Genomic DNA, 57,671 nt, shown 5'->3' with positions numbered 1-57,671 from the left:
ATGCACTGCACGGTCGCCCCGGCCGTCGAGTTCGCGCGCGGGCTGCCCGCCCAGGTCGGGCTCGCGCTCAACCCGGACGGCGCCGTCGGCATCCCGCTGCCCCCGGCCGCCGTCGCCGAACTGGCCCGCAGCGGACGCACCCCGCTGGACGGCCCGTCCACCGGCGGTCGCGTCGTGCTCTGCGAACCCGACTGGCAGCACGACCCGGTGGACTTCCTGGCGACGGTGCGCGAGGAGTTCGAGGCGGCCGGCACCGTACTGAGCGCCCACCGCTGCCTCGCCGTCGTCGAGGACGCGGACCCGTCCCTGTTCATCGGGGTGCGGCTGACCCAGTGGGAAGGCGCCGCGCGGGACCTCCCGCTGGACGCGCTGGGCCGCGCGCTCGGCCGGACCCCGGTCGCCTGGCCGGTGAACCTGGTCTTCCTCGACGTCACCCAGGACCCGGTCGCCGACTTCCTGCGCACGCGCGTACGTCCGTTCTACGCACGGGAACGGTGACGTCGTCCGTCAAGTCGGTGTCAGTGACGCCGCTTAAGCTGGTTTCATGACCTGACCGGGCGGCGCTCCGCCCCCGGTCACGGGCGGAACACGGACGTTCACGAAGGGGCGGTTACGGGTGAGTGCGTCGGGCACGGCCGCGGCCGGACAGGTCGAGCACATGCTGCGCCAGGTGACCCCCGGGCGCTACGACGCGTACGAGGCGCTCCTTGCGGCCCTCGCCGACCCCGCCGCCGGGCAGGTCTGGATGCTGCTCTGGCACGGCCAGGCCGGCTCCCCCGACGCCCAGTACGGGAACATGGACGTGGACGGTTTCTCCTACGCGCCCTGCGTCACCTCCGCCCAGGAGCTCTCCGCGTCCGGCTGGTCCCGCGCCTACGAGGTGGTCGGCGGCGTCGACGCGGCCCGCACCCTCTACCCCGACCACTACGGCCTGTGGCTCAACCCGCACGCGCCCGGCGGCGGCGTGGGTGTGCCCTGGCTCGACCTGCGCCGCATCGCGGGCGGCCTCGACCGGCAGCCGGCCGGACCGCTGCGGCTGGCCGAACCGACCATCGAGATCCCCCAGTTCTACGCCCTGCTCGCGCAGAACGCGCACCGCACCACCGCGGTCCGCTCGCTGCGCCGCGCCTGGGTGCAGCCCGCGATCGGCGCGCCGTACCTGGCGATCGGCCTCGACGTCTACGACACGTCGCCCGCCTCCGTGGACGCGGTCCGCGCGATGATGCAGCAGTCCGTCGCGGCGGTCCCGGACGGCCTGCCGGTCTCCACGGTCGCCATGTCCGACGAGTACGACCCGGTGGCGATGTGGCTGCGCGCGAACGCGCGCCCGTTCTACGACCGCGAGGCACATGCCGCGCCGGCCGCCCCGGCCGGCGGGGGTTACGGATTCCCGCCGCCCTACGGAGCCTGAGCGAGGCCGGGCGCCGAACTCGCGTGTCGCAATAGCGAGTTGTGGGGCCAATGTCCGACCTGGCGCCCCTTCCGACCCAACTGCCCACTGTTCGCACCCCGTTCACAGCTGTCCGGATAACGGAACACCCCTGACAGCATCACGTTTAGGCATCCTTTCCCCGTCAAGTCTGGCAACAGATCGCACACAGGTTGAAGACTCCGGCAGCAGGGGGCTTCGCCTCTGTGTACGACGGACTGAATCACGCCGCTACAGCGGCAAGTGCGGGCCGGTCACCGCCGGTTGAGAGGGGTCCTTGCCACGATGACGGCACCATTGCACGACACGACCGCGGAAGTGGAGCCGACCGCCCCGGTCGACGCCGCCGCGAGCGGAGCCGGCCGCAAGGTCGAGGGCAGGTCGCTGAAGCAGATCGCCTGGAACCGCCTCAAGCGGGACAAGGTCGCCCTCGCCGGTGGCATCGTTGTCGTCTTCCTGATCCTGGTGGCGGTCTTCGCCCCGCTCATCGTGAGCCTGCTCGGGCACCCGCCGAACGAGTTCCACCAGGACAAGCTGGACCCCCTGACGAACCTGCCCGACGGGTCCCTCGGTGGTGTCAGCGGTGACTTCCTGTTCGGCGTCGAGCCCAACAAGGGCCGCGACGTGTTCAGCCGCATCGTCTACGGCGCCCGGATCTCCCTGCTCGTGGCCTTCCTCGCGGCGATCGTCGCGGTGGCGCTCGGCACCCTGTTCGGCATCGTCGCCGGCTACTTCGGCGGCTGGATCGACGCGCTGATCAGCCGCGTGATGGACGTGCTGCTCTCCTTCCCGCAGCTGCTCTTCATCATCTCCCTGGTCTCGGTGCTCCCGGACGACCTGCTGGGCCTGACCGGCAGCGGGGTGCGCATCGCGGTCCTCGTCATGGTCATCGGCTTCTTCGGCTGGCCGTACATCGGCCGCATCGTCCGTGGCCAGACGCTCTCGCTGCGCGAACGTGAGTACGTGGAGGCGGCCCGGTCGCTGGGCGGCGGCTCCGGCCACGTCCTCTTCCGCGAACTGCTGCCGAACCTGGTCGCGCCGATCGTCGTCTACATGACGCTGATGATCCCGACCAACATCCTCACGGAGGCGGCGCTCAGCTTCCTCGGCGCCGGAGTCCGGCCGCCCACGGCGTCCTGGGGCGGCATGCTCCGCGACGCGCTGGAGACGTACGAGCACGACCCGATGTTCATGGTCTTCCCGGGCGTCACGATCTTCATCACCGTCCTGGCGTTCAACCTCTTCGGCGACGGGCTGCGTGACGCGCTCGACCCGAAGGGGACCCGGTAAAGCCACAGACCGCCTGGTCTGTAACGAACTGCCCCTGCCGCACTGTCAGGTGGCTCGACTCCATGGTTCTCCGGCTGCTGGCCCGGGACCGCGATCTCGGAGGTTACGAGAAAATGCCCACAGGTTCCTCGAAACGACGGCTCGCCGCCGGCGCGGCCCTCGTCGTCGCGGCGCTCGTGTCGACCACGGCGTGCGGCGGCGGTGACGGTGACTCCAAGGACTCGTCCAAGGGCGCCGGTTACGACGCGGCGTACAACAAGGTCGCCAACGCCTCCACGAAGAAGGGGGGCACGCTGAAGATGGTCGGCAAGCAGGACCTCGACTCCGCCGACCCCCAGCGTGCCTACTACGGCATGTCGTGGGACTTCATGCGCTTCTACACGCGTCAGCTCGTGACGTTCGCGCCGAAGCCGGGCGCCGCGTCCACCGAGCTCGTCGGTGACCTCGCCAAGTCGACCGCGAAGATCTCCGACGGCGGCAAGACGTACACGTACGAACTGCGCGACGGTGTCACGTGGGAGGACGGCTCGCCGATCACCGCGCAGGACATCAAGTACGGCATCGAGCGCATCTGGGCCTCGGACGTCATCACCGGCGGCCCGCAGTACCTGAAGCAGAACCTGGACCCCAAGGGCGAGTACAAGGGCCCCTACAAGGACAAGTCCAAGGACAAGCTCGGCCTGAAGTCGATCGAGACGCCGGACGCGAAGACCATCGTCTTCAAGCTGCCCAAGCCCAACGGTGACTTCGAGCAGTTCCTCGCCATGCCGTCCGGCTCGCCGGTCAAGCAGGCCAAGGACACGGCCAACAAGTACACCCAGCACCCGTTCTCGGCCGGACCGTACAAGTTCCAGTCGTACAAGGCGGGCAAGAAGATCGTCCTGGTCCGCAACACGGCCTGGAAGAAGGCGTCGGACCCGGTCCGCGCCGCGCTGCCCGACAAGGTCGACGTGACGATCTCCGCCAACCTGGAGGAGAACGACAAGCGCCTGATGGAAGGCGACTACGACGTCGACATGAACGGCACGGGCATGACCCAGTCGGGTCGCGTCTCCGCCGTCCAGGACCACCGTGACAGCGTCGACAACATGCGGACCTCCTTCGTCCGCTACGTCGCGCTGATCCACTCCGCCAAGCCGTTCGACAACGTCCACTGCCGCAAGGCCGTGTTCTACGCGACGGACTTCGCCGGTCTCCAGCAGACCCGCGGCGGCAAGCTGGCCGGCGGCGACATCGCCAACTCCACGCTGCCCACCTCCATCAAGGGCCACACCGACTACGACCCGTACGGCGTCATCGCCCGCAAGGGCAAGCCGGACGCGGCCAAGGCCAAGGCCGAGCTGAAGGAGTGCGGCAAGCCCAGCGGCTTCTCCACCAAGCTCACCGCCCGTACCAACAACCCGGGCGAGGTCGACACCGCCGAGGCGCTCCAGGAGCAGCTCGGCAAGGTCGGCATCAAGGTCGAGGTCGACTCCCTCGACGGCGCCGAGATCTCCTCGATCACCGGTTCGCCGAAGGTCGTCAAGGAGCGCGGCTACGGCATGACGATGAGCGGTTGGGGCCCGGACTTCCCGTCCGGCCAGGGCTTCGGCCAGCCGCTGTGGGACAGCCGGTTCCTCTTCGACACGGGTAACTACAACGAGTCGCAGATCAAGGACCCGAAGATCGACAAGCTCTTCGACGACGCGATCGCCGAGACCGACCCCGAGGCGGCCGGCAAGATCTACGAGAAGCTCGACAAGCGGATCCTCGACGAGGCCGACTGGATGCCCTTCATCTACGAGAAGAACATCACCTGGCGTGGTCCGCGTCTGACGAACGTCTACATGTCCGACGCGTACAGCGGCCGCTACGACTACGCCTCCCTCGGCGTCGTCAAGTAACACCCCGTCCGGGCGCCGGAGTCGATCCGGCGCCCGGACCCCCTCCGCTCCAGCCGCCGAAACCCGCCAGTCCGAAGGGCAGGTGATGGCCCCGGGCGGCGGGCGGGAACCCCCACAAGGGGCCACCGCCCGCCGCCGGGCCGCGCACAGTGCTTGCTTATCTCATCCGGCGCCTGTTCGCCGTTGTCATCATGGTGCTCGTCGTCCTCCTGGCGACCTTCACCATCTTCTTCATGCTGCCCAAATGGGCGGGTCAGGACGTGGCCGTCCTCTTCGCCGGCAAGGCAACCGGTGCCGAGCAACTCGCCGGCATCCGGATCAAGCTCGGCCTGAACGACCCCGTGCTCGTTCAGTTCTGGGACTTCGTCAAGGGCATCCCCCTGGGCCGCGACTACGTCAACGGCGCCGACGTGACCCACTGCTCCGCCCCCTGCTTCGGGTACTCCTTCCGCACGGAGGAGCCCGTCTGGAACACCCTCAAGGACGCGCTGCCCGTCACCCTGGCGCTCGCCGCCGGTGCCTGCGTCCTGTGGCTGATCGCCGGTGTCGCCACCGGTGTGCTCTCCGCCCTCAAGCGGGGCACCATCTGGGACCGCTCCGCCATGACCATCGCCCTCGGCGGCGTCTCCCTGCCGGTCTTCTTCACCGGCATGGTCGCGATGGGCATCTTCGTGCACAGCCTCGGCTGGGTACACATCGCCGACAGCCTCTCGACCGAGGACTCCATCGGCGTCTGGTTGGAGACGCTGATCCTGCCGTGGATCGTGCTCGCCTTCCTCAACGCCGCGATGTACGCCCGTCTCACCAGAGCCACGATGCTGGAGATCCTGGGCGAGGACTACATTCGTACAGCGCGCGCCAAGGGGCTCGGCGAGTCCGCGGTCATCACCCGGCACGCCCTGCGCTCCGCGATGACCCCGATCCTCACCGTCTTCGGACTCGACCTCGGTGTGCTGCTCGGCGGCGCCGTGCTCACCGAATCCACGTTCAACCTGCCGGGGCTCGGTCTCGCGGCGGTCCAGGCCATCAGCAACAAGGACCTGCCCGTGATCCTCGGCGTGACGCTGTTCGCGGCTCTCGCGATCGCCGTCGCCAACCTCGTCGTGGACCTTATGTACGCCGTCATCGACCCGCGAGTGAGGCTGGGATGACCGAACTGCACAAGACCGGGGCGGCGGTCGGAGAAGTCTCCGAGACCACCGCGGCCCCGGCCGCTCCCAGCGCTTTCCTCGAGGTCCGCGACCTCAAGGTGCACTTCCCGACCGACGACGGCGTGGTCAAGTCCGTCGACGGGCTCTCCTTCAAGCTGGAGAAGGGCCGCACCCTCGGCATCGTCGGCGAGTCCGGCTCGGGCAAGTCCGTCACCTCGCTCGGCATCCTCGGCCTGCACACCACGGGCCAGTACGGCCGGCGCAAGGCGCAGATCAGCGGCGAGATCTGGCTCGACGGCACCGAACTGCTCACCGCGGACCCGGACAAGGTCCGCAAGCTGCGCGGCCGCGACATGGCGATGATCTTCCAGGACCCGCTCTCCGCGCTGCACCCGTACTACACGATCGGCAAGCAGATCGTGGAGGCGTACCGCGTCCACCACAACGTGGACAAGAAGACCGCGCGCAAGCGGGCGATCGAGATGCTCGACCGGGTCGGCATCCCCCAGCCCGACAAGCGGGTCGACGCCTACCCGCACGAGTTCTCCGGCGGCATGCGCCAGCGCGCGATGATCGCGATGGCGCTGGTCAACAACCCCGAGCTGCTGATCGCCGACGAGCCGACCACGGCCCTCGACGTGACGGTGCAGGCGCAGATCCTCGACCTGATCCGGGACCTGCAGAAGGAGTTCGGCTCGGCCGTCATCATGATCACGCACGACCTCGGGGTCGTCGCGGAGATGGCCGACGAACTGCTCGTCATGTACGGCGGCCGCTGCGTCGAGCGGGGCTCGGCGACCCAGGTCTTCTCCACGCCCCAGCACCCGTACACCTGGGGCCTGCTGGGCTCGATGCCGCGCATCGACCGGGAGCAGACCGAGCGCCTCACCCCGGTCAAGGGCTCCCCGCCCAGCCTGATCAACCTGCCGAGCGGCTGCGCCTTCAACCCGCGCTGCCCGTACGCGGACATCCCCAAGGACAACATCACCCGTCGCGAGCGCCCCGAGCTGCACGAGATCGGCTCCGGACACTTCTCGGCCTGCCACATGTCGGCCGGGGAGCGGGAGCGGATCTGGACCGAAGAGATTGCGCCGAAGCTGTGACGGACGCCAAAGGACCCGAGATGACGATCCCTCAGCAGACGAGCGACTCGCCGGCCACCTCGCTGCATCCCGCCAAGGGCGAACCACTGCTCAAGGTCGAGGGCCTGGTCAAGCACTTCCCCATCAAGAAGGGCCTGCTCAAGCGGCAGGTCGCCGCGGTCCAGGCGGTCGACGGGCTGACCTTCGACGTGCGCGCGGGCGAGACCCTGGGCGTGGTCGGTGAGTCCGGCTGCGGCAAGTCGACGATGGGCCGGCTCATCACGCGGCTGCTCGAACCGACGGCCGGGCGGGTCGAGTTCGAGGGCACGGACATCACGCACCTGAGCGTCAGCGGCATGCGTCCGCTCCGCCGCGACGTGCAGATGATCTTCCAGGACCCGTACTCGTCGCTGAACCCCCGCCACAACATCGGCACGATCGTCGGAGCGCCGTACAAGCTCCAGGGCGTCAAGCCCGAGGGCGGCGTCCGCAAGGCGGTGCAGGAGCTGCTGGAGCGCGTCGGGCTCAGCCCCGAGCACTACAACCGCTACCCGCACGAGTTCTCCGGCGGCCAGCGCCAGCGCATCGGGATCGCCCGCGCGCTGGCCCTGCGCCCCAAGCTCGTCGTCGCCGACGAGCCCGTCTCGGCGCTCGACGTGTCGATCCAGGCCCAGGTCGTCAACCTGCTGGAGGACCTCCAGGACGAGTTCGGCCTGACGTACGTGATCATCGCGCACGACCTCTCGGTCATCCGGCACGTCTCGGACCGCATCGCGGTGATGTACCTCGGCAAGATCGTCGAACTCGCCGACCGCGACGACCTCTACTCGACGCCGATGCACCCGTACACCAAGGCGCTGCTCTCCGCGGTGCCGGTGCCGGACCCGAAGCGGCGCGGGACCAAGAGCGAGCGCATCCTGCTGCGCGGCGACGTCCCCTCGCCCATCGACCCGCCCGCCGGCTGCCGGTTCCACACGCGCTGCTGGAAGGCGACGCAGGTGTGCGCGACGAAGGAGCCCCCGCTGCTCCAGCTCGGCACCGGCCACCAGGTCGCCTGCCACCACCCGGAGAACGCCCCCGACCAGGCCCCCGAGGACACCAAGCTGCTCTCGGCGGCCAAGGAGGCGATCGACGTGGTGACGGTCCCGGCCCCGGCCGAGCCGGATGCCCCGGCGGACCCCGTCACCGTGGAGAAGGCGCCCGAGGCGCCTGAAGCGCCTGAAGCGCCGGAGGCGGCCGAGGTGCCCGAGAAGAAGTAACCCGCAGGGGGCCGCCCGCCTGCCCACGCCTTGGGCAATCGGTGGCGGCGAGAGCGGCGACGGTCGCTGGGCCCGCCCGCCCGCCCACGCCTTGGGCAATCTGCCGCCAGGGGCGGCAGGGTGGGCAAGGCGGCCCCCAGCGCCGGGCAAGTGCGCAACGGGGCCGCCGCCCCAGCACCGGGCAAGCGCGCAACGGACCGCCGCCCCAGCGCACCACAGGGCTCCGCCCCAGCACCGGCCAGTGCACAACACGGTTCCGCCCCAGCACCGGCCAAGTGCACAACACGGTTCCGCCCCCGCGCGCCAACATGGCCCAAAGAGGTCATGTACACACCCGCCCCCGAACGGCAGTGTCTGCGTGTCCGACACACCGGAGCACGTTCGAAGGGACGCCCATGGCTCTCTCCCGTTCGGCACGCATGGCAGCGCTCACCGTCGCCGCCGCCTCTTTCTGCCTGATCGCCGCCTCACCCGCCCCCACCCCGGGCGCCGACGGCATCGGCGACAGTTACTTCCCGCAGCTGGGCAACGGCGGCTTCGACGCCCGCCACTACGACCTCGACATCGCCTACGACCCGGGCACCGACCGCCTCGACGGCCGTACGACGCTCACCGCCCGCGCCACCCAGAACCTCTCCTCCTTCGACCTCGACCTGCAGGAACTCACGGTCACCCGGATCGAAGTGGACGGCAGACGCGCCGACTTCACCCGTACCGGCGACGAGATAGTGGTCACCCCGCGCGGTCCCATCCGCAAGGGGCACACCTTCCGCACCGCGGTCACCTACGGCGGCGTCCCCGAGGCCCTCAGCGGCCCGATCGTCTTCGGCTCCGACTACGGCTGGATGAAGACGGCCGACGGTGTCTTCGTCGCCTGCGAACCGAACGCCGCCTCCACCTGGTTCCCGTCCAGCGACCACCCCGCGGACAAGGCGACGTACGACATCCGTATCAAGGCCCCCAAGGGCCTCACCGGCGTCTCCAACGGCCGACTTGTCGACACGTACGACACGAAGGGCGGCCAGAGCGTCCACCACTGGCGCGAGAACAAGCCGATGGCGACCTACCTCGCGACCGCCAGCATCGGGAAGTTCGACGTGAAGACGGGCCGCACCCCCGCCGGCACCCCCATCTACGTGGCCATCGACCCGGTCCTCGCCAACAGCAACAACGTCGACGTGTACGCCGTCACCGCCGAGGCCACCGACTACTGGTCCGAGGTCTTCGGCCCGTACCCCTTCGAGGAGACCGGCGCCGTCGTCGACGACATGCCGCAGGCCGGCTTCTCCCTGGAGACCCAGTCCAAGCCCAGCTACTCGGCCGTCCGCTCCGAGTCGACCATCGTGCACGAGCTGGCCCACCAGTGGTTCGGCGACTCCGTCTCCGTGGAGCGGTGGAAGAACATCTGGCTCAACGAGGGCTTCGCCACCTACTCCCAGTGGCTGTGGACCGAGCACAAGGGCGGCGCCTCCGCCCACGACTCCTTCCTCGCCGGCTACAACTCCCGCCCGGCGACCTCGGCCTTCTGGCAGACGGTGGTCGGTGACCCGCAGCGCGACACGATGTTCGCCTCCGCGGTCTACCAGCGCGGTGCGATGACGCTCCAGGCGCTGCGCGAGCGCATCGGCGACAAGGCCTTCTTCAAGCTGCTGCCGACCTGGACGAAACTGCACCGCTACGGCAACGCGCAGACGTCCGACTTCATCGCCCTCGCCGAACGGATCTCCGGTCAGCAGCTCGACGACCTCTTCGACACCTGGCTGTTCACCCCGGGCAAGCCGAGCCTGTAGCCGGGGCCCGGACGCCCGGCGGGTAAGAATGTCGGGTGCTCCAGGAACTGTTCACCCCCTCCGTCCAGCATTGGCTCGACCTCATCGGCATCTTCGTGTTCGCCATCTCCGGTGCGCTGATGGCCGTACGCAAGAACTGGGACGTCTTCGGCATCGCCGTCCTCGCCGAGGTCACCGCGCTGGGCGGAGGGCTGCTCCGCGACCTGATCATCGGGGCCGTGCCCCCGGCCGCCTTCACCGATCTCGGCTACTTCTCGACGCCGCTGGTCGCCGCGGCCCTGGTCTTCTTCCTGCACCCCGAGGTCGAGCGGACCCAGACGGCGGTGAACGTCTTCGACGCGGCGGGCCTCGGCCTGTTCGCCGTCACCGGGACGACCAAGGCGTACGCGTACGGGCTCGGCCTCACCGCTTCCGCGGCGCTCGGCCTCGCCACCGCGGTCGGCGGCGGAGTGCTGCGCGACATCATCGCCAACGAGGTGCCGTCCCTGGTCCGCTGGGACCGCGACCTGTACGCGGTCCCCGCGATGGTCGGCGCCGTGATCGTGGTCCTGTGCATCCGCTACGACACCCTGAACGCCTTCACCAGCGGCGCCGCGGTCCTCACCGCCTTCGTCCTGCGCCTGCTCGCGATGCACTACCACTGGCGCGCGCCGCGGGCGTGGAACCGCAGGTCGGCGACGGTGGACGTGACGGAGGAGACCCCGTAGCCGGTCCCCGGCACCGGCCGAGAATACGAAGCTACCGCTTAGTAGGTTCTTGTTGTACGTTGCCGGTATGGCAGAAGCAGCGTCCACGCAGGACCGTACGACGACGATGACCGCGGCCACGATCGGCGACAGCGAGTTCGACCGCGACACGACCGTCACCCGGCGCGAGCCCGGCGTCTACGACATCGACCTCTCGGCCGGCTGGACGATCATCAACGCCGTCAACGGCGGCTACCTGCTCGCCGTCCTCGGCCGCGCCCTCGCGGACGCCCTGCCGCACAGCGACCCGTTCACCATCTCGGCGCACTACCTGACGGCGTCGGCGCCCGGCCCCGCCGTGATCCGCACCGACGTCGTGCGCACCGGCCGCACCCTCTCCACCGGCCAGGCGTCCCTCTTCCAGTACGCCGACGACGGCACCGAGGTCGAACGCATCCGCGTCCTCGCCTCCTACGGCGACCTGGACGCGCTCCCCGACGACGTGCGCACCAGCGCCCCGGTCCCCGCCCTCCCGCCCATCGACCAGTGCTTCGGCGCGGGCGACGCACCCGAGGGCGCGCCCCCGGTCCCCGGCAGCTCCGCGATCACCGACCGGCTCGCGCTCAAGCTCGATCCGGCCACGCTGGGCTGGGCGCTCGGCGCGCCGTCCGGCAAGGGCGAGATGCGCGCCTGGTTCGGCCTGGCCGACGGCCGCGACGCCGACCCGCTGTCGCTGCTGCTCGCCGTGGACGCCCTGCCGCCGACCGCCTTCGAGCTCGGCCTCAAGGGCTGGGTCCCGACGGTCGAGCTGACGGTCCACGTCCGCTGCCGCCCGGCCCCCGGCCCGCTCCGCGTCTCCATCATGACGCGCAACCTGGCCGGCGGCTTCCTGGAGGAGGACGCGGAGGTCTGGGACGCGGAGGACCGGCTGGTGGCGCAATCGAGGCAGCTGGCGCGGGTGCGGTTGGGCTGACGCGGGCGGGTGCGGGGTGTCAGGCGCCGGTTCGCCGCAGCCCCATAAGGGCGCACGTAGTGCGCCTCTTAGGGGCGCGGGGAACTGCGCGGCCCGCCCCCACCGGCCCGCGGTCGCCCACCCGACCCACGGACCCCCGCGACGCCCGGAGGGACAACGCGCCAGACTGGCCCGGTGAAATCGGACCGCCTGCTCTCCGTCCTCCTGCTCCTCCAGACCCGCGGCCGCGTCCCCGCGCGCGAACTGGCGGACCGCCTGGAGGTCTCGGTCCGCACCATCTACCGGGACGTCGAGGCGCTGAGCAGCGCGGGCGTGCCCGTCTACGCCGAACGCGGGCGGCACGGCGGCATCACCCTGCTGCCCGGCTACCGCACCGACGTCACCGGGCTGACCGCCGACGAGTCCCGCGCCCTGTTCATCCTCGCCGCGCAGGGCGCCCACGCCGCTCTCGGTCTTGACTCGGCGATCGGTTCCGCCCTGCGCAAGGTCATGGCCGCGCTGCCCGAACCGCACCGGCCCGCCGCCGAGTTGACCTCCCGCCGGATCCTGGTCGAGTCCTCGCGCTGGATGGGCCCGCCCCCGCGCGAGGTCGACGTCAGCGCCCTCCAGGACGCGGTCTTCGCCGACCGGCGGCTGCGGATCCGCTACCGGCACAGCGGCGCCGACGCGCCCCGCACGTACACCGTCGACCCGTACGGCCTCGTCTGCAAGGCTGGCGTCTGGTACCTGGTCGCCGACCGCAGGGCCGTGCCCCGCCTCTTCCGCGCCGACCGGATGCACGCCGCGACGGTCACCGACGCCCCGGTCGAGCGCCGGGACGGTGTCGAACTCGCCGACGCCTGGGCCGTGCTGAAGCGCCAGGTCGAGGTGCGGCCCGGCGGCATCGCCGTCACCGCCCGGGTCCGCCGCAGCCGCTTCGACCTGTTCCTGCGGATGTGCGGCAACTCCCTGACCGAGCAGCCCGACGAGGCCGACGCCGACGCCGACCCGGACGGCGACGGCTCCGGCGAGTGGATCACGGTCCGGCTCGGCTACGAGGTGCTGGGCGCGGTCCGTTCCCTGGCGCCCTTCGCCGACCATGTGGAGGTGCTCGATCCGCCCGAGGCGCGCGCGGAGCTGGCCCGCTGCGCCGCCGCAATCAGCGCACTGTACGCAGGAACCGGCCCAGCGCGGCCGTGAGCTCGGCGGGCGCGTCCTCCTGGACCAGATGCCCGGCGCCCTCGATGATCCGCAGCTCGGCGCCGGGGATCGACGCGGCCAGCTCACGCCCCTTGGCGACCGGGATCCAGGTGTCCTCGGCGCCCCAGCAGACCAGTACGGGCAGCGCCAACTCCCCGTAGCGGCCCTGGATGTCGTCCGTGAACCGCTGGTCGTTCTGTTCGATCTGCCGGTAGAAGGAGTCCTGGCCCGCCGCGGTGAGCCACGGGGCGACGAGCCGGGCGTGCGTGTCCTGACACAGACCCCGGTGGCTGGCCGAGGCGACGTAGCGGTGCACCAGCGCCTCGTGCAGATCGGGCGGCAACTGCCGGAAGACGTCGGCGTGTGCACCCAGCAGGCGGTACGTGGGGGAGCCCCACGGCGCCAGCGCCACCGGGTCGACGAGGGCGAGCCCGGAGTAGGCGGCCCCGTGCAGCAGATGGGCGCGCAGGGCCACGCAGCCGCCGAAGTCATGGGCGACGACGGCCGGTTCGGTCAGTCCCCAGTGGTCGATCAGCCCGGCCAGGACACGCGCCTGGGCGTCCAGGGTGAGGTCCTGGCCCGACCGCATCTCGGAGGCGCCGTAACCCGGCAGGTCCCATACGTACACGCGGTGTTCGGCGGCCAGCGCGCGGGCCGGGCCGCGCCACACGTAGGACGAGAACGGTGTGCCGTGGACGAGGACGACGGGCGGCGCGTCCGCCGGGCCGAGCGCGGCCCAGCGGACCTCGCCGGACGGACCGGCGTACCCGCGGTCGAGGTCCCAGTCGGTTCCTGGGCCGTTCGAGCCGTTCGAGGCGTCCGAGCCGCCCGAGCCTTTCGATTCCGGTGCTGTCATGACCGTAAAGCTAGTTGCTCATGACGCATCCAGCCAGTGTCTGCGGCCCAGGCTCACCAGCCGCAGCTGCCGTTCCGCGAGCCCCGCCGCGCGCGCGAAGTCCTCGGGCGGGGTGGTGAGGAAGACCGACGCCGTCATCACCATGTGGTCGACGTACAGACCCGCGAGCATCAACAGGTCCTCCTCGCTCCAGCCCGCCGACTCCGGGTCGTGGCTCAGCGCCGCGCGCACCTCCTCGGCGAACTGCCCGAGCTGTGCTCCTATCGCCTCGCTGACCCGCTGCACGCCGCCGTGCCGCTCGCGCGCGATGAAACGCACATGGGCCGGGTGGGCGCGCACGTGCGCCGCGATCAACTCCACGGTGCGCGCGATCCGTTCGGCACTGTCCCAGGTCGCCGTAAGCAGTTCGGAGACGACCGCGTGCAGGCTGCCGAGCGCCTCGTCGACCAGCGCGACCCCGAGGTCGGCCGTGCTGTCGAAGTGCCGGTAGAACGCGGTGGGCGCCACCCCCACGGCGCGCGTGACCTCGCGCAGCCCCAGGCTGCTCAGGCTCTGCTCCTCCAGCAGTTCCAGCGCCGCGTCCAGGAGGGCCTGCCGGGTCTTCTGCTTCTGCGCCTGCCGGATGCCGAGAGTGTGACTCATGTCATCCAGTTAACAACTGTTCTCCGTTTTTGGAAACCGCTCACGGGGATAGACTGAGAAGTCAGTGAACAGTTGTAACCCACCTTTGGGAGGTTTCCCGTGCTGTTCCTCGTAGCGGCCCTGCTGCTCCTGGGCTTCGCACTCGGCACCGTGGCCCACGCCCCGCTCTCCTTCACGCTGATCGCCGCCGCCGTCATCGCCGTATGGCTGGCCGTCTTCGCGGTCCGTGAACGCCACGGGCGCCGCCACCAGCACTGAGACCGGCAACAGCTCCACCAGGCTTCATCAGGTTTCATCAGCAAGGGGGTACCACCATGCAGCTCACCGCAACGGACCGGACGCAGGAGTCGACCCACGCGACGGAGACCGGGCCGGTCGGGACGACGGTGACACCGGGGACGTCGAAGACGGCAGGGAGGCCGGAGACGGCAGAGACGGTGGGCGCGACAGGGGCGTCTGCGGCGAAGGAGACGCCCGCGGCGAAGGAGACGCAGGGGGAGCGCGTCCGGCCCACCGGACGGCGGGACACCGACGGCATGGCCGTCGCCTCGTTCGTCCTCGGCCTCGTCGGCCTGCTCGTCCTGAACGTCTTCCTCGGCCCGGTCGCGATCGTCCTCGCCGGCCTCTCCCTGTGGCGCGGCACCGCGCGCCGCGGCCGCGCCCTGCTCGGCCTCGGCCTCGGAGTCGCCGACCTCGTCGTGCTCGCCGCATTCGTCGCCGCCGACGGCACGGCCTCCTGGAGCATCGCGGGCTGACGCCCGCGAAACCCCGCGCGTGGGAACGGGACCCCACGCGGCGGCCGAGGCGCTCCGGCGGGCTCGTAGAATCATGCCCACCATGGCCTACCTCGACCACGCCGCGACCACTCCGATGCTCCCGGAGGCGGTCGAGGTGATGACCGCCCACCTCGGCGTCACCGGCAACGCCTCCTCCCTGCACGCCGCGGGCCGCCGCGCCCGCCGCACCGTCGAGGAGTCCCGCGAGACCCTCGCCGCGTCCCTCGGCGCCCGCCCCAGCGAAGTCGTCCTGACCGCGGGCGGCACCGAAGCCGACAATCTCGCCGTCAAGGGCCTGTACTGGGCCCGGCGCGCCGCCGACCCGGCCCGCACCCGCGTCCTGACCAGCCCCGTCGAGCACCACGCCGTCCTCGACGCCGTGCACTGGCTCGCCGAGCACGAGGGCGCCACCGTCGAATACCTGCCCGTCGACTCCTACGGCCGGGTGCACGCCGACGCGCTGCGCGAGGCGATCGCCCGCCACCCGGACGACGTGGCCCTGGCCACCGTCATGTGGGCGAACAACGAGATCGGCACGATCATGCCCATCCGTGAACTCGCCGACGCGGCCCAGGAGTTCGACGTTCCGCTGCACGCCGACGCGGTGCAGGCCTATGGCCAGATCCCGGTCGACTTCGCCGCCTCGGGCCTCGCCGCGATGACGGTGTCGGGCCACAAGGTCGGCGGCCCCTACGGGATCGGCGCCCTCCTCCTCGGCCGCGAACACAGCCCCGTGCCCGTCCTGCACGGCGGCGGCCAAGAGCGCCACGTCCGCTCCGGCACGCTCGACGTACCGGCCGTCGCCGCCTTCGCCACGGCCGGCCGGATCGCCGCCGAGCGACGCGAGTGGTTCGACCGCGAGATCGGCGCCCTGCGCGACGAACTGGTCACGGCGGTCCGCACGGCCGTCCCCGAGGCGATCCTCGGCGGCGACCCGGCCCCCGGCGGCCGGCTCCCCGCCAACGCCCACTTCACCTTCCCCGGCTGCGAGGGCGACTCCCTCCTGCTGCTCCTGGACGCCCAGGGCATCGAGTGCTCGACGGGCTCCGCCTGTACTGCGGGCGTCGCCCAGCCCAGCCACGTCCTGCTCGCCACCGGCACCGACCCGGACCTGGCCCGCGGCACCCTGCGCTTCTCCCTGGGCCACACGTCGACGAAGGCGGACGTGGAAGCGGTGGCGGCGGCGATCGGCCCGGCGGTGGAACGAGCGCGCACGGCGGGCCTGACCTGACCCGTACTCGCCCTGACCTGGGCTGACCGGGGCTGACGTGTCGGCGGTCGTTCGTCTTCGGTCGCGGTCGGTCGGGGTCGGCCGGGGTCGGCTGGGGTCGGTCGTTCAGGCTCTGGCCGCGCCGGCCCGCCTGTGCGCCGCCCGCACCAGCCGCATGTACCGGTCCCAGTCCCAGTGCGGCCCGGGATCGGTGTGATCCGTCCCCGGCACCTCCACATGCCCTATGACGTGCTCGCGGTCCGGCGGGAAGTCGTAGCGCCGGCATATCGCCGCGGTCAGCCGGGCCGACGCCTCGTACATGGCCTCGGTGAAGTCCGACGGGCGGTCGACGAACCCCTCGTGCTCGATGCCGACACTGCGTTCGTTGTACTCCCGGTTGCCCGCGTGGAACGCGACGTCCAGCTCCCGGATCATCTGCGCTATGTGCCCGTCCTGGCGCACCACGTAGTGCGCGGCCGCGCCGTGCCACGGGTCCTTGAAGACCTTCAGGGTCCCCTGATAACTGCCCTGCGTGACATGGACCACGACCCGGTCGATCGTGTAGTCGGCGGGCCGGTCCGCCCGCCGCCAGTTCGCCGCGGCCGCCGCCACCCACTCCGCGCCCCGGAAATCCACGGCACCGGCCGCACGCGGCTTGTCGACACCCGGCACCTGCCACCACATGTGCGCGAGGTCGCTGCGCGCGAGCAGCCCCACGCCCACGGCCGACGCCACACCACCGATGACCAAGGTCCGCCGGCTGACCACCCGGTCCCCGTCCCGGCCGCCTTTCGCGGCCCCTTGCTTCCCCATCCGACGCCCCCCGTCATCCCCCGTCGTGCCCGTTCGAGATCCACAACGGATATCCGGGGGATTCCGTTCCCGGCGCCACGTACCCTGTTAGAGCTATGACTTCGCAGACTCCTCCGCAGACTCAGCAGCGCTCCGCCGCCTCCGAGAAGGTTCGCCCCCTTCGTGTGCTGGCCGCCATGTCCGGCGGGGTGGACTCCGCCGTGGCCGCGGCCCGCGCCGCGGAGGCCGGACACGACGTGACGGGCGTGCACCTCGCCCTCTCGGCGAACCCGCAGTCGTTCCGTACCGGTGCCCGCGGCTGTTGCACCATCGAGGACTCCCGCGACGCGCGCCGCGCGGCCGACGTCATCGGCATCCCGTTCTACGTCTGGGACCTGGCCGAACGTTTCCGCGAGGACGTGGTCGACGACTTCGTCGCCGAGTACGAGGCCGGGCGCACCCCGAACCCGTGCCTGCGCTGCAACGAGAAGATCAAGTTCGCGGCGCTCCTCGACAAGGCACTCGCCCTGGGCTTCGACGCGGTGTGCACGGGCCACTACGCGCAGGTCGTCGTGGACGCGAACGGCGTCCGTGAACTCCACCGCGCCTCCGACATGGCCAAGGACCAGTCCTACGTCCTCGGCGTCCTGGACGACCGGCAGCTCGCCCACGCGATGTTCCCGCTGGGCGACACGGTCACCACCAAGGAGGAGATCCGCGCGGAGGCGGAGCGCCGCGGCCTGGCCGTGGCGAAGAAGCCCGACTCGCACGACATCTGCTTCATCGCCGACGGTGACACGCAGGGCTTCCTGGCGTCCCGGCTGGGCAAGGCGGAGGGCGACATCGTCGACGAGTCCGGTGCGAAGGTGGGCACGCACGAAGGCGCGTACGGCTTCACCATCGGCCAGCGCAAGGGCCTGCGCATCGGCACCCCGGCCCCGGACGGCAAGCCCCGCTACGTCCTGGACATCTCCCCGGTGGACAACACGGTGACGGTCGGCCCGGTCGACGCGCTGGACGTGACGTCCCTGACGGCGATCAAGCCCCGCTGGTGCGGAGCGGCGCCCTCCGGGCCCGGCACGTACACGGCCCAGCTCCGCGCCCACGGCGGCGAGACGGAGGTGACGGCGGAGCTGGTCGCCGGCGAACTCCAGGTCACGTTCGCCGAGCCGGCGCGGGGGGTCGCGCCGGGCCAGGCGATCGTGCTCTATGACGGGACGCGGGTCGTGGGGTCGGCGACCATTGCTACGACGGCGCGGGTTGCCGAGAGAGTCTGACTCAGGGGCGGCGCCTGAGGGTGCTGAACCCGTAGATCACATTACCTACGCAGCCAGCGGTCAGTAGGGTGAGGATCACGGAAAATCGCCCGTCGGCGGCCAGAATGACGACAAACATCATCATGAAGGCTGCCATGCCAGTCATATAGATCAGTGCGCTGCGCTGCTGATGACTGCCGTAATCCGAGGGCTTGTTGGGGTCTTTGAGTTCCATTTTCCGCTCTGGTCGACGGGTCAGACGAGTTTGTTGTCGTAGCTACCACCTACGACCGGGAATTTCTTGAGTTCGTCGATGAAGAGTGCTGAAGCGACTCCCGCACCTGCGAGGGCACCGGTGAGTGCGATGAGGAGCTTGTCGTACTTTTTGACGATCTCCTCGTACTTCCTCACCATCTCTGTGATGCGTTCTGCGGTAAAAGCTGCGCCCACAAACGTTCCCAGGATGCCCACGCCTGACGCAGCCACAGCAGTCGAAGCGGCGGCAGAGACGGCAGCCTGCACGCCGAGGTCGCAGATTTGTGCGATCAGTCCTTTGGTGGTGTCTGCGAATGAGAACACTGCTGCCGCAATGTCGTGGTAGTGATCCCGCAGGGCGTGGAAGGAATCCCGAGCGGAGTCGAGCCGGGCCGCCATGTCGTGGAAGTACTTCCAGGCCGCGTCCGACGCGTTACCCCGCCATGTGGTTCCGAGCACCTCGTTCCCATGCCTGATGTTCTCTGCTACGTCGGCGCAGAAATTTCCCAGGCAGTCCCAGGCGTCCATGCAGTTGGCATAGCTCTGCCAATCGCCCGCCAGCTTGTTGGAGAAAAACCCGAGAATGTCCACGTCGAAAGCCATTTTCAGGCCTTCGTTGGCGAGGACGGACGGACTGCCGAGATCGAGCAGCGTTCCCACTGCTTTATTGGCGGGGGCAAACTCCAACTCGGCCAGATGCCCCTGGCCCCAACTGCCCGAACCACCCGGCGGCGTGAGACGGCCGGTGGCGTCGCGTACGTCTCGAAACGTTGCGGTCCCGCTGGGGCGAGGCCTGGGAATCCCTCTTGTCGTCTTCATTCCTGGGTAAGTCGCGTCGAGTTTGCGTGCCTGTTCCACGTCTACCGACTCGTACCATGTGGCTGTCTTCTTGAGCTCCCGATCGGAAGCTCCCAGGATCGTGTCGAAACGGCTCAACACTTCCTTGGCGTCACGCACATTTTGGTGGTGGCCGCCCAGGAGCTTGTTCCAGATCACCGCCGCACAACAGAAATCGATACTCGTGCTGCTCCGGAGGTAGGCCGTGGCGCTGCCGCAGTCGCCACTGGCCCGGTTGATCAGGCGTGCGTAACCGTTCAGATCGTCCGATTCGACGGCAAGAGTCATGACCGCCGCCCACCCTGCGCCCGCTCTTCCTTCAGGCAGGCCCGTTCATCCGATACTTGCCGTTCACCCTCCCGTGCGAGGGCGTACCGCTCGGAGTCGGACATGCGGTCCCAGCGCTGCTTGAAATCTTGCCCCTGCCCGATCACGGCCTCCGCATACGCGGGAATCCGCGTCGCCTCCCGCAACCCCACCCGCCCCGCGAGAACCTCCTGGGCCATCTCCTTCAGGACGGGGCCGGCGTCGCCGCGGCGGAACACTTCCATCGCCTTGCGGAGCAGGCGTTGCTCGACGGGGTCGTCGGTCAGATCCATGGGTGCGGCTCGGTCGAGCCGGTGAGGCGTCTCGGCGGTCACTACGTCTCCTCGGTGCGGTATCGCAGGGAGCGGCACAGTAGTGAGGGAGACAGCAGTGGGGGCCGCCTCGGCGGCGCGGGATCGGCGCGCGGGGCGAGCAGGACTCAAGGGGCCGTTGGCCAGTCCCCGTCGCGGCGGCTCATCCGATCGGGCGAGGCGTCAACTCGCGGCGGGCAGTGGTGAATTGCGGGGAAGGATCAACCCAGGACCCCAGGCCGTGGCGACCGGCGGGATTCAGCCCGGCGGGATTCAGCCCCGGCCCCCCAGATAATGGTGGAGCACCCCGGCCAGCTCCGTGCACCAGCGCGGAACCTGGGATCTGCGCCGCGCCCGCACCCGGCACTCGTAGACCGGGCCGTCGACCGTCACCGCGCTCACCGACAGGCCCGCGTCCAGCGGATGGAACTGGACGGTGCGCAGGCGGGACCAAGGGAGTTCGATACCGTGCGGGCCCTGCTCGAAGTGGACCCCCTCGGCGTCGACGACCAGCCCGTTGTGCTCGTCGGCCGCCACGAACTCGGGCCCGGAAGTCACCGGTGGCCCGAACATGGGCGGCGGCGCCCCGAACCCGCCCACCGGACCGCCCTGTTGCCCATGTCCCTGCGTCACGCCCACCGCTCCTAGCTGCTCCATAGAGGCCCGTTCGACCTCATCCCACCACCTCCACCTCGTAGAAGCACAAGTGCCCCTTGATGGCGGCCACGTCCGGCTTCGGTTCGGGGTACGACCAGACGAAGTCGGGCGCGTCCGGCAGCGACCAGTAGGAGGCCGTGCCCTTGAACGGGCAGTACGTCGTCGTGTCCGAGGGCGTCAGAAGGTCGACGGCGACGTCCTCACCCGGGAGGTAGTAGCGCACGGGACAGCCCGTCTCGCGCAACAGCAGCGGCCGCGTACTGTCGGCGACCACCTGCCCGTCGCGCACCACGCGCACCCGCTGCGAACCCTGCTCGATCGTGATCGTGTGTCCATCAGCCATACCGGGTTCAGCGCCGCGACGGCCCCGGTTCTTCCCCGATCGCCGAGCCGTACCGTGGACCCCATGAACATCTGTGTCTTCCTCTCCGCCGCCGACCTCGACGACCGCTACACCCGGCCCGCCCGCGAATTCGCCGAGCTGCTCGGCAGGGCCGGGCACACGCTGGTCTGGGGCGGTTCGGAGAGCGGGCTCATGAAGGTCGTCGCCGACGGGGTGCAGGAGGCCGGAGGGCGGCTCCTGGGGGTCTCCGTGGAGTTCCTCGCGGCCAAGGCGCGCGCCGTCGCCGCGCCCGACGAGATGGTCGTCGCCAAGGACCTCGCCGAGCGCAAGGCGCTGCTCCTGGCGAAGGCCGACGCCGTCGTGATCATGGTGGGCGGCACCGGGACGCTCGACGAGGCCACCGAGATCCTCGAACTGAAGAAGCACGGCAAGACCACCATGCCGGTCGTGCTGCTCAATTCGGCCGGATTCTACGACGGGCTCAAGGAGCAGTTCCGGCGCATGGAGGACGAGGGATTCCTGCCCGTTCCCCTCACCGACCTGGTGTTCTTCGCCGAGGAGCCGGTCGGCGCCCTGGCCTACCTTGAGGAGTCGCAGGGCATCGAGTAGTGCGACCATGGCGGCCATGACAGGCACAGCTACCCATGTGATCACCGGCGCCGGTTCAGGAATCGGTGCCGCCGTCGCCCGCCGTCTCCACGCGCGCGGGGACGAACTCTTCCTCCACGCGCGCGACGCGGGCCGCGCCAAGGAGCTCGCCGCGCAGTTCCCCGGGGCGAAGACGCTCGTCGGCGACCTCGCCGACCCCGACAAGCTGTCCTGGGCGTTCTCGCACCAGTCGCTGCCGGACCGGATCGACTCGCTGCTGCACATCGCGGGCGTCGTCGACCTCGGGCCGGTCGGAGAGCTCACCCCGAAGGCATGGCACCGCCAGCTCAACGTGAACCTCGTCGCCCCGGCCGAGCTGACCCGCCACTTCCTGCCCCAACTGCGCCTCGCCCAGGGCCACGTGATCTTCGTGAACTCCGGCTCCGGCCTCCACGCGGGCCCCGAGTGGTCCGCGTACGCCGCCTCCAAGCACGGCCTCAAGGCGCTGGCGGACTCGCTGCGCCAGGAGGAGCACGGCAACGGCGTGCGGGTGACGTCGGTCTACCCCGGCCGCACCGCCAGCGCCATGCAGGCCAAGGTGCACCAGCAGGAGGGCAAGGAGTACGACCCGTCGCGCTGGATCGACCCCGAGTCGATCGCCACCTCACTCCTGATGGCCCTCGACCTGCCGCGCGACGCGGAGGTCAACGACCTGACGGTCCGCCCCGGACGCTGAGGGGCGCCCTGGACGCTGAGGGGCGCCCGGGACGCTGACGGACGGCCCGCCGCCCGCGTTACGTACTCTTCCGGAGTGAGCGAAACGAGCGACTTCAAGTGGGGGCCGGCCACAGGCGTCGGTTCGATGCCCGGCGGCGATGCCCGAGAGGCCGCCAGGACCGTCACAGGGAGCTTCGAGGGCCCTGAACAGGGGATGCCGTTCCTCGCCGAGCTGCCCGCGCGCGGCCCCGGCGGGGACATGATCGGCCGGACCGCCGGGCTCCTCGTGGACCTCTACGCGCGCGTGGAGCCCAGCGGCTGGCGCCTCGGTGACCGGCCGGGCCGTGACACCAAGCGCGCCCGGTCGTGGCTGGGGGAGGACCTCGACGCGCTGGAGGAGTTCACGCAGGGGTACGAGGGCCCGCTCAAGGTGCAGGCCGTCGGACCGTGGACCCTCGCGGCGTCGATGGAGCTGCGGAACGGGCAGGTCGCCCTCTCCGACCCCGGCGCGTGCCGTGACCTCGCCGGGTCGCTCGCCGAAGGGCTGCGCGACCACCTCGCCGACGTCCACCGCCGCGTCCCGGGCGCCCGGCTCGTCCTCCAACTCGACGAGCCCTCCCTCGTCGGCGTCCTGCGCGGGCAGATCAGGACCGCCAGCGGATACCGCACCCACCGCGCCGTCGACCGCCAGATCGTCGAGGGCACCCTGCGGGACGTCATGGGGGTCCACGACGGCGGCCCCGTCGTCGTGCACTCCTGCGCCCCCGACGTGCCCTTCGCGCTGCTGCGCCGGGCCGGGGCCCACGCCGTCTCCTTCGACTTCTCCCTGCTCACGGAGCGTGACGACGAGACGATCGGTGAAGCCGTCGAGGGCGGCACCAAACTCTTCGCCGGTGTCGTGCCGGGCGTGGACGACCCGTTGTCAGACCCTGCCGGTAGCGTCATGGGTGTCAGGTCGTTGTGGCGCAGGCTGGGGCTGAATCCGGGTTCGCTGGCGGATGCGGTCGTGGTCACGCCGTCGTGCGGACTCGCGGGCGCTTCACCCGCGTACGCCCGCGCGGCGCTCGCCCACTGCGGCCGGGCGGCGAGATCACTCGCGGACAACCCTGAGTGACCGGGGACCGAAGGTAACGGGAGGACGAGACGGTGGCTGCCGGAGAGGCTGGAAAGGCCGGAAAGGCCGGAAAGGCTGACAAGGCCGAGAAGGTCGATGAGGCTGCGAAGGCCGGCAAGGCCGGACAGGCCGAGAGGATCGACCAGGTCGCGCGGCAGAGCGGCGTGCCCGCCGAGGCGCGGGACGAGCACGCCCGGCTGGCCGAGCAGATCGAGGAACACCGCTTCCGGTACTACGTGAAGGACGCGCCGGTCGTCTCCGACGCCGAGTTCGACAAGCTGCTGCGCTCCTTGGAGGCGCTGGAGGAGAAGCACCCGGAGCTGCGCACCCCGGACTCTCCGACGCAGAAGGTCGCGGTCGCCTACGAGACGGAGTTCACGTCGGTAGAGCACCGCGAGCGCATGCTCTCCCTCGACAACGCCTTCGACGACCTGGAGTTGGCGGCCTGGGCGGAGCGCGTCGCCAAGGACGTCGGCGGCCCCGGCTACCACCTGCTGTGCGAGCTCAAGGTGGACGGCCTCGCGGTCAACCTGACGTACGAGAACGGGCGGCTGACCCGCGCGGCCACCCGCGGCGACGGCCGCGTCGGCGAGGACATCACGCCCAACGTGCGCACCATCGCGGAGATCCCCCACCGCCTCCGGGGCGAGCGCATCCCCGCGCTCGTGGAGATCCGCGGCGAGGTCTTCTTCCCCATGGAGAAGTTCGAGGAGCTGAACGCACGCCTTGTGGAGGCCGGCGACAAACCCTTCGCCAACCCGCGAAACGCGGCGGCGGGTTCACTGCGCCAGAAGGACCCGCGCGTCACCGCGAGCCGTCCGCTGCACATGGTCGTCCACGGCATCGGCGCCCGCGAGGGCTTCGACATCGACCGGCTGTCGGAGGCGTACGACCTGCTCCACGAGTGGGGCCTGCCCACCGCCAAGCACAACAAGGTCGTGGACGACCTCGACGGCGTCCGGGCGTTCATCGCGTACTACGGCGAGAACCGCCACTCCGTGGAGCACGAGATCGACGGCGTCGTCATCAAGCTCGACGAGATCCGCCTCCAGGGCCGCCTCGGCTCCACCGCCCGCGCCCCGCGCTGGGCCATCGCCTGGAAGTTCCCGCCCGAAGAGGTCAACACCAAGCTGGTCAACATCCGCGTGAGCGTGGGCCGCACGGGCAGGGCCACGCCGTACGCGCAGGTGGAGCCGGTGACGGTGGCGGGCTCCGAGGTCGAGTTCGCGACGCTGCACAACCAGGAGGTCGTGAAGAAGAAGGGCGTCCTGATCGGCGACACCGTCGTCATCCGCAAGGCCGGTGACGTGATCCCCGAGATTCTCGGGCCCGTCGCCGACCTGCGCGACGGCAGCGAGCGGGAGTTCGTGATGCCCGCCGAGTGCCCCGAGTGCTCCACACCGCTGCGGGCCATGAAGGAGGGGGACATCGACCTGCGGTGCCCCAACGCCCGTGGGTGCCCCGCCCAGTTGCGCGGGCGTCTCTTCTACCTCGGTGGCCGCGAGTGCCTGGACATCGAGAACTTCGGACAGGTCGCCGCCGCCGCGCTCACCGCCCCGCTGGAGCCGCCGGAGCCGCCCGTCGTCGACGAGGGCGACCTGTTCGGCCTCTCCATGGAGCAGTTGCTGCCCATCAAGGCGTACGTCCTCGACCCGGACAGCGGCCTGCCCAAGCGCGACCCGAAGACCGGCGAGGACAAGGTCGTCACCGTCTTCGCCAACCAGAAGGGCGAGCCGAAGAAGAACGCGGTCGCGATGCTGGAGAACATCGCGGCGGCCAAGGACCGCCCGCTGGCCCGCTTCCTCAACGGGCTCTCGATCCGGCACGTCGGCCCGGTCGCGGCCCAGGCGCTCGCCCGTGAGTTCCGCTCCATCGACCGCATCGACCAGGCCACCGAGGAGGAGCTCGCCGCCACCGACGGCGTCGGCGGGATCATCGCCGCCTCCGTGAAGCAGTGGTTCGCCGAGGACTGGCACCGCGAGATCCTGCGCAAGTGGCGCGAGGCCGGCGTGCGCACGGAGGAGGAGGGCGCGGGCGAGGACGAGGGGCCGCGCCCCCTCGAAGGACTCACCGTCGTCGTCACCGGGACGCTGCAGAACTTCACGCGGGACGGCGCGAAGGAGGCACTGCAGAGCAGAGGCGCGAAAGTGACCGGTTCCGTTTCCAAGAAGACGTCCTTCGTCGTCGTCGGGGAGAACCCGGGATCGAAGTACGACAAGGCCATGCAGGTGAAGGTTCCGGTTCTGGACGAGGACGGATTCGCCGTCCTGCTCGACCAGGGGCCGGAAGCCGCCGCCGAAGTGGCACTTCCCGCCGAAGAACCGAACCCGGAGTAGCGGTTGAAGGCCACCCGTTCGGCGCATACCAGATGCATACGGGTGGCCAGGTCGCATTCGGGCAACAGTGCGCGGGCGCGGCCGTCTGGTGCCCGTGGAAGCCTTCTGCGGCCTACTGTTGAGTGTGTGCGCCTGCCGTGTCCTGCTGCGGATGGGGCAGATCCCCTGGTACTCGGAAAGCCGGGGGAGCGGGCAGTGGACGTGGGCACCGCCGGCTGTGAGAGGGACGGGAATGGAACCGACCGAGAGCGCTGCCCCGAACTCACGGCTGCGTCCGCGCCGACGCGCGCGGCGCGGGACGGCGCACGGCGGCGGGGGCGACAGCAACGAGAGCGGTCGCGGGGAGAACGAGCGCGGTGATGTGGTGAACTGGCGCAATTGGTGGCGTGACGCGGGGCGCGGCTTCCTCCGCCCCGGCGGGGACCGGGCCCGGACGGACTCCGGCAGGGCCCGCGGACCCGGCGGCCCCGAGGCCCCGGCGGCCGGGTCCTGCCCCGCCGGCCCGGCCGTGCCGGGCGATGAGGATCACCCGGTAGGCCCATGGACCATGACCGGATCGGCGCCGCGGACCCTGGTGAGCGGCGACATGCCGTCCGCCCCACCGCCCTCCGGCGGCCACGTCGGCGTGGCCGTCCCGGCCAGGAACGAGCTCACGGGACAGCCCGACACCACCTCCAGGGCCGCGGCGCTGTCGCTGCTGCCCGGCGCGATCGTCACGCTCGCCGCGGTCGTCCTCGGCGCCGGGTTCTACCGGGCCTTCGCCGGCCACCACGCGCTCTTCCCGTCCGGCACGGTCGGCTGGTCCCTCGCCGTCCTGACCGGCCTCATCGTCGGCCACCTCGTCGCGCTCGGCCGCGACCGCTGGTGGGGCGGCACCGGCTCGGGCGCCGCCCTCACACTCGCCGTGCTGCTCCTGTTCGGCTGGGTGCCCGCCGGAATGGTCAGCCTCACCGTCGTCGTCCTGGTCGGCGTCGCCCGCCGCCACCGCTGGCGCCAAGGCGTGCTGCACGGCGCGATCGACATCCTCGGGATCGGCGCGGGCGCCCTCGTACTGGCCGCGTTCGGCCGCGTACCGTCCGTCGAGACCCCGTGGGAACCGGAGACCTGGAGCTTCGCCGCCGTCCCCGAGATCGTGCTCGTAGCGGCCGCGTACTTACTGATCACCCGCGCCCTGCTCTGGTACGTCCACGCGCCGCGCCCCTCCGGCCTGCCGACGGTGGCGCGGACGGCGCTCATGCGGCAGGGCCTGGTCGGGGTCGCGCTGCTCGGCATCGCCCCGCTGGTCTGCGTCGTCGCGATCGCCCTGCCGGTGCTGCTGCCGCTCTTCGCGATCCCGCTGGTCGCGCTCGACTCGACGCTGTGGATCGCCCGGGCCAGGGCCGAGGAGCAGTTGCGCGACCCCCTCACCGGACTGCCCAACCGGCAGTGGCTCCTGGAGCGCACCTGGATGGCGCTCGACGACGCGGAGCGGATCGGGGCGCGCAGCGCGCTGCTGCTGATCGACCTCGACCGGTTCCGCTCGGTCAACGACACGCTGGGCCACCTCGCCGGTGACCGGCTCCTGCTGCAGATCGCGGATCGGCTCAGAGCCGCCCTGCCGCGCGGGGCGGAGGCCGCGCGGATCGGCGGCGACGAGTTCGCCGTGCTGCTGCCGGTCGCCGACTCCACGACATCCGCCTCGCGCATCGCCCGCAACCTCATCGCCGCGCTCGGCTCACCGCTCGACCTGGACGGGCTGACGCTGGTCCTGGAGGCCAGCGCCGGGCTCGCCGTCTTCCCCGACCACGCGCTCGACGCGGAAGGGCTGCTGCGCCGCGCCGACGTCGCCATGTACCAGGCCAAGCGGGACCGCAGCGGCGTGGAGGTCTACGAGTCGAAGCGGGACTCCAACACCCCCGACCGGCTCGGCCTGTTGGGTGATCTGCGGCTCGCCCTCGACGCCGGGGACGTGGAGCTGCACTACCAGCCGAAGGTGCGGTTCGACGGCCAGGTGGCCGGTCTTGAGGCGCTCGTACGGTGGGCTCACCCGGAGCGCGGGAAGGTTCCGCCGGACGAGTTCATCGCCATCGCCGAATCGTCCGGGCTCATGCCGCACCTGACCGAGTACGTCCTGGACACCGCACTCGCCCAGGTCGCGCGGTGGCGTGCGCAGGGGCTGTACGTGCCGGTCGCGGTGAACGTGTCGCCGCGGGACGTGCACACCCCGGGGTTCGCGGGCGCCGTCGCCGCGCGGCTCGCGCGCCACGGGGTCCCGGCCGGCTCCCTGCAGTTGGAGATAACGGAGCACGTGCTCCTGGAGGACCCGCAGCGGGCCGCCGACACCCTCGCCGGGCTGACCGGCCACGGCGTGAAGATGTCCCTGGACGACTTCGGCACCGGCTACTCCTCCCTCGTCCACCTGCGGCGGCTGCCGGTGAGCGAGCTGAAGATCGACCGCTCGTTCGTGGCCCGGCTCGCCGTGGACAACGAGGACGCGGAGATCGTGCGCTGCACCGTCGACCTGGCCCACTCGCTGGGGCTGCTGGTCGTGGCCGAGGGCGTCGAGGACGACGAGACGTGGGAGCGGTTGCGCGACCTCGGCTGTGACGCCGTGCAGGGCTGGCTCGTCGCCGCCGCGATGCCGCCGGACGAGACGACCGCCTGGCTGCGCGCCCGTGGTTCCCGAGGCTGGCAGCGCGAGTCGGCCGCCCTGCCCGCGGTCACCGGGGACGAGCCGCGGCCCCTGAACTGACGGCCGGACCGGGCCCGGCACCGGGCACGGCCTCGGGCCCCATAGGATTGAGGCCAAACCACACACTCCCACCCAGAGGATCGCTGCATGCCTGGCATCACGCGCGAGGAGGTCGCCCACCTCGCCCGGCTGGCGCGTCTGGAGCTGAAGCCCGAAGAGCTCGACCACTTCGCGGGCCAGCTCGACGACATCATCGGCGCGGTCGCCCGCGTCAGCGAGGTCGCCGACCAAGACGTACCCCCGACCTCCCACCCGCTGCCGCTGACGAACGTCATGCGCGCGGACGAGGTCCGTCCGTCGCTCACCCCCGAGCAGGCGCTCTCCGGCGCCCCGGCCCAGGAGCAGCGGCGTTTCAAGGTGCCGCAGATCCTGGGGGAGGACTAAGAAGTCATGACGGACCACATCACCATCATCAAGCTCACCGCAGCCGAGACCGCCGCGAAGATCGCCTCGGGCGAGCTCACGGCCGTCGAGGTCACCGAGGCCCACCTGGCCCGCATCGAGGCCGTCGACGAGAAGGTCCACGCCTTCCTGCACGTCGACCGCGAGGGCGCTCTCGCGCAGGCCCGCGCCGTCGACGAGAAGCGCGCCAAGGGCGAGAAGCTCGGCCCGCTGGCCGGCGTCCCGCTCGCGCTGAAGGACATCTTCACCACCGAGGGCGTGCCCACCACGGTCGGCTCCAAGATCCTCGAAGGCTGGATCCCGCCGTACGACGCCACGGTCACCAAGAGGCTGAAGGCCGCCGACGTCGTCATCCTCGGCAAGACCAACATGGACGAGTTCGCCATGGGGTCCTCGACGGAGAACAGCGCGTACGGCCCGACCGGCAACCCCTGGGACCTCACCCGGATCCCCGGCGGCTCCGGCGGCGGCTCGTCCGCCGCGCTCGCCGCCTTCGAGGCCCCGCTCGCCATCGGCACGGACACCGGTGGCTCGATCCGCCAGCCCGCCGCCGTCACCGGCACCGTCGGCGTCAAGCCCACGTACGGCGGCGTCTCGCGCTACGGCATGGTCGCCTTCTCGTCCTCCCTGGACCAGGGCGGCCCGTGCGCGCGCACCGTCCTCGACGCGGCGCTGCTGCACGAGGTCATCGCCGGGCACGACCCGCTCGACTCGACGTCCATCGACGCCCCGGTGCCGCCGGTCGTCGAGGCCGCCCGCAACGGCAGCGTCCAGGGCATGCGCGTCGGCGTCGTCAAGCAGTTCCGCGGCGAGGGCTACCAGGCCGGTGTCGTGCAGCGCTTCGACGAGTCCGTCGAGCTGCTGAGGTCGCTCGGCGCCGAGATCGTCGAGCTGGACTGCCCCACCTTCGACCTGGCGCTCTCCGCGTACTACCTGATCGCGCCGTCCGAGTGCTCCTCGAACCTCGCCCGGTTCGACGCCATGCGCTACGGCCTGCGCGTCGGTGACGACGGCACGCACTCCGCCGAGGAGGTCACCGCCCTCACCCGCGAGGCCGGTTTCGGCGACGAGGTCAAGCGCCGCATCATCCTGGGCACGTACGCGCTGAGCTCCGGCTACTACGACGCGTACTACGGCAGCGCCCAGAAGGTCCGCACCCTCATCACCCGCGAGTTCGAGACCGCGTTCGAAAGCGTGGACGTCATCGTCTCGCCGACGACGCCGACCACCGCCTTCCCGATCGGCGAGCGCGCCGACGACCCGATGGCGATGTACCTCGCGGACCTGTGCACCATCCCGACCAACCTGGCCGGCAACGCCGCCATGTCGCTCCCCTGCGGCCTGGCGCCCGAGGACGGCCTGCCGGTCGGCCTGCAGATCATCGCCCCCGCCATGAAGGACGACCGCCTGTACAAGGTGGGCGCTGCCGTTGAGGCCGCCTTCGTGGAAAAGTGGGGTCACCCGCTGCTCGAGGAGGCTCCGTCGCTGTGAGTGCCATGGCAAAGAAGGCCAAGAACTTCAAGAAGTCCAAGACCGGCGTGTACGTGTCGGCCGCCAGCACCGCCTTCGGCGCGATCAGCGTCGCGAAGCAGGCGAAGCTGGCCCGCAACGACAACGACACCCTGCGGCTGATCGACGCCGCCGTGTCCGCCGCCGCCATCGTCACCGGCCTGGCGATCCTCTACCGGGAGCTCAAGCGCCTGGGCGACGACGACGTCCTGCTGGGCTGAGAGGGATAGTTTCACCGTGACTGCCACCACTCCCGAGCTGCTCTCGTACGAGGACGCGCTCGCGTCGTACGACCCGGTCATGGGCCTCGAGGTCCATGTCGAACTCGGCACCAGGACGAAGATGTTCTGCGGCTGCTCCACCGAGCTGAAGCAGGACGCCAACAGCCAGACCTGCCCGACCTGTCTCGGCCTGCCCGGCGCGCTGCCGGTCGTCAACGAGATCGGCGTCGAGTCCGCCATCAAGATCGGCCTCGCGCTCCACTGCGAGATCGCCGAATGGTGCAGGTTCGCCCGGAAGAACTACTTCTATCCGGACATGCCGAAGAACTTCCAGACCTCCCAGTACGACGAGCCCATCGCCTTCAACGGCTACCTCGACGTGCAGCTGGAGGACGGCGAGGTCTTCCGCGTGGAGATCGAGCGCGCCCACATGGAGGAGGACACCGGCAAGTCGACGCACGTCGGCGGTGCCACCGGCCGCATCCACGGCGCCTCGCACTCGCTGCTCGACTACAACCGGGCCGGCATCCCGCTCATCGAGATCGTCACCAAGCCGATCGAGGGCGCCGGCGAGCGGGCCCCCGAGGTGGCGAAGGCGTACGTCGCCGAGCTGCGCGAGGTCATCAAGGCGCTCGACGTCTCCGAGGCCCGCATGGACAAGGGCCAGATGCGCTGCGACGTGAACCTCTCCCTGCGGCCCCACGGCCGCGCAAAGTTCGGTACGCGCTCCGAGACGAAGAACGTCAACTCGCTGCGTTCCGTGGAGCGCGCCGCGCGCTACGAGATCCAGCGCCACGCCGCCGTGCTGTCCTCGGGCGGCACGATCGTGCAGGAGACCCGTCACTTCCACGAGGAGGACGGCTCCACCACGTCGGGCCGCATCAAGGACAACGCCGAGGACTACCGGTACTTCCCGGAGCCCGACCTGGTGCCCGTCGCCCCGTCCCGCGAGTGGGTCGAGGCGCTCCGCTCCGAGCTGCCGGAGCTGCCGCTCGCGCAGCGCAACCGGCTGATCGAGGAGTGGGGCGTCACCGCCCACGACATGCAGTCGATCCGCAACGCCGGTGCCATCGGCCCGATCGTCGCCACGATCAACGCCGGTGCCGACGCGGCCTCCGCCCGCAAGTGGTGGATGGGCGAGCTGGCGCGCGCCGCCAACGAGGACGGCGTCGAGCTCGGCGCGCTGCCCATCACGCCCGAGCAGGTGGCACGCGTCTCCGAGCTCGTCGCGAAGGGCGACCTGAACGACAAGCTGGCCCGCCAGGTCATTGACGGCGTCCTCAAGGGCGAGGGCACGCCGGACGAGGTCGTCGAGAAGCGCGGCCTGAAGGTCGTCTCCGACGAGGGCGCGCTGAACACCGCCGTGGACGAGGCGATCGCCGGGAACCCGGGCGTCGCCGACAAGATCCGCGGCGGCAAGGTCGCCGCCGCCGGTGCCCTCGTGGGCGCCGTGATGAAGGCGACCCGGGGTCAGGCCGACGCGGCACGCGTCAAGGAGCTGATCCTGGAGAAGCTCGGAGTCTCCGACAGCTGAGCCGTTCTGGGCGGCGGCGCACCGGTTGGCTGGTGTGCCGCCGCCCGCTTGTGTCCCTGTCACGGGGCTCTGCCCCGGACCCCGCTGCCTCTCGTCCGAAAGGCAGGGCCAGTTCTGTGCTGATCTCCCTTGCTCTTCTTGCCGTCACACTGGCTTTTGCTGTCGTACGACCCCGCAACTGGCCCGAGGCAGCCGTAGCCGTACCCGCCGCCGGTGTCGCCGTCGCAGCCGGACTGGTGAGCCCCGCCCACGCCTGGACCGAGACGAAGGAACTGCTCCCCGTCGTCGGCTTCCTCGCCGCGATCCTGCTCCTGGCGCAGCTCTGCGCCGACGACGGCCTGTTCGAAGCGGCCGGGGACGCCGTCGCGCGCGCCTGTCACGGCAGTCCGAAGCGGATGCTCGGCGGCGTCTTCGCGGTGGCCGCCGCGGTCACCGCCGTGCTCAGCCTGGACGCCACCGTCGTCCTGCTCACCCCGGTCGTCTTCGCCACGGCGGCCCGCATCGGCGCCCGCCCCCGCCCGCACGTCTACGCGAGCGCCCACCTCGCCAACTCCGCGTCCCTGCTGCTGCCCGTCTCCAACCTGACGAACCTGCTGGCGTTCGCGGCGAGCGGGCTGACGTTCAGCCGGTTCGCCGGGCTGATGGCGCTGCCGTGGCTGGTCGCGATCGGCGTCGAGTACGCGGTGTTCCGCCGGTACTTCGCCGACGACCTCGCGGCGCCCGCGCACGAGCCCGAGGCCGGGGAGACGACCGGCGTCCCGGTGTTCACGCTCGTGGTGCTCGCGCTGACGCTCACCGGGTTCGTCGTCACCTCGTTCGCGGGCATCGAGCCGCTGTGGGCGGCGCTCGCGGGCGCCGTCGTGCTCGGCGTCCGGTCGCTCGGGCGGCGCCGCAGCACCCCCGTCGAACTGGTGAAGGCCCTCAACCTGCCCTTCTGCCTCTTCGTCCTCGCCCTCGGCGTCGTGGTCAAGGCCGTCGTCGACAACGGGCTCGGCGACGGCATCGCGCACGTCCTGCCCGACGGCTCGTCGCTGCCCGCGCTGCTCGCGATCGCCGGCGTGGCCGCGGTGCTCGCCAACCTGATCAACAACCTGCCCGCGATCCTCGCCCTGCTGCCGGTCGTCGCCCCCGCGGGGCCGGGCCCCGTGCTCGCCGCGCTCATCGGCGTCAACCTCGGCCCGAACCTCACCTACGTGGGCTCTCTGGCCACCCTGCTGTGGCGGCGCATCGTGCACGCCCACGGCACGGAACCCGACCTCGGCGGCTTCACCCGGCTCGGACTGCTCACGGTGCCGGCCACGCTGCTCGCCTCGACGGTGGCCCTGTGGGCCGGACTGGCCCTGCTCGGCTGAAAGCCTGTCCTCATCCGCAGTTGGACCTTTGTCCCGGATGCTTGGACGTTTACGTTTCGGCTGGTTCTCGTACTTCCCCGGGACATCTGGCGTGGCTACCGTCCCCGCCGAACCAGTCAATGGGTCGGTTGCGGACCATTACGCGCAGCCCCTTACCCGCGGAGGTACCGTGTCCCCGTCCTCGGAGTCCCCCGAGTTGTCCCGCAGACGTCTCATGGCCGTCGGAGGCGGTGCGCTCGGCGCCGCCGCCGTCGGATCCTTCCTGCCGCCCTCCTTGCAGCAGGCGCTCGCCGCCCAGGCCGAACAGGGCGCGCCGCCGCGGGGCGGACTCGACGCGATCGAGCACGTCGTCATCCTGATGCAGGAGAACCGGTCCTTCGACCACTACTTCGGCACCCTGCGCGGCGTCCGCGGCTTCGGCGACCGCAACGCGATCCGGCTGCCCGGCGGCACGAGCGTCTTCGAGCAGCCCGGCGCCCTGCGCACCGTCCTGCCGTTCCCGGTGCGGGAGGCGGCGCGGACGCAGCGCAAGGACCTCCAGTACATAGGCGCCCTCGACCACTCCTGGTCCGGCGGCGCCAGGGCCTGGCACGGCGGCTGGCACGACGGGTGGGTCACCGCGAAGACCGCGGCCACGATGGCCTACTACACGCGCGAGGACATCCCGCTGCACTACGAACTCGCCGACACCTTCACCGTCTGCGACGCCTACCACTCCTCCATCCACTCCTCGACCAGCCCGAACCGCAACCACCTGTGGAGCGGCAGGACGGGCTTCGAGCCGACCGGCGAGCGGGCCGTCGGCAACGACGCCTACGACGAGGGCACCCACCCCGGCTACGACTGGGGCACGTACGCCGAACGCCTGGAGAAGGCGGGCGTGAGCTGGCAGACGTACACCGAGTGGGAGAACTTCACCGACAACCAGATCGAGTTCTTCACCACCTTCAAGGCCATCGCCCGCAAGGTGCTGGCCGCGACCGGTCTCACGTACATGGAGGCGTTCTACGCGAAGGTGCGCGACGCCGCCGACGAGGCCGAGCGCGCGAAGCTGCTCGCCGCGCTCGACGACGGGGTCGCGACGCTGAGCCGCGGCGAGCGGTCGCTGTTCGAGCGGGCGCTGCGGCGCGTGCCGACCGGGAAGCTCGCCGAGACGTTCGCGCGCGACGTCGCGCACGGCAAGCTGCCCCGCGTCTCCTACCTCGTGCCGTCCGCCGTGGACTCCGAGCACCCTTCGGTCTCCTCGCCGATCCACAGCGCGACCATCGTGTACAAGGTGCTCGACGCGCTCGCCTCGCACCCCGAGGTGTGGCGCAAGACGGCCGTCCTCATCAACTACGACGAGAACGACGGGTTCTTCGACCACGTGCCGCCACCCGTGCCAGGACCCGACGTCACGGAGGAGCGGTGGCAGGGGCTGCCCACCGGGCTCGGCGCGCGGGTGCCGATGCTCGTCGTCTCGCCCTGGACCGTGGGCGGCTATGTGTGCTCGGAGGTCTTCGACCACACCTCCGTGATCCGGTTCCTTGAGCAGTGGACCGGTGTGCGCGAACCCAACATCGGTGCCTGGCGCCGCCAGGTCACCGGTGATCTGACCGGCGCCTTCGACTTCCGGCACGGCCACCGCCGGCCCGCCGTCGAACAGCCGGGACCCGTACCGGAGTTCAGCGGCCGCTGGGCCCCGCAGCCGCCGGCGGAGCAGAAGATGCCCGTGCAGGAGCCCGGCACCCGGCCGGCCCGCGCCCTGCCGTACCAGCCCGACGCCCACGCGCGCGTGCACGAGGGAAAGCTGACGCTGAACCTCGTCAACACCGGCCGCGCCAGTGTGCACTTCGCGCTCTACCCGTACGCGAAGGAGTTCGCGGCGCCGCTCCACTTCGACGTCGCCCGGGAGGCGACCGTGCCGGTGCGCGAGGGCGCGTACGACTTCGTGGTGACCGGGCCGAACGGGTTCCGGCGCGAGTTCCGCGGCCGCACGGACTTCGGGGCCGACGTCACGACGACCGTGGACGCACGCGCGCGTGCCGTACGCATCCGGCTGCGCGGCACGGGGGCGACGGCGAGGACGTTCACCGTAGGGAAGCGGACCGTCGTCGTCCGGCCCGGCAGGACCGTCACCGTGGTGCACGAGACGGAGCGGGCGCACGGCTGGTACGACGTGGAGATCACCTCGGGCGACGACTTCCGCCGCCGCCTCATGGGGCACATCGAGAACGGGCGGCCCAGCGTGTCGGGGTGACTCGGGAGGCTCGTGTGAGTAAACCCACGAAAGCGACAAAGGATCACGTCTGCCTGTAAGAGTGACTGACCCTTGCTCAAGTGTTCTTTGCGGGCCACTCCCGATAAAGATCCATAAAACTCCCAGGGAGCACGTCCGTGGCCGCACTCGCACGGTGGTGTGTCAGGCACCGGCTCGTCGTCGTCCTGCTGTGGCTGCTCGCGCTCGGCGGCACGAGCGCGGCGGCCGCGGCCGCCGGGTCCGCCTACTCGAACGACTACGAGGCACCCGGCACCGAGTCCGGGCGGGCCACCCAGCTCCTGGACGAGGGGTTCTCCGGCCTCGGCGGCGACAGCGACACCGTCGTCTGGCACATCGACGGCTCCACCGTGCGCGCCGCCGACGTCGAGACGGCGATGAGCAACACCCTGGACCGGATCGCCGAACTGCCCGGCGTCTCCTCCGTGGCCTCCCCGTACGGAGCCCAGGGCGCCGCCCGGATCAGCGCCGACGGGCACACCGCGTACGCCACGATCACCTTCGGGCAGCAGGCCGACGACATCCCGCGGAGCCAGGCGCAGGCCGTCGTCGACACCGCGCGCGACGCCGAGACCCACGGGCCCGACGGCCTCCGGGTGGAGCTGGGCGGCAGCGCCGTCGCCCTCACCGAACCGACCTCCGCCCACCTGTCCGAGGTCATCGGCGTCGTCGTCGCGGCCGTCGTGCTCTTCCTGGCCTTCGGATCGCTCGCCGCCGCCGCGCTGCCCATCGCCACCGCGCTGATCGGCGTCGGCACGGCCTACGCGGGCATCGGACTGCTCGGCCACGCCATGACCGTCGCGGACTTCGCGCCGATGCTCGGCATGCTCGTCGGACTCGGCGTCGGCATCGACTACGCGCTCTTCATCGTGGTCCGCCACCGACGCGGCCTCAAACGCGGCCTGCCCGTCGCCGTCGCCGCCGAACGGGCCATGGCCACCACCGGCCGGGCCGTCGTCTTCGCGGGCGCCACCGTCTGCATCGCCCTGCTCGGCATGCTGATCCTGCGGCTCGACTTCCTCAACGGCGTCGCCATCGCCGCGTCGCTCACCGTGCTGCTCACCGTCGCCGCCTCCGTGACCCTGCTGCCGGCGCTCCTGTCGTTCATCGGGACGCGGGCCCTGTCGCGGCGCGAGCGGCGCCGGCTCGCCGTCCACGGGCCCGAACCGGAGCTGCCGACCGGGCTCGCCGCCCGCTGGGCCGCCTTCGTCGAACGGCACCCGAAACTGCTCGGCGGGATCGCCCTGGCCGTCGTCACCGTCCTGAGCCTGCCCACCCTCTTCCTCCACCTCGGCACCTCGGACCAGGGGAACAACCCGGCGTCCAGCACCACGCGACAGGCCTACGACCTGCTCGCCGACAGCTTCGGACCCGGCGTGAACGGGCCGCTCACCCTGGTCAGCGACGTGGACGGCGCCCAGGACAAGCGCGCGCTCGGCCACCTGGCGGGCGAGCTGCGCTCCACCGAGGGCGTCGCCGCCGTCTCCCCGGTGACGTACAACCACGACGACACCACCGCCTACCTCACCGTCGTCCCGGACTCCGCCCCGCAGTCCGACCGGACCAGCGACCTCGTCGACCGGCTGCGCGCCGATGTCGTCCCCGGCGCCGAGCAGGGCAGCTCGCTTGATGTCCAGGTCGGTGGCGTCACCGCGAGCTACGACGACTTCGCCGAGGTCGTCGTCGGCAAGCTGCCGCTGTTCGTCGGCGTCGTGGTCGGGCTCGGCTGCGTACTCCTGCTGCTCGCGTTCCGCTCGCTCGGCATTCCGCTGAAGGCCGCCGCGATGAACGTCGCGGCCGTCGCCGCCGCGTTCGGTGTCGTCGTCGCGATCTTCCAGTGGGGCTGGGGCAGCGACCTTCTGGGCCTCGGCAGATCGGGCCCGATCGAACCGTTCCTGCCGGTCATCATGGTCTCGGTGCTCTTCGGTCTCTCCATGGACTACCAGGTCTTCCTCGTCAGTCGGATGTACGAGGAGTGGCTGGAGACCGGCGACAACCGGCGGGCCGTCCGGGTCGGCCTCGCCGAGACCAGCCGCGTGATCAACTCGGCGGCCGTCATCATGATCTCCGTCTTCCTCGCCTTCGTGCTCAGCGGGGACCGGGTGATCGCCATGTTCGGCATCGCCCTGGCCGCGGCCGTCGCCGTCGACGCCTTCATCCTGCGTACGCTCCTCGTGCCCGCCCTGATGCACCTGCTCGGCGGCGCCAACTGGTGGCTGCCCGGCTGGCTGGAGCGTCGCCTGCCCCGCCTCAGCATCGAGCCGCCGGAGTGCCGGGCGGCGGCGGATGCGAGGATCCCCGGGCAGCGCGCCGCGGTGGGCGGCGCCCTGGACGCCGTACCGACGAAGGAGCTTGATGTACGCGATACCGCTGGGTGACGACAGCGCCGAGCTGCGCCCCCTTGAGCCCTGGCACGCGGAGGAGTTCCTCCGCCACCTCGACCGCGGCCGGAAGTTCATCGGGCAGTTCATCCCGTTCGGCAAGGACGCCACCGACGCCGACTCGGCACGCGCTCTCATCCAGCGCTACGCGGACAAGCGGGCCGCGGACAACGGCAGCCTGCACGGCATCTGGCTGGACGGCGAACTCGTCGGCGGCGTCCTCTTCCGGGTCTTCGACGCGGTCGGCGGCACCTGCGAGGTCGGCTGCTGGCTGGAGCCCGCGGCCACCGGGCGCGGCCTCGTCACCCGCGCGGCCCGCGTCCTCATCGACTGGGCCGTCGAGGAGCGCGGCATCCACCGCGTCGAGTGGCAGGCCGCGGCGGGCAACACCCCCAGCATCAACGTCGCGCGCCGCCTCGGCATGACCCGCGACGGCGTCCTGCGCGAGGCGAACCTGTACGACGGGGTGCGCCACGACGAGGAGATCTGGTCCGTCCTGGCGCCGGAATGGCGCAGCGCACGCGAGGCGCACAAGAAACATTAAGGAACCTCTCAGACTCCGTCCGTACGGTGCGCAGCATGACTACGAAGACTGATGCGCAGCCCGACGCCGCCGAGCGGAAGGAGAACGAGGAGGCCGTCGAGGCGACCGAACAGCCGGCTGGGGCCGAGAGCGAGGCCGTCGAGGGCAGCAAGGACACCGCGCCCGCCGCGCCCGCCGAGTCCGCCGACGACACCGAGAGCACGGACGACACCGAGTACGCCGACGAGGCCGCCGCCGCGCGCCCGGCCGGTGTGGGCCAGGGCGCGGGCGCCATCGTCTCCGTGGGCCTCGGCATCGTCGCCCTCAGCGGCAGCTGGCTCGGCACGGTCGCCTCGGCCCGCGAGTCGCTCATCGGCCAGCTCAACACCGCGCAGAGCGCGTCCGTGGCCACCCAGGTCTCCGAGGTCTACGGCGACTCCTGGCACGCCGCCGCACTGGTCGGCGGGGTCTTCTCGCTGATCGCCCTCGTCGTCGGCGCGTTCGTCCTGGTGAAGCCCGCCTTCGGCGTACCCGGCAGGGCGCAGGCGACCTGGATCAAGTCGACGGCGTGGGCCGGCGTCTCGCTCGGCGTCCTCGGCCTGCTGCTCGCCGTGGCCAAGTACTCGGACCTGCTCCTGAGCCTGCCGAAGACCAGCTAGGACCCGGCTGAGGCGGTGGCCGGGCCCGTCTAAGGCATCCCCGGCCCCGCCTAAGGCACCCCCCGCCCCCGAACATGCGGCACTCTCCCGATGTGGCACACCCCCCTGGGAGACGAGAGTCGAGGCATCGCGGAAAGCACTCCGCGAGCACCGCAGACGATCGTCACCAGGGGGACGACATGTTCGAGTACGAACTTCACCAGGTCCGCTCCGCCGAACTCATCCAGCGCGCCGAGGAGTACCGGCTGGCCCGCACGGCCCGCGCCGCGGCCAGGGCCCACCGCGCCGGGCGCCGCCCGGCCGGCCAGGAGGCCGAGAGGCGGGTGAGCGCGGAGGAGTCGTGCCGGCACCGTGCCCCGCGCACCGCGTGAGCGCCCCGCCCCGGCCGGGGGAGAGGCGGGCGGGCCGCCCGCACCGCGCCGAAAACCCCGCCGCGCCCTCGGATCCGTGTGCGATGCTCACCGGTGTGGAGACCAGGTCCGTCAGCCCGGTGTTCGTCGGCCGCGCCGACGAACTGGGCGTACTGCACACCGCCCTCGCGCGCGCCGCCGACGGCGCGCCCCAGGCGCTGCTGCTCGGCGGCGAGGCCGGGGTCGGCAAGACCCGGCTCGTCGAGGAGTTCGCCGCGGGGGCCTGCCGGCAGGACGCGGTCGTCGTCACCGGCGGCTGCGTCGAGATCGGCGCCGACGGACTGCCCTTCGCTCCTTTCTCCGCCGCCCTGCGCGCACTGCGCCGCCGGCTGCCCGACGCCTTCGACACCGCCGCGGCCGGCCGGGAGGACGAACTGGCCCGGCTGCTCCCGGAGCTGGGCGACCGGGCACCCCACGGCCGCGGCCTCGACGGACGCGGCGACGAGAGCGCCACGGCCCGCCTCTTCGAACTCACCGCGCGGCTCCTGGAGCGCGTCGCCGCCGAGCACACCGTCGTGGTCGTCCTCGAAGACCTGCACTGGGCCGACGCCTCCACCCGCCACCTCCTCTCGTACCTCTTCCGCACCCTGCGCAGCGGCCGCCTCGCCGTCGTCGCCACCTACCGCGCCGACGACGTGCACCGCCGCCACCCGCTCCGCCCCCTGCTCGCCGAACTCGACCGGCTGCGCACCGTCACCCGCATCGAGCTCGGCCGCCTCACCCGCGACGAAGTGGCCCGCCAGGTCGCCGGGATCATGGCCGCGGAACCCGAACGGGCCGTCGTCGACGACATCTTCCGCCGCTCCGACGGCAACGCCTTCTTCGTCGAGGAACTCGCCGTCTCCGCCGCCGAGGGCTGCGCCACAGGACTCACCGACTCGCTGCGCGACGTCCTCCTCGTCCGCGTCGAGTCGCTGCCCGAGTCCGCCCAGCGCGTCGCCCGGATCTGCGCCGAGGGCGGTTCCACCGTCGAGTACCCGCTGCTCGCCGCCGTCGCCCGGCTCGGCGAGGACGAACTCATCGAGGCCCTGCGCGCGGCCGTCGGCGCCAACATCCTCCTCGCCACCGAGGACGGCGACGGCTACCGCTTCCGCCACTCCCTGGTCCGCGAGGCCGTCAGCGACGACCTGCTGCCCGGCGAGCGCTCCCGCCTCAACCGCCGCTACGCCGAAGCCCTCGAAGCCGAGCCGACGCTCGTCCCCGCCGACGCCCGCGCCATGCGCCTGGCCACGTACTGGTACCACGCCCACGACCCGGCGAAGGCGCTGCCCGCTGTCCTCGGCGCCTGCGTCGAGGCGCGCCGCCGGCATGCCTACGCCGAGCAACTCCGGCTCCTGGAGCGGGCGATGGAGCTCTGGGACGGGGCGCCGGAGTCCATCCGGGCCACGCTCCGGATGGGCGAGTACTCCGATTCCTATCCGGCCTGCGGCTGCGACCCGGCCACCACCCCGCTCAGCTACCTCGACCTGATGGGCGAGGCCACCGTCGCGGGCCGCCTGTGCGGGGAACGCGAACGCGCCATGAAGATCAGCAAGCGCGCCATCAGGATCCTCGACGAGGCCGCCGCCCAGGGCGAGGGCGACCCGCTGCGCGCCGCCTGGTTCTGGATCCAGCGCTCCCGGATCAGCTCGCACACCGGCCGCGGTGACGGCTGGGACGAGATAGCCACCGCGCAGGAACTGGTCAGCGGGCTGCCGCCGTCCGCGGTGCACGCACAGGTCCTCACCCACGCCGCGTCCTGGGGCATGCTGCACCGCCCCGGCGCCGAGACCCTCGCCGCCGCCGAACGCGCCGTCCAGTACGCGCACATGGTCGACGACGAGGAGACCGAGCTCCACGCCCGCGTCATCCTCGGCGGCCTCCTCGTCGACGCGGGCTCCATCGAACAGGGATTCGCCGAACTGCACGCGGTGCGCGACCGCTCCATCGAACTCGGCCTGATCGCCCGCATCAACAACGTCAACGTCAACCTGCCGTCCTGCCTCGAAGGCGCGGGCCGCTCCGAGGAAGCCGTCCGCATCTGCGACGAGGGCATCGCCCTGTGCCGCCGCTACGGCCTCACCGACACCAAGGGCTGGGTCCGCGCCAACAAGGCCGAGTCCCTGATCTCCCTCGGCCGCTGGGACGAGGCGGCCAAGGCCGCGCACTGGACCCGCCGCTCCTCGCCCAGCAGCAAACCCCGCGGCACCTCCAGCGTGCACCTCGCGACCATCGCGCTGGGCCGCGGCGCCCTCCAGGAAGCGGCCGGCCACCTCGCCGCCGCCCACGAGCACTACGGCACCCACGACCCGATGCCGCAGTACGCCCTTCCGCTCGCCCATCTCACCCTCGCGCTCGCCGCCGCCCAGGGCCGCGTCCTCGACGCCCGCACCGAACTCGGCCGCGTCGTCACCGACCTGCCGCCCTCCATGCACCGCTACATCTGGCCGCTGCTGCGCACCGCCGCCGCCGCGGAGGCGGACGCCCGCGGCCTGCCGGCCGCCGACACCGGCCGCGCCGAGGCCATCGCCCGCATCCGGGACGCCGCCCGGCGGCAAGCCACCCCGGTCCCCGCCTGGCACGCCCACGACCAGTGGGTACGCACCGAACTCCGGCGCGCCGAGGGCCGTGACACCCCGGACGACTGGTCCGCCACCGTCACCGCCCTGGAACCCCTCGGGCGCCCGCACGACCTGGCCCGCGCCCGGCTCGGCCTCGCCGAGTCCCTCCTCGCCCCCGCCGCGGCCGGCAGCCCCGCGGAGGCCGACCGCGAGCGCGCCACCGAGCTGCTCCGCCTCGTCGGCGCCGTCGCCGACCGGCTCGGCGCCCGCCCCCTCACCGAGTCCGTGGCCCTGCTCGCCCAGCGCGCCCGGCTCAGCCTCGCCCGTGACGTGCCGCGCCAGGACGCCCCGGCCGACCCCGCCGAGGAGTTCGGCCTCACCAGCCGTGAACGGGACGTCCTGCGCCTGGTCACGGCCGGCCGCAGCAACCGGCAGATCGCCGGGGAACTCTTCATCTCCCCCAAGACCGCCAGCGTCCACGTCTCCAACATCCTCGCCAAGCTGGGCGTCGCGGGCCGCGGCGAGGCGGCCGCCCTCGCCCACCGACTGCACCTTCTCCCAGAGCGGCCGGTGCTCGTGCCGCCCGGCGGTACGGGCTGACAGGAGGCGCCGTGTTCAACCTGATCGAGGAGGTGTTCGCACCCGGCCGCAAGCACACCGACGACGAGCGCGGACGCCTGGAGCTGACCCGGGTCGACCTGAACGACGGCGACCCCGGCCGCGGCCCCATAGACCTCTCCTCCGGCAAGGTGGTCATGCGCCCGCAGGACCCGGCCGGGCCGGAGCCCGAGGACGCGCGGGGCCCGGCGCCCCCGCGCGAGTGACCGCGGCTTCCTCAGCTCACCTTCAGTTCCAGGATCCGGTCGTCGCCCTTGCCCGGTGTGCCCCGGGAGTCCGTCTCGCTCGTCACCACCCACAGCTTGTCGCCGCCCGCGGCCAGCACCGTGCGCAGCCGCCCGTACTTCCCCTCCAGGAACGCCTGCGGTTCGTGCGCGGCCTTCGCCCCGTCGAGCGGGACACGCCACAGACGCTCGCCCCGCAGCCCCGCCATCCAGATCGAGCCCTCGGCGTAGGCGATGCCGCTGGGGGAGGAGTCCTGGGTGTGCCACTGGGCGATCGGGTCGTGGTACCCGCTGCCGCCGCCCTTGCCCTCGGCGTCGGGCCAGCCGTAGTTGTCACCCGCCACGATGTCGTTCAGTTCGTCCCAGGTGTCCTGGCCGAACTCCGAGGCCCACAGCCGCTTCTCCTTGTCCCAGGCGAGGCCCTGGACATTGCGGTGGCCGTACGAGTACACGGGGGAGTCGCCGAACGGATTGCCCGGCGCGGGGTCACCGTCCGGGGTCAGCCGCAGAATCTTGCCGCCGAGCGACTTCTTGTCCTGCGCCAGCTCGGTCCGGTACGTCTCGCCCGTCCCCACGTACAGCAGGTCGTCCGGGCCGAACGCGATCCGCCCGCCGTTGTGGTTCGTGCCCTTGGGGATGCCCTTGAACACCGTGTCCGGAGCGCCCAGTTGCTCACCGGGCGGCTTCTTCTCGTCGTAGAGCATCCGCGCGATGCGGTTGTCCGACTCCGTCGTGAAGTACGCGTAGATCATGTGGTCCGATGCGTAGTCCGGCGAGAGCGCGATGCCGAGCAGACCACCCTCGCCCGCCGGGGCCACCCCGGGCACCGAGCCGAGCTCCGTCTTGTCGTCGTCCGGCCGGACACGGGTGAGGGTGCCTTCGTCGCGGGAGGAGACCAGCAGGTCCCCGTCGGGCAGCAGGGCGAGCCCCCAGGGGGACTTGAGGCCGGTGGCGGCCGTGCGGCCCACGGTGACGGAGCCCTTCGCGGGGGGTACGTCAGCCGGCTTCGGCGAAGCGGTCCTCCCGCTCGGCTCGCCCGCACCCGTCGTGGACGGCTTGTCCTTGCCCGGCTGCCCGTCGTCCCCGGACGAGCACGCCGCCGTGAACAGGAGGACGGCACAGGCGGCCACGGCCAACGCGGGCCGCACAGCGGAACGTTGCACGATCAGGTCCCTTCGACGCGACGGTTCTACCGTTCATACACCGCTCGCGCCCCGAGGTTCCCGATCTCCACCGACCGAATCCGGCCCCGCCCGCGAGAGTCCGGCCGGATCCCGCCGGTGTCAGGGCCCGTCAGTCCCAGGAGCCCTGGGCCCTCGGCAGGCTCGCGATCTCCGCCAAGTCGGTCCCGGAGAGCTTCAGTTCGGCCGCCGCCGCGTTCTCCGCCGCCCATCGCTCGTGCTTGGTCCCGGGCACCGGCACCACGTTCGGCCCCTGCGCGAGCACCCAGGCCAGCGCCACCTGCGCGGGGGACACGTCCGCGCCGAGACGGGCCGCGACCCGGCGCAGCCCCGCCACGATGGGCTGGTTCGCCGCCATCATCTCCGCGGTGAACCGGGGGTGGCGGGCCCGTACGTCGTCCGGCTCGAAACCCTGGCCCGGGGTGAGCGTGCCCGTCAGGAAACCGTTGCCCAGCGGCATCGCCGCCAGGAATCCGACGCCGCGTACCGCGCACCACGGCAGCAGAGCCCCCAGCGCCTCCGGCGACCACACCGACAACTCGGCCATCACCGAACTCACCGGGAACACCTGCTGGACCCGCTCCAGCTGCTGAATCGTTCCGGCATGCAGCCCGGCCCGGCCACCGCGGCGGGTGGCCCGCGCCCCCACCGCACAGAGCCCCAGCGAGCGCACCTTGCCGGCGCGGACCAGCTCCGCCATCGCGCCCCAGGTCTCCTCCACCGGGACCTCGGGGTCCGCCCGGTGCAGCTGGTAGAGATCGATGACGTCCGTCTGCAGGCGGCGCAGCGACGCGTCGCACGCCCGCTTCACATAGCCCGGGCGGCCGTTGGCGACAATGTGCTGCTCCCCGACGAGCAGCCCCACCTTGGTCGACACGAACGCGTCGGAGCGCCGCTCCTTCAGGGCCCGGCCGAGCAGCAGCTCGTTGGTGAACGGCCCGTACATGTCGGCGGTGTCGAGCAGGCTGCACCCCCGGTCCAACGCCGCGTGCACGGTGCGCAACGACTCCTCGCCGCGCCGCCGCGAGCCGGTGTACGCCCAGTTCATCGGCATGCAGCCGAGCCCGACCGCCCCCACCTCGAGCGCCGCCGCCCCGATCGCCTTGCGCTCCACCTGCTCGTGACCCTCCCTGTCTTTGGCCACCAACCTAACCTCTGCCCGTCGGCGGGGCTGACATAGCCTCCTGACCATGACTGGTGATATATGGCTGCCCTTCCCCGCCGACGAGATCCCCGGCCTGCCCGACGGGCTCGACTACCGCTTCTGGAACGGTGAACCGGACTTCCCCGCGGACCCGGCCGCGTGCGCGTACTACGTCGTCCCCTACATGAAGGGCGCCGACACGGCCGTACGGCCGCTGCCGCGGATGACGTCCCTCCGCGTCGTGCAGACCCTCTCCGCGGGTGTCGACCACGTCCAGGGCGGGCTCAAGTACCTGAGTCCGGGCGTGGAGTTGTGCAACGCGCGCGGGGTGCACGACGCCAGCACCGCCGAACTCGCGCTCACCCTGATCCTCGCCTCCCTGCGCGGCATCCCCGACTTCGTACGCGGACAGGAGCGCGGGGAGTGGCGCTCCGGGTTCCGCCCGGCGCTCGCCGACAAGAACGTGCTCGTCGTGGGGTACGGCGCGATCGGCTCGGCCATCGAGGACCGGCTCGTCCCCTTCGAGGTCGCGCGGGTGGCACGCGTCGCACGCTCCGCACGCACGGCGGAGCGCGGCCCCGTGCACGCCCTCACCGACCTGCCGGAGCTGCTCCCCGAAGCCGACGTCGTCGTCCTGGTCACGCCGCTCACCGAGGACACCCGCGGCCTGGTGGACGCCGACTTCCTCGCGCGGATGAAGGACGGCGCGCTCCTGGTGAACGTCAGCCGGGGGCCCGTCGTCGACACCAAAGCCCTCCTCACGGAGCTCGAGAGCGGCCGTCTCACCGCCGCCCTGGACGTCACCGACCCCGAACCGCTGCCCCGGGAACACCCGTTGTGGCAGGCTCCGGGGGTGCTCATCTCCCCGCACGTGGGCGGCCCCACCTCCGCCTTCCTGCCGCGCGCCAAGCGGCTCCTCGCCGCCCAGCTCACCCGCTTCGCGGCCGGACAGCCCCTGGACAACGTCGTGCACACCGTCAGCTGACGGACGCATCACCGGCCCCAGCCGGGTACTCGCGTACAGCGGCCCGGAGCGGCGCGCACACGCTCCGCGCCCGCCTGGATGCACCCTGTGCTTCCATCCCCGCTGGTCGTCACGGAGCGTAGAGAGACTATGTCCCTGAGTGACGAGACTGGTGTATCGTCCCGACTGGGGCAGCGCCGCTCGGTACGCGGCGCCGGGGACGAGTGACGGACTGCGAGGGGGGCGACGGGCGATGCACGGCCTATGGGTGAACGATCCGACGCGGCGGGGCCGCCGACGGCGACCCTCACACGCACCGATGCGCGGGCGAAGTCCGGGCTGCCGCAGGAGCGGCGCGCACCGGACCGGGCCCCGCGGCGGCCGCAGAAGGCATCCGCATACCGCCCCCGGCGAGCGGGAGACCGGAGCGGCCCGACGGACCGAGGCGGCACGGTGACCGCCCAGCCGACGGAGACCACCCCACTGGGAGCCCCCCTGCACGCCAGGGCGTCGGTCCCCCCGGGCGCTTCGCGGCGCGGCACGAGCGCCGGCCCGCAGGTGGTGCTCACCCTTCTGTGCGCGACCTACGCCATGGGCTCAGCGCTCGGCTGGGGGAGCAAGGAAGTCGCCCTGTTCATGGGCGACTTCGGGCTGAGCATCGCCGCCGCCGTCGCCGCCGTCTCGAACTTCCTGTACGCGCGCACCCGGCGCAGCCGTTTTCGACCGGCCTGGCTCCTGTTCGCGCTGTCCTCCCTGATGGCGGCGCTGGGCAACGGGGTGTGGGGCTGGTACGAGGTGGTCCTGCGGGCGCCCGTGCCCACGCCGGGCCTCGCCGACGTGTTCTTCCTCTGCTTCGCGCCGCCCGCGATCATCGGCCTCCTCGTCCTGGCGAAGCGGCCCGTGAAGAAGGCCGGCTGGATCTGCCTCGGGCTCGACGCCTGGCTCATCGCCGGGTCCCTGCTCACCCTCTCCTGGAGCCTCGCGCTCGCGCACACCGCCGAGTTCGAGGGGCAGAGCGTCACCCGCACCGCGCTCTCGCTCGCCTATCCACTGCTGGACATCGCGCTGGTCAGCATGGTCCTCGCCCTGCACTTCCGGCGCTCACCCGGCAACCGCACGGCGGTCAACACCGCGATCGGCGCGCTCGCCCTGACCGTGATGTGCGACGCCCTGTTCACCTCGCCGCTGCTGCACGCCAGCTACCGCTCGGGGGAGATCCTCGACGCCGGCTGGTTCGCCGGATCGCTGCTCCTCGCCTACGCGCCGTGGGTGGGGCCCTCGTACGAGGCGGCGTACGAGGAGCGGGCCCAGGGCCCCGGCGGGCGCTACCAGGTCAGTCACACCCAGCCCATCTCCGGATCGCTGGCCGCGCTCACCCCGTACCTGGCCGCGGCCGTCTGCACGTTGGGGATCCTCTACAACGTACTGAACGGCCACAGCGTGGACCGGGTCGTGCTCTTCACGGCCTGCACCGTGGTCCTCGCCCTCGTCGTGCGCCAGGGCATCATGCTGCTCGACAACATCACGCTCACCCAGGAGCTGGCGCAGAAGGAGAACCACTTCCGCTCCCTGGTGCAGGGTTCGAGCGACGTCATCATGATCGCCGCTCCGAACGGCATCCTGCGGTACGTCAGCCCGGCCGCCGCCGGCGTCTACGGACGCGAGGCGGAGGAGCTCGTCGGGTCCGAGCTCGCCTCGATCATCCACCCCGAGGACCTCGGACGCGTGGTGCACGAGGTGCGCAGATTCCTCGCCGCGAGCCAGGTCGAGGAGCCCACCACCCGGATCGAATGCCGCTTCCGCTCCGGCACCGGGGCCTGGCTGAACGTGGAGTCCACGATCAACCGCCACCACGGCGGACTGATCCTCAACAGCAGAGACGTCACCGAACGGGTGCGCCTCCAGGCACAGTTGCAGCACAACGCCGAGCACGACCCGCTCACCGACCTGCCCAACCGGGCGCTGTTCACCAAGCGGGTCGGCCAGGCCCTGACCGGACGGCGGGCCACCGACCACGGCACCGCCGTGCTCTTCATCGACCTGGACGGCTTCAAGCAGGTCAACGACACGATCGGCCACCAGGCGGGCGACGAACTGCTCGTGCAGGCGGCAAGAAGGCTGGCCGACTCCGTGCGATCCGGAGATACCGCGGCCCGTCTCGGCGGTGACGAGTTCGCGGCGCTCATCGTCGGTGACGGAGGCCGCGACCACACCGCCAGGGAGCAGCAGATCTACGAGCTCGCCGACCGGCTCAGAATCACCCTGTCCCAGCCCTACACGATCGACGGCCACGAGAACGTACGCGTCGCCGCCTCCATCGGTGTCTCCTTCGCGGAGCCCGGCATCACGGCGGGCGAGCTGCTGCGCAACGCGGACCTGGCGATGTACCGGGCCAAGGCCGCCGGGAAGGGGCGCGTGGAGCTGTACGCGCCGCAGATGCAGGCCGACGTCGTACGCAAGGCGGAGCTGGCCACCCGGCTGCGCTCGGCGCTGCACGACGGCGAGTTCGCGCTGCTGCACCAGCCGATCGTCTCGCTCGACGACGGCCGGATCACGGCGGTCGCCGCGCAGGCGCGCTGGCGCTCGGCCCAGGGCATCCTCTTCACGCCCGGCGAGTTCCTGCGCGTGACCGACGACAGCGAGCGCACCGCGGAGCTGGGCCGCTGGATGCTGGAGAAGGCCGTCGAGCAGGCCGCGGAGCGCGGCCGCAGCGGACACGCGACCCCGGTCGCCGTGCGGATCAGCGCCCGCAGGCTCCTCGACCGCGCCATGCCGCTCGGCTCCATCGAGTCGCTGCTGACCCGGCACGGGCTGCCGTCCGGCGCGCTCGTCATCGAGCTCGCCGACAGCGACCCGCGGGTCCCCCTCGACGAGCTGGAGCGGCGTCTCACTGCGCTGCGCAGGCTCGGTGTCCGTGTCGCCCTGGACGGGTTCGGCAGCGGCTATGCGGCCATCACCGCGCTGCGCCGCCTTCCCGTGGACGTACTGAAGCTGGACAGGTCGCTGATCGAGGGCGTCGTCGAGTCGGCGCGCCTGCACAAGATCACCAGCGGGCTGCTGCGGATCGCGGGCGACCTCGGACTGGCGTCGGTGGCCGACGGGGTGGACCGGCCCGAGCAGGTGCTCGCGCTGCGGACGATGGGGTGCACCCACGGCCAGGGCATGGCGTTCTCCGGGGCGCTCGACGAGTACCGGCTGCGGCGCGCGCTGGTCCTGGGGGAGTTCCCCGTGCCGCGCGAGCAGGGCGAGCCGGTGTTCGCCGGAGCGTCCGCTCCCCGCTCACATAATGAGACTCCCGTCCCACCCACTTGACACGCCATGCGTGCCGGGGGGAGGGTCAAGGCCATGCGCACCCGAATTCTCGTACTTGGAAAGCGCGTCGGCTGAAGCTGGGACTCACTGATGTGACCATCAGAATTCCCGGCGACCGCACCCGGCGCGCTCCCCTCGCTTGCCTCACGGCACGAGGGGTTTTTTGTTGCACCGGCACAGGACGCAACCCGTAAGACCCCTGCACAACCCTCGCAAAAACCCTCAGCATCGAGAAGAGAATGCCGATGACCGAGCAGGCCACCGGGGCCCACCATCCGCAGCCGCGGCCCCGTTCCGGAGGACAGCAGTCCGCCCCCGTCGAGCACGTCACGGGTGCGAAGTCCCTCATCCGCTCGCTCGAGGAGGTCGGGGCCGACACCGTATTCGGCATCCCCGGCGGCACGATCCTTCCCGCGTACGACCCGATGATGGACTCGAGCCGGGTGCGCCACGTGCTCGTCCGTCACGAGCAGGGTGCGGGCCACGCGGCCACCGGTTACGCGCAGGCCACCGGCAAGGTCGGCGTCTGCATGGCGACGAGCGGTCCCGGTGCCACCAACCTGGTGACGCCGATCGCCGACGCGATGATGGACTCGGTGCCGCTCGTCGCGATCACCGGGCAGGTCGTCTCCAAGGCGATCGGCACGGACGCCTTCCAGGAGGCGGACATCGTCGGCATCAGCATGCCGATCACCAAGCACAACTTCCTGGTCACCAAGGCCGAGGACATCCCGAAGACGATCGCCGAGGCGTTCCACATCGCCTCGACCGGACGGCCGGGTCCGGTCCTCGTGGACATCCCGAAGGACCTGCTGCAGGCGCAGACGACGTTCGCGTGGCCGCCCCAGATCGACCTGCCCGGCTACCGCCCGGTGACCAAGCCGCACGCCAAGCAGATCCGCGAGGCCGCCAAGCTGATCACGAGCGCGAAGCGGCCCGTCCTCTACGTGGGCGGCGGCGTCCTCAAGGCGCGCGCCACCGCCGAGCTCAAGGTCCTCGCCGAGCTCACCGGAGCGCCCGTCACCACCACCCTGATGGCGCTCGGCGCGTTCCCCGACAGCCACCCGCTGCACGTGGGAATGCCGGGCATGCACGGTTCGGTCACCGCCGTCACCGCGCTGCAGAAGGCCGACCTGATCGTCGCCCTCGGCGCCCGCTTCGACGACCGCGTCACCGGCAAGCTGGACAGCTTCGCCCCGTTCGCCAAGATCGTGCACGCCGACATCGACCCGGCGGAGATCGGCAAGAACCGGGCCGCGGACGTGCCGATCGTCGGGGACGCCCGCGAGGTCATCGCCGATCTGGTGCAGGCCGTCCAGAAGGAGCACAGCGAGGGCCTCACCGGCGACTACAGCGCCTGGTGGCGGGATCTCAACCGCTGGCGCGAGACGTACCCGCTCGGCTACGACCAGCCGGCCGACGGCTCGCTCTCCCCGCAGCAGGTCATCGAGCGCATCGGGCAACTCGCCCCGGACGACACGATCTTCGCCGCGGGCGTCGGCCAGCACCAGATGTGGGCCGCGCACTTCATCCAGTACGAGAAGCCCGCCACCTGGCTGAACTCGGGCGGCGCCGGGACCATGGGGTACGCGGTGCCCGCCGCGATGGGCGCGAAGGCGGGGGCCCCGGCCCAGCCGGTCTGGGCGATCGACGGCGACGGCTGCTTCCAGATGACCAATCAGGAGCTCACGACCTGCGCCCTGAACAACATCCCGATCAAGGTCGCCATCATCAACAACGGCGCCCTCGGGATGGTCCGCCAGTGGCAGACGCTCTTCTACAACCAGCGCTACTCGAACACCGTGCTGCACGCGGGCCCGGAGGGCGACACCCCGCCCAACAAGGGTACCCGCGTCCCCGACTTCGTGAAGCTGTCCGAGGCCATGGGGTGCTACGCCATCCGCTGTGAGCGCCCCGAGGACCTCGACAAGTGCATCGAGGAGGCGAACGCGATCAACGACCGCCCGGTCGTGATCGACTTCATCGTTCACGAGGACGCCATGGTGTGGCCGATGGTCGCCGCCGGCACCTCCAACGACGAGGTCATGGCCGCGCGCGGCGTCCGCCCCGACTTCGGCGACAACGAAGACGACTGAGAGCCGTAGGGAAGAGGGAACACGCACCATGTCCACCAAGCACACGCTCTCCGTCCTGGTCGAGAACAAGCCGGGCGTGCTCGCCCGCATCACCGCCCTGTTCTCGCGCCGCGGCTTCAACATCGACTCGCTCGCCGTCGGTATCACCGAGCACCCCGACATCTCGCGCATCACCATCGTCGTGAATGTCGAGGGACTCCCGCTCGAACAGGTCACCAAGCAGCTCAACAAGCTGATCAACGTCCTGAAGATCGTCGAACTGGAGCCGGGCGCCGCCGTCCAGCGCGAGCTCGTGCTCGCCAAGGTCCGCGCCGACAACGAGACACGCTCGCAGATCGTCGAGATCGTCCAGTTGTTCCGCGCCAAGACCGTCGACGTCTCGCCCGAGGCCGTCACCATCGAGGCCACCGGCTCCAGCGACAAGCTGGAGGCGATGCTCAAGATGCTGGAACCCTTCGGCATCAAGGAGCTCGTCCAGTCCGGGACCATCGCGATCGGCCGCGGCTCGCGCTCCATCACCGACCGGAGCCTGCGGGCACTCGACCGCACAGCCTGACCCCGCGTCACCGTGGCCCCGCGGCCCGGTGCCCGCACAGTGACACCTGAAGAATTTCCCGTCCTTCTCCCGCCGTACGGTGGGAAGCAGAACCAGCAATACCGCAAACGAGGAGAACCCCAGTGGCCGAGCTGTTCTACGACGACGACGCCGATCTGTCCATCATCCAGAACCGCAAGGTCGCGGTGATCGGATACGGCAGCCAGGGCCACGCCCACGCGCTGTCCCTGCGCGACTCGGGCGTCGACGTGCGCGTCGGTCTGCACGAGGGCTCCAAGTCCAAGGCGAAGGCCGAGGAGCAGGGCCTGCGCGTGGTCACCCCCGCCGAGGCGACGGCCGAGGCCGACGTCATCATGATCCTGGTGCCGGACCCGCTCCAGGCGAAGGTCTACGAGGAGTCCATCAAGGACAACCTGAAGGACGGCGACGCGCTGTTCTTCGGCCACGGCCTCAACATCCGCTACGACTTCATCAAGCCGCCGGCCGGCGTCGACGTCTGCATGGTCGCCCCCAAGGGCCCGGGCCACCTGGTGCGCCGGCAGTACGAAGAGGGCCGCGGGGTGCCGTGTATCGCGGCGGTCGAGCAGGACGCCACCGGCAAGGCCTTCGAGCTGGCGCTGTCCTACGCGAAGGGCATCGGCGGCACCCGCGCCGGCGTCATCAAGACGACCTTCACCGAGGAGACCGAGACCGACCTCTTCGGTGAGCAGGCCGTGCTCTGCGGCGGCACCGCCGCGCTGGTCAAGGCGGGCTTCGAGACGCTGACCGAGGCCGGTTACCAGCCGGAGATCGCGTACTTCGAGTGCCTGCACGAGCTGAAGCTCATCGTGGACCTCATGTACGAGGGCGGCCTGGAGAAGATGCGCTGGTCGATCTCCGAGACCGCCGAGTGGGGCGACTACGTCACCGGCCCGCGGATCATCACGGACGCCACCAAGGCCGAGATGAAGAAGGTCCTCGCCGAGATCCAGGACGGCACCTTCGCCAAGAACTGGATGGACGAGTACCACTCGGGTCTGAAGAAGTACAACGAGTACAAGACCCAGGACGAGAACCACCTCCTGGAGACCACGGGCAAGGAGCTGCGCAAGCTCATGAGCTGGGTGGACAACGAGGAGGCGTAAGCCTCGTGACAACGGGCCGCGGCTGATGCCGCGGCCCGTTGTCCATCCCGTCCAGCCACGGACGAGTGATCCTTCCAGGGAGGCGCAAGACCACCTCCCGCGCGCCACTAGACTGCAGAACTAAATTCGCGTCGGGCCCACAGCGTCGTGCGTCTTCCACGCGGCTAGCCACCTCCACCGCTTGCGGCCGTCGGGACGGCCGTCCGCATTGGGACTTGTGAGGACTCACGTGAGCACTGCTGCCACCGGCAAACCCGTCGTACTCATCGCAGAAGAGCTGTCGCCCGCCACCGTCGACGCACTGGGCCCGGACTTCGAGATCCGCCACTGCAACGGCGGGGACCGCGCGGAACTGCTGCCGGCCATCGCCGACGTCGACGCGATCCTGATCCGCTCGGCCACCAAGGTCGACGCCGAGGCCGTCGCCGCCGCGAAGAAGCTGAAGGTCGTCGCACGAGCCGGCGTCGGCCTGGACAACGTGGACGTCTCCGCCGCCACCAAGGCCGGCGTCATGGTCGTCAACGCGCCGACCTCGAACATCGTCACCGCCGCCGAGCTGGCCTGCGGCCTCCTCATCGCCACCGCGCGCAACATCCCGCAGGGCAGCCAGGCCCTCAAGGGCGGCGAGTGGAAGCGCAGCAAGTACACGGGCGTGGAGCTCGCCGAGAAGACCCTCGGTGTCGTGGGCCTGGGCCGCATCGGCGCCCTCGTCGCCCAGCGCATGTCGGCCTTCGGCATGAAGGTCGTCGCCTACGACCCGTACGTGCAGCCCGCGCGCGCCGCGCAGATGGGTGTGAAGGTCCTCTCCCTCGACGAGCTGCTCGAGGTCTCCGACTTCATCACCGTCCACCTGCCCAAGACGCCCGAGACGATCGGCCTGATCGGCGACGAGGCGCTGCACAAGGTCAAGCCCTCGGTGCGGATCGTGAACGCCGCGCGCGGCGGGATCGTCGACGAGGAGGCGCTGTACTCGGCGCTCAAGGAGGGCCGCGTCGCCGGCGCGGGCCTGGACGTGTACGCGAAGGAGCCGTGCACGGACTCCCCGCTCTTCCAGTTCGACCAGGTCGTCTGCACCCCGCACCTCGGCGCCTCGACCGACGAGGCGCAGGAGAAGGCGGGCATCGCCGTCGCCAGGTCGGTGCGGCTCGCGCTCGCCGGTGAACTGGTGCCGGACGCGGTGAACGTGCAGGGCGGCGTCATCGCCGAGGACGTCAAGCCGGGCCTGCCGCTCGCCGAGCGCCTCGGCCGGATCTTCACCGCCCTCGCGAGCGAGGTCGCGGTCCGCCTCGACGTCGAGGTCTACGGCGAGATCACCCAGCACGACGTGAAGGTGCTCGAACTCTCCGCGCTCAAGGGCGTGTTCGAGGACGTCGTCGACGAGACGGTCTCCTACGTGAACGCCCCGCTGTTCGCGCAGGAGCGCGGCGTCGAGGTCCGGCTGACCACCAGCTCCGAGTCGCCCGACCACCGCAACGTCGTCACGGTGCGCGGCACCCTCGGCGACGGCCAGGAGGTCTCGGTCTCCGGCACGCTCGCGGGCCCCAAGCACCTCCAGAAGATCGTCGCCGTCGGCGAGTACGACGTGGACCTGGCGCTCGCCGACCACATGGTCGTCCTGCGCTACGAGGACCGTCCCGGTGTCGTCGGCACGGTGGGCCGCGTCCTCGGCGAGGCGGGCATCAACATCGGCGGCATGCAGGTCGCCCGCGCCGACGTGGGCGGCGAGGCGCTGGCCGTGCTCACCGTCGACGACTCGGTTCCGCAGAACGTGCTCACCGAGGTCGCCGCGGAGATCGGCGCGACGTCGGCGCGCTCCGTCAACCTCGTCTGAGGCCGTAGAGCCACGACCGGCTTGCACAGCGGGCGAGGGCCGGACCACCTGCGGGTGGTCCGGCCCTCACGCGTTCTCCGGCTCGATCAGGCCCTCGCGGTAGGCGATGCCCACGACCTCCGTGCGGCTTGCGGCCCCTAGCTTGGCGAGGATGTTCGAGACGTGGACGCTCGCCGTCTTGCCGCTGATGAACAACTCCTCGCCGATCTGGCGGTTGGTGCGCCCCCGGCCGAGCAGCCGCAGCACCTCGCTCTCCCGGGCGGTCAGCGCGGCGATCCGCTCCCCGGCCGCCGCCGCGTCGGTGAGCCGGCCCCGGCGCAGCAGGGCGTCCAGGGCCTCACCCAGCGGCCCGGCACCGAGCCGCTCGGCGGTGGACCGGGCCGCGCGGGCCTGTTCGGCGGCCTCCTCGCGGCGGCCGGCGGTGAGCAGGGCCTCCGCGAGCCGCCTTCGGCAGCGGGCCAGTTCGTAGGGCTCGCCGTAGCCGCACGCCGTCACGGCCCGCTCCCACGCCGCGACGGACGGGCCGGTCGCGGCCCGCTCCGCCTCGGCCTCTGCGCGGGCCAGCCACGCCTGGCCCTCGGGCCCCTGTTCGGCGCCGTCGCCGCCCTGGGCCGCTGTGGAGCGGGCCAGCTCCACCAGCTCGGCCGCGGTCCCCGCCCAGCGCCCGGCGCCGGTCGTGTCGCCGCTCTGCCGGGCCTCCTCCGCCGCGTCGGCGACGGCCGACAGGGCGAGCGCGGCGAGCCGGATCACGGCATGGGGCCGCTCGTCGCCCTGGCCGTCCGTGAGCGCCTCGACCGCGGCGCGCACCTGCCGTACGCACTCCTGGGGATCGCCGCGCAGGGCCGCCGAGTCGGTCAGTACGACGCTCGCGACGAGCGTGCCCATCCAGTCGGGGAAGCCGGCGAGCAGCGCCCGCGCCCCGGCGTCGGCCACCTCGAACTCGCCGCGGGCCAGGCCGACGTAGAGCGCGGGCGCGGTCGTGAAGCCGCCCGCGGCGGGCAGCAGGTCCGCGTCGGCGGCGGCCGCCCGCGCGCACTCGTCCCAGCGGCCCAGCGTGTAGAGCAGCAGCGACTGCAGATAGCGCAGCTCCAGGGCGTACGGGGAGGAGAGGAGGCCGGCGCGGCGGGCGCGGTCGAGTCCGTCGGCGGTCCAGGTCAGGCAGGCGTCCAGGTCGCCGGACTCGTAACAGCCGAGGGCGAGGCTGTACAGGGCGCGCATCTCGACGGGGAGGTTGCCCGCGGTGCCGGCCAGTTCGCGGGCCCGGATCAGCCGGTCCCGGCCCCGCGTCGTCCGCCGGTTCTGCGCCTCCAGGCCGATCAGCGAGATCATCAAATCGGCCTGGGCGTCGGGCAGCCGGAGCCGTTCGGCGATGTCGAGGGCCTGCCGGGCGACCCGCTCGGCGTCCTCGTCACGGCCCACGTAACGGGCGGCCATGACGTGGGTCGCCGCCGCCCACACCCAGGTGTGCGAGGGCGGGTCGGCCGGGATCAGGGCGAGCGCCTCGCTGCTGTAGGTGAACGCGGCTTCCAGGTTGTCGATCCGCATCAGGTTGCCCGCGAGGGTGTAGCGCACCCGTGCGGCGAGCTCGGAGCCGGCGTCCGAGCCGACCCGCGCGAGCGCGGAGCGGGTGAGCTGGACCGCGCGGTGCGGCTCCCCGGCGCGGGCGGCGGCGGCCGAGGCGCGCAGGGTGAGGGAGACGGTGTCGCCGCTGGCGGGGCGGGCGGACGCGTCCACCACGTCCCACAGTTCGAGCGCGGTCTCCAGATGGCGCAGCTCCTCCGCAGGGGCGCCGACGCGCTGGGCGTGCCCGGCGGCTTCGAGGGAGGCGGCCAGCGCGTCGGCCAGGTCGTGGCTCTCGCGCGAGTGATGGGCCCGCTCCGCCGCGCTCTTCTCGGAGCGGGCTTCGCCGCCGAGGAGCCGGGCGAAGAGGCCGTGCAGCCTGACCCGTTCGCCGGGGAGCAGATCCGCGTACACGGCCTCGCGGATGAGGGCGTGCCGGAACGAGTACGTCGCGTCGTCGCCGGGCAGCAGCAACTGGCGTTCGACCGCTTCGCGCAGCGCCGACTCCAGTTCCGCCTCCGGCAGTCGCACGGCGCCTCGCAGCAGGTCGTGCCCGACCCGGCGGCCCGCGACGGCCGCCGTGCGCAGGACCTGCTGGGCGGTCTCGGTCAGCTGCTCGATCCGGATGAGCAGCACGTCGCCCAGGCCGCCCAGGCCGCCGGGCATGGCGGGGGAGCCGGGCCCGTCGTCGCCGGGCAGCGCGGCGAGCAGCTCCTCGGCGTAGAAGGCGTTGCCCTCGGCGCGTTCGACGATGTGCCGGACCGTGCTGTCGGGTACGGGGCCGGTGCGCTGCGCGCGCACGATCCGGGCCACGTCGGCGTCGG

The 57,671-nt window shown here is 71.3% G+C and carries 49 protein-coding genes (2 of these 49 cut by a window edge); 38 read left to right on the top strand and 11 right to left on the bottom strand.

Annotated elements, in window-relative coordinates; genetic code table 11:
* The 11 genes from ACZ45E_RS16425 to ACZ45E_RS16375 form a co-directional block, all read left to right on the top strand.
* Positions 1-498 carry the 3' portion of an enhanced serine sensitivity protein SseB gene (locus ACZ45E_RS16425; protein ID WP_468221318.1) on the top strand. The gene continues 279 nt to the left of window position 1, outside the view, so 498 of the gene's 777 nt are visible here — the last part of the coding sequence; its start codon lies beyond the left edge, outside the window; its stop codon occupies positions 496-498.
* A 118-nt stretch (positions 499-616) separates the two neighbouring features.
* The gene (locus ACZ45E_RS16420; protein ID WP_468221316.1) at positions 617-1,411 is read left to right on the top strand and encodes an enhanced serine sensitivity protein SseB C-terminal domain-containing protein; all 795 of its coding nucleotides are present in this window, start codon (positions 617-619) and stop codon (positions 1,409-1,411) included.
* A gap of 303 nt (positions 1,412-1,714) precedes the next feature.
* On the top strand, positions 1,715-2,719 hold the full coding sequence (locus ACZ45E_RS16415) for an ABC transporter permease (RefSeq protein WP_468221314.1): 1,005 nt from the start codon (positions 1,715-1,717) through the stop codon (positions 2,717-2,719).
* A 113-nt stretch (positions 2,720-2,832) separates the two neighbouring features.
* On the top strand, positions 2,833-4,602 hold the full coding sequence (locus ACZ45E_RS16410; RefSeq protein ID WP_468221313.1) for an ABC transporter substrate-binding protein: 1,770 nt from the start codon (positions 2,833-2,835) through the stop codon (positions 4,600-4,602).
* Positions 4,603-4,751: 149 nt separating this feature from the next.
* The gene (locus tag ACZ45E_RS16405) at positions 4,752-5,753 is read left to right on the top strand and encodes an ABC transporter permease (protein ID WP_468221310.1); all 1,002 of its coding nucleotides are present in this window, start codon (positions 4,752-4,754) and stop codon (positions 5,751-5,753) included.
* Positions 5,750-6,856, top strand: coding sequence for an ABC transporter ATP-binding protein (locus tag ACZ45E_RS16400; protein WP_468221308.1), 1,107 nt, complete (start codon positions 5,750-5,752; stop codon positions 6,854-6,856). The genes ACZ45E_RS16405 and ACZ45E_RS16400 overlap by 4 nt, the downstream gene beginning before the upstream one ends.
* A 20-nt stretch (positions 6,857-6,876) precedes the next feature.
* A complete protein-coding gene (locus tag ACZ45E_RS16395; protein WP_468221306.1) occupies positions 6,877-8,094 on the top strand; it encodes an ABC transporter ATP-binding protein in 1,218 nt (405 codons plus the stop codon).
* A 395-nt stretch (positions 8,095-8,489) separates the two neighbouring features.
* Positions 8,490-9,884 (top strand): M1 family metallopeptidase, encoded by a 1,395-nt coding sequence (locus ACZ45E_RS16390; protein WP_468221303.1) that lies wholly within the window; start codon positions 8,490-8,492, stop codon positions 9,882-9,884.
* 35 nt (positions 9,885-9,919) lie between these two features.
* Complete coding sequence (locus ACZ45E_RS16385) at positions 9,920-10,591, top strand: trimeric intracellular cation channel family protein (protein WP_468221301.1); 672 nt, start codon at positions 9,920-9,922, stop codon at positions 10,589-10,591.
* 67 nt (positions 10,592-10,658) lie between these two features.
* The gene (locus ACZ45E_RS16380) at positions 10,659-11,543 is read left to right on the top strand and encodes a thioesterase family protein (RefSeq protein WP_468221299.1); all 885 of its coding nucleotides are present in this window, start codon (positions 10,659-10,661) and stop codon (positions 11,541-11,543) included.
* A gap of 174 nt (positions 11,544-11,717) precedes the next feature.
* Complete coding sequence (locus tag ACZ45E_RS16375; RefSeq protein WP_468221297.1) at positions 11,718-12,722, top strand: helix-turn-helix transcriptional regulator; 1,005 nt, start codon at positions 11,718-11,720, stop codon at positions 12,720-12,722.
* On the opposite strand, the gene ACZ45E_RS16370 is transcribed toward ACZ45E_RS16375, so the two are convergent.
* Together ACZ45E_RS16370 and ACZ45E_RS16365 are read right to left on the bottom strand one after the other, a co-directional pair.
* Positions 12,682-13,578 (bottom strand): alpha/beta fold hydrolase, encoded by an 897-nt coding sequence (locus ACZ45E_RS16370; protein WP_468221295.1) that lies wholly within the window; start codon positions 13,576-13,578, stop codon positions 12,682-12,684. The two genes, ACZ45E_RS16375 and ACZ45E_RS16370, sit on opposite strands and share 41 nt — an antisense overlap.
* A gap of 18 nt (positions 13,579-13,596) precedes the next feature.
* A complete protein-coding gene (locus ACZ45E_RS16365) occupies positions 13,597-14,220 on the bottom strand; it encodes a TetR family transcriptional regulator (protein WP_468221293.1) in 624 nt (207 codons plus the stop codon).
* Positions 14,221-14,319: 99 nt separating this feature from the next.
* On the opposite strand from ACZ45E_RS16365, the gene ACZ45E_RS16360 reads away from it, so the two are divergent.
* The 3 genes from ACZ45E_RS16360 (at position 14,320) to ACZ45E_RS16350 (ending at position 16,227) form a co-directional block, all read left to right on the top strand.
* Positions 14,320-14,478: a hypothetical protein gene (locus ACZ45E_RS16360; protein ID WP_468221291.1), complete on the top strand. Its 159-nt coding sequence runs from the start codon at positions 14,320-14,322 to the stop codon at positions 14,476-14,478.
* 278 nt (positions 14,479-14,756) lie between these two features.
* Entirely contained in the window at positions 14,757-14,975 is a 219-nt protein-coding gene (locus ACZ45E_RS16355; RefSeq protein ID WP_468221452.1) for a DUF4190 domain-containing protein, read from the top strand.
* Positions 14,976-15,057: 82 nt separating this feature from the next.
* Positions 15,058-16,227 (top strand): cysteine desulfurase family protein, encoded by a 1,170-nt coding sequence (locus ACZ45E_RS16350; protein WP_468221451.1) that lies wholly within the window; start codon positions 15,058-15,060, stop codon positions 16,225-16,227.
* 105 nt (positions 16,228-16,332) lie between these two features.
* On the opposite strand, the gene ACZ45E_RS16345 is transcribed toward ACZ45E_RS16350, so the two are convergent.
* Positions 16,333-17,019 (bottom strand): N-acetylmuramoyl-L-alanine amidase, encoded by a 687-nt coding sequence (locus tag ACZ45E_RS16345; RefSeq protein WP_468221289.1) that lies wholly within the window; start codon positions 17,017-17,019, stop codon positions 16,333-16,335.
* Between the two features lie 95 nt (positions 17,020-17,114).
* On the opposite strand from ACZ45E_RS16345, the gene mnmA reads away from it, so the two are divergent.
* Positions 17,115-18,275, top strand: coding sequence for a tRNA 2-thiouridine(34) synthase MnmA (gene mnmA, locus ACZ45E_RS16340; protein ID WP_468221287.1), 1,161 nt, complete (start codon positions 17,115-17,117; stop codon positions 18,273-18,275).
* A gap of 1 nt (position 18,276) precedes the next feature.
* Here the strand turns inward: mnmA and ACZ45E_RS16335 are convergent, their stop codons facing one another.
* From ACZ45E_RS16335 to ACZ45E_RS16315, 5 genes are all read right to left on the bottom strand, one after another.
* On the bottom strand, positions 18,277-18,489 hold the full coding sequence (locus ACZ45E_RS16335; protein ID WP_468221285.1) for a hypothetical protein: 213 nt from the start codon (positions 18,487-18,489) through the stop codon (positions 18,277-18,279).
* Between the two features lie 20 nt (positions 18,490-18,509).
* Positions 18,510-19,634: a hypothetical protein gene (locus ACZ45E_RS16330; protein WP_468221283.1), complete on the bottom strand. Its 1,125-nt coding sequence runs from the start codon at positions 19,632-19,634 to the stop codon at positions 18,510-18,512.
* Entirely contained in the window at positions 19,631-19,987 is a 357-nt protein-coding gene (locus tag ACZ45E_RS16325; RefSeq protein WP_468221281.1) for a hypothetical protein, read from the bottom strand. The genes ACZ45E_RS16330 and ACZ45E_RS16325 overlap by 4 nt, the downstream gene beginning before the upstream one ends.
* Before the next feature lie 249 nt (positions 19,988-20,236).
* Positions 20,237-20,596 carry a hypothetical protein gene (locus ACZ45E_RS16320; protein ID WP_468221278.1) on the bottom strand — a complete coding sequence of 120 codons (360 nt, stop codon included), beginning with the start codon at positions 20,594-20,596 and terminating at the stop codon, positions 20,237-20,239.
* A gap of 40 nt (positions 20,597-20,636) precedes the next feature.
* The gene (locus ACZ45E_RS16315) at positions 20,637-20,963 is read right to left on the bottom strand and encodes a DUF427 domain-containing protein (RefSeq protein ID WP_468221276.1); all 327 of its coding nucleotides are present in this window, start codon (positions 20,961-20,963) and stop codon (positions 20,637-20,639) included.
* Positions 20,964-21,026: 63 nt separating this feature from the next.
* Between ACZ45E_RS16315 and ACZ45E_RS16310 the strand changes: the two genes are divergently transcribed.
* The 17 genes from ACZ45E_RS16310 to ACZ45E_RS16230 all read left to right on the top strand — a co-directional run bounded on the left by ACZ45E_RS16310 (position 21,027) and on the right by ACZ45E_RS16230 (position 43,061).
* On the top strand, positions 21,027-21,572 hold the full coding sequence (locus ACZ45E_RS16310; protein WP_468221273.1) for an LOG family protein: 546 nt from the start codon (positions 21,027-21,029) through the stop codon (positions 21,570-21,572).
* Positions 21,573-21,588: 16 nt separating this feature from the next.
* On the top strand, positions 21,589-22,287 hold the full coding sequence (locus ACZ45E_RS16305; RefSeq protein ID WP_468221270.1) for an SDR family oxidoreductase: 699 nt from the start codon (positions 21,589-21,591) through the stop codon (positions 22,285-22,287).
* A gap of 75 nt (positions 22,288-22,362) precedes the next feature.
* Entirely contained in the window at positions 22,363-23,382 is a 1,020-nt protein-coding gene (locus ACZ45E_RS16300) for a methionine synthase (protein WP_468221267.1), read from the top strand.
* Positions 23,383-23,519: 137 nt separating this feature from the next.
* The gene (gene ligA, locus ACZ45E_RS16295; protein WP_468221448.1) at positions 23,520-25,718 is read left to right on the top strand and encodes an NAD-dependent DNA ligase LigA; all 2,199 of its coding nucleotides are present in this window, start codon (positions 23,520-23,522) and stop codon (positions 25,716-25,718) included.
* Positions 25,719-25,950: 232 nt separating this feature from the next.
* Complete coding sequence (locus ACZ45E_RS16290; RefSeq protein WP_468221265.1) at positions 25,951-28,449, top strand: putative bifunctional diguanylate cyclase/phosphodiesterase; 2,499 nt, start codon at positions 25,951-25,953, stop codon at positions 28,447-28,449.
* 87 nt (positions 28,450-28,536) lie between these two features.
* Positions 28,537-28,833 carry an Asp-tRNA(Asn)/Glu-tRNA(Gln) amidotransferase subunit GatC gene (gene gatC, locus ACZ45E_RS16285; RefSeq protein ID WP_007505297.1) on the top strand — a complete coding sequence of 99 codons (297 nt, stop codon included), beginning with the start codon at positions 28,537-28,539 and terminating at the stop codon, positions 28,831-28,833.
* Between the two features lie 6 nt (positions 28,834-28,839).
* Positions 28,840-30,342, top strand: coding sequence for an Asp-tRNA(Asn)/Glu-tRNA(Gln) amidotransferase subunit GatA (gatA, locus tag ACZ45E_RS16280; protein ID WP_468221261.1), 1,503 nt, complete (start codon positions 28,840-28,842; stop codon positions 30,340-30,342).
* A 5-nt stretch (positions 30,343-30,347) separates the two neighbouring features.
* A complete protein-coding gene (locus ACZ45E_RS16275) occupies positions 30,348-30,581 on the top strand; it encodes a hypothetical protein (RefSeq protein ID WP_468221446.1) in 234 nt (77 codons plus the stop codon).
* Positions 30,582-30,597: 16 nt separating this feature from the next.
* Positions 30,598-32,115 carry an Asp-tRNA(Asn)/Glu-tRNA(Gln) amidotransferase subunit GatB gene (gene gatB / locus ACZ45E_RS16270; protein WP_468221259.1) on the top strand — a complete coding sequence of 506 codons (1,518 nt, stop codon included), beginning with the start codon at positions 30,598-30,600 and terminating at the stop codon, positions 32,113-32,115.
* Between the two features lie 119 nt (positions 32,116-32,234).
* A complete protein-coding gene (locus ACZ45E_RS16265; RefSeq protein ID WP_468221443.1) occupies positions 32,235-33,467 on the top strand; it encodes an SLC13 family permease in 1,233 nt (410 codons plus the stop codon).
* Positions 33,468-33,681: 214 nt separating this feature from the next.
* The gene (locus ACZ45E_RS16260) at positions 33,682-35,706 is read left to right on the top strand and encodes a phosphocholine-specific phospholipase C (protein ID WP_468221442.1); all 2,025 of its coding nucleotides are present in this window, start codon (positions 33,682-33,684) and stop codon (positions 35,704-35,706) included.
* A gap of 137 nt (positions 35,707-35,843) precedes the next feature.
* On the top strand, positions 35,844-38,102 hold the full coding sequence (locus ACZ45E_RS16255) for an MMPL family transporter (RefSeq protein ID WP_468221257.1): 2,259 nt from the start codon (positions 35,844-35,846) through the stop codon (positions 38,100-38,102).
* Positions 38,080-38,649 (top strand): GNAT family N-acetyltransferase, encoded by a 570-nt coding sequence (locus ACZ45E_RS16250; RefSeq protein ID WP_468221254.1) that lies wholly within the window; start codon positions 38,080-38,082, stop codon positions 38,647-38,649. The genes ACZ45E_RS16255 and ACZ45E_RS16250 overlap by 23 nt, the downstream gene beginning before the upstream one ends.
* 35 nt (positions 38,650-38,684) lie before the next feature.
* The gene (locus ACZ45E_RS16245; RefSeq protein WP_468221252.1) at positions 38,685-39,287 is read left to right on the top strand and encodes a hypothetical protein; all 603 of its coding nucleotides are present in this window, start codon (positions 38,685-38,687) and stop codon (positions 39,285-39,287) included.
* A gap of 179 nt (positions 39,288-39,466) precedes the next feature.
* Complete coding sequence (locus tag ACZ45E_RS16240) at positions 39,467-39,658, top strand: hypothetical protein (protein WP_468221249.1); 192 nt, start codon at positions 39,467-39,469, stop codon at positions 39,656-39,658.
* Between the two features lie 83 nt (positions 39,659-39,741).
* On the top strand, positions 39,742-42,837 hold the full coding sequence (locus tag ACZ45E_RS16235; RefSeq protein ID WP_468221247.1) for a helix-turn-helix transcriptional regulator: 3,096 nt from the start codon (positions 39,742-39,744) through the stop codon (positions 42,835-42,837).
* A gap of 11 nt (positions 42,838-42,848) precedes the next feature.
* Positions 42,849-43,061 (top strand): DUF6191 domain-containing protein, encoded by a 213-nt coding sequence (locus ACZ45E_RS16230; RefSeq protein WP_468221245.1) that lies wholly within the window; start codon positions 42,849-42,851, stop codon positions 43,059-43,061.
* Positions 43,062-43,072: 11 nt separating this feature from the next.
* On the opposite strand, the gene ACZ45E_RS16225 is transcribed toward ACZ45E_RS16230, so the two are convergent.
* Both ACZ45E_RS16225 and ACZ45E_RS16220 read right to left on the bottom strand, forming a co-directional pair.
* Entirely contained in the window at positions 43,073-44,242 is a 1,170-nt protein-coding gene (locus ACZ45E_RS16225; RefSeq protein ID WP_468221242.1) for a PQQ-dependent sugar dehydrogenase, read from the bottom strand.
* Between the two features lie 130 nt (positions 44,243-44,372).
* Positions 44,373-45,374, bottom strand: coding sequence for an aldo/keto reductase (locus tag ACZ45E_RS16220; protein WP_468221439.1), 1,002 nt, complete (start codon positions 45,372-45,374; stop codon positions 44,373-44,375).
* A gap of 76 nt (positions 45,375-45,450) precedes the next feature.
* Here ACZ45E_RS16220 and ACZ45E_RS16215 point away from each other — a divergent pair, with 76 nt between their 5' ends.
* The 6 genes from ACZ45E_RS16215 to serA all read left to right on the top strand — a co-directional run bounded on the left by ACZ45E_RS16215 (position 45,451) and on the right by serA (position 55,287).
* The gene (locus ACZ45E_RS16215) at positions 45,451-46,389 is read left to right on the top strand and encodes a 2-hydroxyacid dehydrogenase (protein WP_468221240.1); all 939 of its coding nucleotides are present in this window, start codon (positions 45,451-45,453) and stop codon (positions 46,387-46,389) included.
* 570 nt (positions 46,390-46,959) lie between these two features.
* Positions 46,960-49,680, top strand: coding sequence for a putative bifunctional diguanylate cyclase/phosphodiesterase (locus tag ACZ45E_RS16210; RefSeq protein ID WP_468221437.1), 2,721 nt, complete (start codon positions 46,960-46,962; stop codon positions 49,678-49,680).
* 245 nt (positions 49,681-49,925) lie between these two features.
* Entirely contained in the window at positions 49,926-51,776 is a 1,851-nt protein-coding gene (locus ACZ45E_RS16205) for an acetolactate synthase large subunit (protein ID WP_468221238.1), read from the top strand.
* A gap of 28 nt (positions 51,777-51,804) precedes the next feature.
* Positions 51,805-52,332, top strand: coding sequence for an acetolactate synthase small subunit (gene ilvN, locus ACZ45E_RS16200; protein ID WP_468221236.1), 528 nt, complete (start codon positions 51,805-51,807; stop codon positions 52,330-52,332).
* A gap of 122 nt (positions 52,333-52,454) precedes the next feature.
* The gene (gene ilvC / locus ACZ45E_RS16195; RefSeq protein ID WP_399063385.1) at positions 52,455-53,456 is read left to right on the top strand and encodes a ketol-acid reductoisomerase; all 1,002 of its coding nucleotides are present in this window, start codon (positions 52,455-52,457) and stop codon (positions 53,454-53,456) included.
* A gap of 229 nt (positions 53,457-53,685) precedes the next feature.
* On the top strand, positions 53,686-55,287 hold the full coding sequence (serA, locus tag ACZ45E_RS16190) for a phosphoglycerate dehydrogenase (protein ID WP_468221233.1): 1,602 nt from the start codon (positions 53,686-53,688) through the stop codon (positions 55,285-55,287).
* A 66-nt stretch (positions 55,288-55,353) separates the two neighbouring features.
* On the opposite strand, the gene ACZ45E_RS16185 is transcribed toward serA, so the two are convergent.
* On the bottom strand, positions 55,354-57,671 hold the 3' portion of the coding sequence (locus tag ACZ45E_RS16185) for a helix-turn-helix transcriptional regulator (RefSeq protein ID WP_468221230.1). Its footprint extends 658 nt past the window's final position; only the last 2,318 of its 2,976 coding nucleotides appear in the window; its start codon lies beyond the right edge, outside the window; the stop codon is at positions 55,354-55,356.

The organism is Streptomyces sp. NPDC030991, from assembly GCF_055571235.1.
Note: the sequence above shows the minus strand (reverse complement) of the source record. Positions and strands in the feature narration are given on the sequence as shown.

What these genes read in the sequence shown, in the direction of transcription:
- ACZ45E_RS16415 (WP_468221314.1), top strand. Translation starts at nt 1,715, where the DNA reads ATGACGGCACCATTGCACGACACGACCGCGGAAGTGGAGCCGACCGCC.
- ACZ45E_RS16410 (WP_468221313.1), top strand. Translation starts at nt 2,833, where the DNA reads ATGCCCACAGGTTCCTCGAAACGACGGCTCGCCGCCGGCGCGGCCCTC.
- ACZ45E_RS16400 (WP_468221308.1), top strand. Translation starts at nt 5,750, where the DNA reads ATGACCGAACTGCACAAGACCGGGGCGGCGGTCGGAGAAGTCTCCGAG.
- ACZ45E_RS16395 (WP_468221306.1), top strand. Translation starts at nt 6,877, where the DNA reads ATGACGATCCCTCAGCAGACGAGCGACTCGCCGGCCACCTCGCTGCAT.
- ACZ45E_RS16390 (WP_468221303.1), top strand. Translation starts at nt 8,490, where the DNA reads ATGGCTCTCTCCCGTTCGGCACGCATGGCAGCGCTCACCGTCGCCGCC.
- ACZ45E_RS16380 (WP_468221299.1), top strand. Translation starts at nt 10,659, where the DNA reads ATGGCAGAAGCAGCGTCCACGCAGGACCGTACGACGACGATGACCGCG.
- ACZ45E_RS16370 (WP_468221295.1), bottom strand. Translation starts at nt 13,578, where the DNA reads ATGACAGCACCGGAATCGAAAGGCTCGGGCGGCTCGGACGCCTCGAAC.
- ACZ45E_RS16365 (WP_468221293.1), bottom strand. Translation starts at nt 14,220, where the DNA reads ATGAGTCACACTCTCGGCATCCGGCAGGCGCAGAAGCAGAAGACCCGG.
- ACZ45E_RS16355 (WP_468221452.1), top strand. Translation starts at nt 14,757, where the DNA reads ATGGCCGTCGCCTCGTTCGTCCTCGGCCTCGTCGGCCTGCTCGTCCTG.
- ACZ45E_RS16350 (WP_468221451.1), top strand. Translation starts at nt 15,058, where the DNA reads ATGGCCTACCTCGACCACGCCGCGACCACTCCGATGCTCCCGGAGGCG.
- ACZ45E_RS16345 (WP_468221289.1), bottom strand. Translation starts at nt 17,019, where the DNA reads ATGGGGAAGCAAGGGGCCGCGAAAGGCGGCCGGGACGGGGACCGGGTG.
- mnmA (WP_468221287.1), top strand. Translation starts at nt 17,115, where the DNA reads ATGACTTCGCAGACTCCTCCGCAGACTCAGCAGCGCTCCGCCGCCTCC.
- ACZ45E_RS16335 (WP_468221285.1), bottom strand. Translation starts at nt 18,489, where the DNA reads ATGGAACTCAAAGACCCCAACAAGCCCTCGGATTACGGCAGTCATCAG.
- ACZ45E_RS16330 (WP_468221283.1), bottom strand. Translation starts at nt 19,634, where the DNA reads ATGACTCTTGCCGTCGAATCGGACGATCTGAACGGTTACGCACGCCTG.
- ACZ45E_RS16315 (WP_468221276.1), bottom strand. Translation starts at nt 20,963, where the DNA reads ATGGCTGATGGACACACGATCACGATCGAGCAGGGTTCGCAGCGGGTG.
- ACZ45E_RS16310 (WP_468221273.1), top strand. Translation starts at nt 21,027, where the DNA reads ATGAACATCTGTGTCTTCCTCTCCGCCGCCGACCTCGACGACCGCTAC.
- ACZ45E_RS16305 (WP_468221270.1), top strand. Translation starts at nt 21,589, where the DNA reads ATGACAGGCACAGCTACCCATGTGATCACCGGCGCCGGTTCAGGAATC.
- ACZ45E_RS16290 (WP_468221265.1), top strand. Translation starts at nt 25,951, where the DNA reads ATGGAACCGACCGAGAGCGCTGCCCCGAACTCACGGCTGCGTCCGCGC.
- gatC (WP_007505297.1), top strand. Translation starts at nt 28,537, where the DNA reads ATGCCTGGCATCACGCGCGAGGAGGTCGCCCACCTCGCCCGGCTGGCG.
- gatA (WP_468221261.1), top strand. Translation starts at nt 28,840, where the DNA reads ATGACGGACCACATCACCATCATCAAGCTCACCGCAGCCGAGACCGCC.
- ACZ45E_RS16275 (WP_468221446.1), top strand. Translation starts at nt 30,348, where the DNA reads ATGGCAAAGAAGGCCAAGAACTTCAAGAAGTCCAAGACCGGCGTGTAC.
- ACZ45E_RS16260 (WP_468221442.1), top strand. Translation starts at nt 33,682, where the DNA reads ATGGCCGTCGGAGGCGGTGCGCTCGGCGCCGCCGCCGTCGGATCCTTC.
- ACZ45E_RS16250 (WP_468221254.1), top strand. Translation starts at nt 38,080, where the DNA reads ATGTACGCGATACCGCTGGGTGACGACAGCGCCGAGCTGCGCCCCCTT.
- ACZ45E_RS16245 (WP_468221252.1), top strand. Translation starts at nt 38,685, where the DNA reads ATGACTACGAAGACTGATGCGCAGCCCGACGCCGCCGAGCGGAAGGAG.
- ACZ45E_RS16240 (WP_468221249.1), top strand. Translation starts at nt 39,467, where the DNA reads ATGTTCGAGTACGAACTTCACCAGGTCCGCTCCGCCGAACTCATCCAG.
- ACZ45E_RS16235 (WP_468221247.1), top strand. Translation starts at nt 39,742, where the DNA reads ATGCTCACCGGTGTGGAGACCAGGTCCGTCAGCCCGGTGTTCGTCGGC.
- ACZ45E_RS16215 (WP_468221240.1), top strand. Translation starts at nt 45,451, where the DNA reads ATGACTGGTGATATATGGCTGCCCTTCCCCGCCGACGAGATCCCCGGC.
- ACZ45E_RS16210 (WP_468221437.1), top strand. Translation starts at nt 46,960, where the DNA reads ATGGGCTCAGCGCTCGGCTGGGGGAGCAAGGAAGTCGCCCTGTTCATG.
- ACZ45E_RS16205 (WP_468221238.1), top strand. Translation starts at nt 49,926, where the DNA reads ATGACCGAGCAGGCCACCGGGGCCCACCATCCGCAGCCGCGGCCCCGT.
- ilvN (WP_468221236.1), top strand. Translation starts at nt 51,805, where the DNA reads ATGTCCACCAAGCACACGCTCTCCGTCCTGGTCGAGAACAAGCCGGGC.